General features: G+C 66.4%; 48 protein-coding genes (2 of these 48 cut by a window edge). 30 read left to right on the top strand and 18 right to left on the bottom strand.

The features are described from left to right. The 5 genes from ACSX1D_RS19425 to ACSX1D_RS19445 all read right to left on the bottom strand — a co-directional run. Positions 1–43 carry the 5' portion of a sarcosine oxidase subunit alpha gene (locus tag ACSX1D_RS19425; RefSeq protein ID WP_439860023.1) on the bottom strand. Its footprint begins 2,975 nt before the window's first position, so the window shows 43 of its 3,018 coding nt (coding positions 1–43); the start codon lies at positions 41–43; its stop codon lies beyond the left edge, outside the window. Continuing rightward, complete coding sequence (locus ACSX1D_RS19430; protein ID WP_208707225.1) at positions 40–366, bottom strand: sarcosine oxidase subunit delta; 327 nt, start codon at positions 364–366, stop codon at positions 40–42. The genes ACSX1D_RS19425 and ACSX1D_RS19430 overlap by 4 nt, the downstream gene beginning before the upstream one ends. Positions 367–421: 55 nt before the next feature. Next, the gene (locus tag ACSX1D_RS19435; RefSeq protein ID WP_439860024.1) at positions 422–1,672 is read right to left on the bottom strand and encodes a sarcosine oxidase subunit beta family protein; all 1,251 of its coding nucleotides are present in this window, start codon (positions 1,670–1,672) and stop codon (positions 422–424) included. 143 nt (positions 1,673–1,815) lie between these two features. Beyond that, a complete protein-coding gene (gene glyA, locus ACSX1D_RS19440) occupies positions 1,816–3,069 on the bottom strand; it encodes a serine hydroxymethyltransferase (RefSeq protein ID WP_439860025.1) in 1,254 nt (417 codons plus the stop codon). Positions 3,070–3,280: 211 nt separating this feature from the next. Next, positions 3,281–4,015 (bottom strand): TraX family protein, encoded by a 735-nt coding sequence (locus tag ACSX1D_RS19445; protein WP_439860026.1) that lies wholly within the window; start codon positions 4,013–4,015, stop codon positions 3,281–3,283. 171 nt (positions 4,016–4,186) lie between these two features. Here ACSX1D_RS19445 and ACSX1D_RS19450 point away from each other — a divergent pair, with 171 nt between their 5' ends. From ACSX1D_RS19450 to fusA, 5 genes are all read left to right on the top strand, one after another. Next, the gene (locus ACSX1D_RS19450; protein ID WP_439860027.1) at positions 4,187–5,227 is read left to right on the top strand and encodes a threonine aldolase family protein; all 1,041 of its coding nucleotides are present in this window, start codon (positions 4,187–4,189) and stop codon (positions 5,225–5,227) included. Positions 5,228–5,563: 336 nt separating this feature from the next. Beyond that, the gene (gene sorT / locus ACSX1D_RS19455; protein WP_439860028.1) at positions 5,564–6,751 is read left to right on the top strand and encodes a SorT family sulfite dehydrogenase catalytic subunit; all 1,188 of its coding nucleotides are present in this window, start codon (positions 5,564–5,566) and stop codon (positions 6,749–6,751) included. Positions 6,752–6,779: 28 nt separating this feature from the next. Then, positions 6,780–7,067, top strand: coding sequence for a SorU family sulfite dehydrogenase c-type cytochrome subunit (sorU, locus tag ACSX1D_RS19460; RefSeq protein WP_439860029.1), 288 nt, complete (start codon positions 6,780–6,782; stop codon positions 7,065–7,067). A gap of 843 nt (positions 7,068–7,910) precedes the next feature. Beyond that, positions 7,911–8,510, top strand: coding sequence for a pyridoxine/pyridoxamine 5'-phosphate oxidase (locus ACSX1D_RS19465; RefSeq protein ID WP_439860030.1), 600 nt, complete (start codon positions 7,911–7,913; stop codon positions 8,508–8,510). 53 nt (positions 8,511–8,563) lie between these two features. Beyond that, positions 8,564–10,612 (top strand): elongation factor G, encoded by a 2,049-nt coding sequence (gene fusA, locus ACSX1D_RS19470; protein WP_439860031.1) that lies wholly within the window; start codon positions 8,564–8,566, stop codon positions 10,610–10,612. A gap of 22 nt (positions 10,613–10,634) precedes the next feature. On the opposite strand, the gene ACSX1D_RS19475 is transcribed toward fusA, so the two are convergent. The 3 genes from ACSX1D_RS19475 to gbcB all read right to left on the bottom strand — a co-directional run bounded on the left by ACSX1D_RS19475 (position 10,635) and on the right by gbcB (position 13,747). After that, positions 10,635–11,309, bottom strand: a complete 675-nt coding sequence (locus tag ACSX1D_RS19475; RefSeq protein ID WP_439860032.1) for a type 1 glutamine amidotransferase domain-containing protein — start codon at positions 11,307–11,309, stop codon at positions 10,635–10,637. Positions 11,310–11,769: 460 nt separating this feature from the next. Further along, on the bottom strand, positions 11,770–12,306 hold the full coding sequence (locus ACSX1D_RS19480; RefSeq protein ID WP_439860033.1) for a dihydrofolate reductase family protein: 537 nt from the start codon (positions 12,304–12,306) through the stop codon (positions 11,770–11,772). Between the two features lie 337 nt (positions 12,307–12,643). Further along, entirely contained in the window at positions 12,644–13,747 is a 1,104-nt protein-coding gene (gbcB, locus tag ACSX1D_RS19485) for a glycine-betaine demethylase subunit GbcB (protein ID WP_439860034.1), read from the bottom strand. A gap of 369 nt (positions 13,748–14,116) precedes the next feature. Between gbcB and gbcA the strand changes: the two genes are divergently transcribed. Beyond that, on the top strand, positions 14,117–15,409 hold the full coding sequence (gbcA, locus tag ACSX1D_RS19490; protein ID WP_439860035.1) for a glycine-betaine demethylase subunit GbcA: 1,293 nt from the start codon (positions 14,117–14,119) through the stop codon (positions 15,407–15,409). Between the two features lie 251 nt (positions 15,410–15,660). Then, a complete protein-coding gene (locus ACSX1D_RS19495) occupies positions 15,661–15,855 on the top strand; it encodes a hypothetical protein (protein ID WP_439860036.1) in 195 nt (64 codons plus the stop codon). A gap of 390 nt (positions 15,856–16,245) precedes the next feature. Here ACSX1D_RS19495 and ACSX1D_RS19500 read toward each other — a convergent pair whose 3' ends face one another. Beyond that, positions 16,246–18,771 (bottom strand): CoA transferase, encoded by a 2,526-nt coding sequence (locus ACSX1D_RS19500; RefSeq protein ID WP_439860037.1) that lies wholly within the window; start codon positions 18,769–18,771, stop codon positions 16,246–16,248. A gap of 129 nt (positions 18,772–18,900) precedes the next feature. Between ACSX1D_RS19500 and ACSX1D_RS19505 the strand changes: the two genes are divergently transcribed. Then, complete coding sequence (locus tag ACSX1D_RS19505; RefSeq protein ID WP_439860038.1) at positions 18,901–19,764, top strand: LysR family transcriptional regulator; 864 nt, start codon at positions 18,901–18,903, stop codon at positions 19,762–19,764. 56 nt (positions 19,765–19,820) lie between these two features. Here ACSX1D_RS19505 and ACSX1D_RS19510 read toward each other — a convergent pair whose 3' ends face one another. From ACSX1D_RS19510 to choX (ACSX1D_RS19540), 7 genes are all read right to left on the bottom strand, one after another. Continuing rightward, positions 19,821–21,494 carry a BCCT family transporter gene (locus ACSX1D_RS19510; RefSeq protein WP_439860039.1) on the bottom strand — a complete coding sequence of 558 codons (1,674 nt, stop codon included), beginning with the start codon at positions 21,492–21,494 and terminating at the stop codon, positions 19,821–19,823. A 411-nt stretch (positions 21,495–21,905) separates the two neighbouring features. Further along, on the bottom strand, positions 21,906–23,093 hold the full coding sequence (locus tag ACSX1D_RS19515) for a gamma-butyrobetaine dioxygenase (protein ID WP_439860040.1): 1,188 nt from the start codon (positions 23,091–23,093) through the stop codon (positions 21,906–21,908). Positions 23,094–23,157: 64 nt separating this feature from the next. Further along, a complete protein-coding gene (locus ACSX1D_RS19520; protein WP_439860041.1) occupies positions 23,158–24,117 on the bottom strand; it encodes an alpha/beta hydrolase in 960 nt (319 codons plus the stop codon). 11 nt (positions 24,118–24,128) lie between these two features. Further along, the gene (locus ACSX1D_RS19525; protein WP_439860042.1) at positions 24,129–24,611 is read right to left on the bottom strand and encodes a thioesterase family protein; all 483 of its coding nucleotides are present in this window, start codon (positions 24,609–24,611) and stop codon (positions 24,129–24,131) included. Between the two features lie 106 nt (positions 24,612–24,717). Continuing rightward, positions 24,718–25,683, bottom strand: coding sequence for an L-carnitine dehydrogenase (locus tag ACSX1D_RS19530; protein ID WP_439860043.1), 966 nt, complete (start codon positions 25,681–25,683; stop codon positions 24,718–24,720). 90 nt (positions 25,684–25,773) lie between these two features. Continuing rightward, positions 25,774–26,661: a 3-keto-5-aminohexanoate cleavage protein gene (locus ACSX1D_RS19535; RefSeq protein WP_439860044.1), complete on the bottom strand. Its 888-nt coding sequence runs from the start codon at positions 26,659–26,661 to the stop codon at positions 25,774–25,776. Between the two features lie 72 nt (positions 26,662–26,733). Beyond that, positions 26,734–27,672, bottom strand: a complete 939-nt coding sequence (gene choX, locus ACSX1D_RS19540; RefSeq protein WP_439860045.1) for a choline ABC transporter substrate-binding protein — start codon at positions 27,670–27,672, stop codon at positions 26,734–26,736. 230 nt (positions 27,673–27,902) lie between these two features. On the opposite strand from choX (ACSX1D_RS19540), the gene ACSX1D_RS19545 reads away from it, so the two are divergent. From ACSX1D_RS19545 to ACSX1D_RS19580, 8 genes are all read left to right on the top strand, one after another. After that, positions 27,903–28,850 (top strand): GlxA family transcriptional regulator, encoded by a 948-nt coding sequence (locus tag ACSX1D_RS19545; RefSeq protein ID WP_439860046.1) that lies wholly within the window; start codon positions 27,903–27,905, stop codon positions 28,848–28,850. A gap of 254 nt (positions 28,851–29,104) precedes the next feature. Beyond that, a complete protein-coding gene (locus tag ACSX1D_RS19550; protein ID WP_439860047.1) occupies positions 29,105–30,082 on the top strand; it encodes a dipeptidase in 978 nt (325 codons plus the stop codon). Between the two features lie 76 nt (positions 30,083–30,158). Further along, the gene (locus ACSX1D_RS19555) at positions 30,159–30,689 is read left to right on the top strand and encodes a DUF5943 domain-containing protein (protein WP_439860048.1); all 531 of its coding nucleotides are present in this window, start codon (positions 30,159–30,161) and stop codon (positions 30,687–30,689) included. 15 nt (positions 30,690–30,704) lie between these two features. Further along, a complete protein-coding gene (dgcA, locus tag ACSX1D_RS19560; RefSeq protein ID WP_439860049.1) occupies positions 30,705–32,765 on the top strand; it encodes a dimethylglycine demethylation protein DgcA in 2,061 nt (686 codons plus the stop codon). Positions 32,766–32,917: 152 nt separating this feature from the next. Further along, entirely contained in the window at positions 32,918–34,879 is a 1,962-nt protein-coding gene (dgcB, locus tag ACSX1D_RS19565) for a dimethylglycine demethylation protein DgcB (RefSeq protein ID WP_439860050.1), read from the top strand. Continuing rightward, positions 34,879–36,102, top strand: coding sequence for an electron transfer flavoprotein subunit alpha (gene etfA / locus ACSX1D_RS19570; RefSeq protein WP_439860051.1), 1,224 nt, complete (start codon positions 34,879–34,881; stop codon positions 36,100–36,102). Before dgcB ends, etfA begins: the two co-directional genes overlap by 1 nt. A gap of 92 nt (positions 36,103–36,194) precedes the next feature. Next, on the top strand, positions 36,195–36,968 hold the full coding sequence (gene etfB / locus ACSX1D_RS19575; protein ID WP_439860052.1) for an electron transfer flavoprotein subunit beta: 774 nt from the start codon (positions 36,195–36,197) through the stop codon (positions 36,966–36,968). A 41-nt stretch (positions 36,969–37,009) separates the two neighbouring features. Continuing rightward, a complete protein-coding gene (locus ACSX1D_RS19580) occupies positions 37,010–37,255 on the top strand; it encodes a hypothetical protein (protein ID WP_208707252.1) in 246 nt (81 codons plus the stop codon). A 58-nt stretch (positions 37,256–37,313) separates the two neighbouring features. On the opposite strand, the gene ACSX1D_RS19585 is transcribed toward ACSX1D_RS19580, so the two are convergent. Together ACSX1D_RS19585 and ACSX1D_RS19590 are read right to left on the bottom strand one after the other, a co-directional pair. After that, positions 37,314–38,435 (bottom strand): GlxA family transcriptional regulator, encoded by a 1,122-nt coding sequence (locus ACSX1D_RS19585; protein ID WP_208707253.1) that lies wholly within the window; start codon positions 38,433–38,435, stop codon positions 37,314–37,316. A gap of 475 nt (positions 38,436–38,910) precedes the next feature. Further along, entirely contained in the window at positions 38,911–40,290 is a 1,380-nt protein-coding gene (locus ACSX1D_RS19590) for an L-serine ammonia-lyase (RefSeq protein WP_439860053.1), read from the bottom strand. Positions 40,291–40,639: 349 nt separating this feature from the next. Here ACSX1D_RS19590 and choX (ACSX1D_RS19595) point away from each other — a divergent pair, with 349 nt between their 5' ends. From choX (ACSX1D_RS19595) to ACSX1D_RS19660, 14 genes are all read left to right on the top strand, one after another. Next, positions 40,640–41,563, top strand: a complete 924-nt coding sequence (choX, locus tag ACSX1D_RS19595) for a choline ABC transporter substrate-binding protein (RefSeq protein ID WP_439860054.1) — start codon at positions 40,640–40,642, stop codon at positions 41,561–41,563. 659 nt (positions 41,564–42,222) lie between these two features. Then, positions 42,223–43,419 carry a quaternary amine ABC transporter ATP-binding protein gene (locus ACSX1D_RS19600; RefSeq protein WP_439860055.1) on the top strand — a complete coding sequence of 399 codons (1,197 nt, stop codon included), beginning with the start codon at positions 42,223–42,225 and terminating at the stop codon, positions 43,417–43,419. Position 43,420: 1 nt separating this feature from the next. Beyond that, entirely contained in the window at positions 43,421–44,302 is an 882-nt protein-coding gene (locus ACSX1D_RS19605; protein WP_439860056.1) for an ABC transporter permease, read from the top strand. A 39-nt stretch (positions 44,303–44,341) separates the two neighbouring features. Continuing rightward, on the top strand, positions 44,342–45,286 hold the full coding sequence (locus ACSX1D_RS19610) for a choline ABC transporter substrate-binding protein (RefSeq protein ID WP_439860057.1): 945 nt from the start codon (positions 44,342–44,344) through the stop codon (positions 45,284–45,286). Between the two features lie 147 nt (positions 45,287–45,433). Beyond that, positions 45,434–46,288, top strand: coding sequence for a glycine betaine ABC transporter substrate-binding protein (locus ACSX1D_RS19615; protein WP_439860058.1), 855 nt, complete (start codon positions 45,434–45,436; stop codon positions 46,286–46,288). A 230-nt stretch (positions 46,289–46,518) separates the two neighbouring features. Beyond that, complete coding sequence (locus tag ACSX1D_RS19620; protein ID WP_439860059.1) at positions 46,519–46,962, top strand: YtoQ family protein; 444 nt, start codon at positions 46,519–46,521, stop codon at positions 46,960–46,962. Positions 46,963–47,127: 165 nt separating this feature from the next. After that, positions 47,128–47,775 (top strand): transcriptional regulator BetI, encoded by a 648-nt coding sequence (betI, locus tag ACSX1D_RS19625; RefSeq protein WP_439860060.1) that lies wholly within the window; start codon positions 47,128–47,130, stop codon positions 47,773–47,775. 263 nt (positions 47,776–48,038) lie between these two features. Beyond that, a complete protein-coding gene (betB, locus tag ACSX1D_RS19630) occupies positions 48,039–49,511 on the top strand; it encodes a betaine-aldehyde dehydrogenase (RefSeq protein WP_439860061.1) in 1,473 nt (490 codons plus the stop codon). 109 nt (positions 49,512–49,620) lie between these two features. After that, positions 49,621–51,303, top strand: coding sequence for a choline dehydrogenase (gene betA, locus ACSX1D_RS19635; protein WP_439860062.1), 1,683 nt, complete (start codon positions 49,621–49,623; stop codon positions 51,301–51,303). 173 nt (positions 51,304–51,476) lie between these two features. Continuing rightward, positions 51,477–52,673, top strand: a complete 1,197-nt coding sequence (locus ACSX1D_RS19640; protein WP_439860063.1) for a quaternary amine ABC transporter ATP-binding protein — start codon at positions 51,477–51,479, stop codon at positions 52,671–52,673. A 1-nt stretch (position 52,674) separates the two neighbouring features. Further along, complete coding sequence (locus tag ACSX1D_RS19645) at positions 52,675–53,556, top strand: ABC transporter permease (RefSeq protein WP_208707264.1); 882 nt, start codon at positions 52,675–52,677, stop codon at positions 53,554–53,556. A 37-nt stretch (positions 53,557–53,593) separates the two neighbouring features. Continuing rightward, positions 53,594–54,538 carry a choline ABC transporter substrate-binding protein gene (locus ACSX1D_RS19650; protein WP_208707265.1) on the top strand — a complete coding sequence of 315 codons (945 nt, stop codon included), beginning with the start codon at positions 53,594–53,596 and terminating at the stop codon, positions 54,536–54,538. Between the two features lie 188 nt (positions 54,539–54,726). Next, entirely contained in the window at positions 54,727–56,169 is a 1,443-nt protein-coding gene (locus tag ACSX1D_RS19655; protein WP_439860064.1) for a TldD/PmbA family protein, read from the top strand. After that, a protein-coding gene (locus ACSX1D_RS19660; RefSeq protein ID WP_439860065.1) for a TldD/PmbA family protein crosses the window boundary here: on the top strand, positions 56,169–57,463 show its 5' portion. Its footprint extends 37 nt past the window's final position; 1,295 of the gene's 1,332 nt are visible here — the first part of the coding sequence; its start codon is at positions 56,169–56,171; its stop codon lies off the right edge, out of view. Before ACSX1D_RS19655 ends, ACSX1D_RS19660 begins: the two co-directional genes overlap by 1 nt.

The following is a 57,463-nucleotide window of genomic DNA, read 5'->3' on the forward strand; positions in this document are numbered from 1 at the left end:
GATCGATGCGCCCGCCCTGGGAAAGACGATTGACCTGGCTCATGCGGTTACTCCTTGGCCGGCAGTCTTCTTCGCGGCAACGCTGGCCTCAGTGACACTGGGACGCTCGCCGATCTTGTAGGTTTCGAGGATTTCGTAGCTCACCGTGTGGCGAGTCACGTTGAAGAACTTACGGCAACCGGCGGCGTGCACCCACAGCTCGTGGTGGATGCCACGCGGGTTGTCGCGGAAGAACAGGTACTCGCCCCACTCCTCGTCGGTGCAGGCATTCGGGTCCAGCGGGCGGGCGATGTGCGCCTGGCCTTTGGCATGGAACTCCTCTTCGGAGCGCAGCTCGCCACAGTGAGGGCAGAAGATATGCAGCATGGTCGGTACCTCCAGAAAACATTCCTCCCTCTCCCGTCGGGAGAGGGGGCCAATATCAGTGCGCCACCCCGGCCGCGCCGTGTTCGTCGATCAGCGCGCCATTGTGGAAGCGCTCGATCGAGAAGGCCTTGGCCAGCGGGTGCATCTCGCCCTTGGCCAGGCTGGCGGCAAATACGTGGCCGGAACCCGGCGTGGCCTTGAAGCCACCAGTACCCCAACCGCAGTTGAAGAACAGGTTCTTCACCGGGGTCTTGGCGATGATCGGGCAAGCGTCCGGAGTGGTGTCGACGATGCCGCCCCACTGGCGGTTCATGCGCACCCGCGAGAGGATCGGGAACAGCTCGACGATGGCCTGCAGGGTGTGCTCGATGGTCGGGTAGGAACCGCGCTGACCGTAGCCGTTGTAGCCGTCGATGCCGGCGCCGATGACCAGGTCGCCCTTGTCCGACTGGCTGATGTAGCCGTGTACCGCGTTGGACATGATCACGCTGTCGATGATCGGCTTGATCGGCTCGGAGACCAGGGCCTGCAGCGGGTGCGACTCCAGCGGCAGGCGGAAGCCCGCCAGCTTGGCCATGTGCCCCGAGTTGCCCGCCGTCACGACGCCCACCCTCTTGCCGCCGATAAAACCACGGGTGGTCTCGACGCCGATGCACGCGCCGTTTTCCTTGCGGAAGCCGATCACTTCGGTCTGCTGGATCAGGTCGACGCCCAGGGCGTCGGCGGCGCGGGCATAGCCCCAGGCCACCGCATCGTGACGGGCGACGCCGCCACGACGCTGCAGGGAAGCGCCCATTACCGGGTAACGGGTGTTCTTGCTGCAATCCATGAAGGGGATCATGTCCTCGACCTGCTTGGCGTTGAGCACCTCGCCGTCGATGCCGTTGAGGCGGTTGGCGCTGACCCGGCGCTCGATGTCGCGCATGTCCTGCAGGGTGTGGCCGAGGTTGAACACGCCGCGCTGGGAGAACATGACGTTGTAGTTGAGGTCCTGGGACAGGCCTTCCCACAGCTTCATGGCGTGCTCGTAGAGCTGCGCCGACTCGTCCCACAGGTAGTTGGAACGCACGATGGTGGTGTTGCGCGCGGTGTTACCGCCGCCCAGCCAGCCCTTCTCGATGACCGCGACGTTCTTCACGCCGAACTCTTTGGCCAGGTAGTAGGCAGTCGCCAGGCCGTGGCCGCCACCGCCGACGATGATCACGTCGTAGACCGGCTTGGGCGTCGGGTTGCGCCACATGCGCTGCCAGTTCTCGTGGTGGCTGAAGGAATGCTTGAGCAGGCCGAAGCCGGAATAACGTTGCATGGGTATGCTCCTGAAATCTGTTCCCCCAAGCCTCGCCAGAGGCCTTGGGGGGTGAGGGAAACCTGGGGGACTCTGGCGTACCTAAAATCCGCCGTTTCCCTCATCCGCCCTGCGGGCACTGCTCCCGGAGGGAAAGGGAAAACTCAACGATAGACCGGGTAGTCCGCACACAGGCCAGCGGCCAGCTTAGCCACCTGGGCCTCGACGTCGGCGTCGCCGAGGTGGTCGAGCACGTCGCAGATCCAGCCGGCCAGGGCGATGCACTGGGGCTCCTTGAAGCCGCGGGTAGTCACGGCCGGGGTGCCGATGCGCAGGCCCGAGGTGACAAACGGCGACTGCGGGTCGTTCGGCACGGAGTTCTTGTTCACGGTGATGCCCACGCGGCCCAGGGCGGCGTCGGCGTCCTTGCCGGTCAGGCCCTGCTTGATCAGGCTGAGCAGGAACAGGTGGTTGTCGGTGCCGCCGGAGACCACGTCGAAGCCGCGCTCGATGAACACCTTGGCCATGGCCTGGGCGTTCTTGATCACCTGGGCCTGGTATTCCTTGAACTCAGGCTCCAGCGCTTCCTTGAAGCACACCGCCTTGGCGGCGATCACGTGCATCAGCGGGCCGCCCTGGGCGCCGGGGAAGACCGCGGCGTTGAGCTTCTTCTCGATCTCGGGGTTGGCCTTGGCCAGGATCAGGCCGCCACGCGGACCGCGCAGGGTCTTGTGGGTGGTGGTGGTGACCACGTCGGCGAACGGAATCGGGTTCGGGTACAGGCCGGCGGCAACCAGGCCGGCGACGTGGGCCATGTCGACGAACAGCAGCGCACCGACCTTGTCGGCGATGGCGCGGAAACGCGGGAAGTCCAGGGTCTTGGAGTAGGCGCTGAAGCCGGCGACGATCATCTTCGGCTTGTGCTCGACGGCCAGGCGCTCGACTTCGTCGTAGTCGATCAGCCCGGTGGCGGTGTCCAGGCCGTACTGCACGGCGTTGTACAGCTTGCCGGAGGAGCTGACCTTGGAACCGTGGGTCAGGTGACCGCCGTGGGCCAGGCTCATGCCCAGGATGGTGTCACCCGCGTTGAGCAGGGCCAGGTAGACGGCGGCGTTGGCCGAGGAGCCGGAGTGCGGCTGGACGTTGGCGAAGTCGGCGCCGAACAGCTGCTTGGCGCGGTCGATGGCCAGCTGCTCGACCACGTCGACGTGCTCGCAACCACCGTAGTAACGCTTGCCCGGGTAGCCTTCGGCGTACTTGTTGGTCAGGCCGCTGCCCTGAGCTTCCATGATGCGCTTGCTGGTGTAGTTCTCCGAGGCGATCAGCTCGATGTGATGCTCCTGACGGGCCTCTTCGGCGTTCATCGCCGCGAGCAGTTCGTCGTCATAGCCCTGGATTTGGTCTTGTTTGCTGAACATCGCTGATCTCCTGCGGCGCCACGCTGTAGCGCATCGGTGTGGAATCGGGAGGGGGTTGACCCTGTGCAGCGGATGGTATGACTCGCCCCGAACCCTCAGATGCCTATGCACGCCACAGGGGATTGCGTTTGCGACATGCTCCTGTCGGTCTTGCGCATGCAGCGTCCCAGAGGCGTTCCGGCAGCCCACCTGCGACAGTGCGTCGCAGGCTCTAGGCCAGGTGCTCGCGCAGCAACGCCAGGATCAGGAAGTGGACCGGATAGAAACCATAGGCCCAACGCCCCACCGGCGCCACCGACCACCGACCGGGGGCCCGCAACAGGCGAATTCCGACCAACGGGGCCAGGCCGCAGCTGAAAACGACCGCCAGGGCGAAGGCCTCGCCATGCAGCGCCTGGCCGTACAGCGGCTGCGAGTAGTTCGCCAGCAGGCACAGCGCCACCGGCCACGGCCAGGCTCGGCGCGGTTCGCGCAAGGCCAGGACGAACGCCGCCGGCAGCAGCGCGCCAGCGGCGCCGAACATCAGCCAGGGGTGACCCAGCACGGCCAGCACCAGCGCGCCCGCCGCCAAGCCGCGCGCGCCGCCCCGGGGCTGCTCCAGGGCGTGGGCGAGAATCAGACCCAGGGCCAGGGTCGGTAGGATATTCAGCACCTGCGGCGCCGGCACCAGCAGCCGATAGGGCCCCTCGGACAACAGCGCAAAGCCCAGCAGCAGGCCCAGGTAGCGCAGCGGCAGCGGCCGGCCCGGGGCTTGCCGGCGCAGGTTGGCGGCGATCGCCAGGCAGAACAGCGGAAAGGCCAGGCGCCCCGGCACATACAGCCAATATAGCTGCGGCCAGACGTAGCGCAGGTGATCGAGCAGCATGCTCAGTAGCGCCAACCACTTGATCAGGTCGAGGGCGGCATCGCGGGGGGCGGCGGACAGAACGCTGATCGGCGGCGGCATGGGCAGGCGGGAGCCAGAGGGGACTGCAACGACCTTAGCCCATGACCGCCGGCGACACCGAGGAGCATTCGCGGGCCAGGCTGTCGCCTGCTGCCGCCCGCCGCCGCGCGGGAGTAAAGTAGCGGCATACGCCGGCCCTCACCCCGGCGCCTCGATAAGAAGGAACTTGCAATGCCCGATTCATCCCAACAGTTCGCCAGCGACAACTACTCCGGCATCTGCCCGGAGGCCTGGGCCGCCATGGCCGAGGCCAACCATGGCCACGACCGCGCCTATGGCGACGACCAGTGGACCGCCCGCGCCGCCGACCATTTCCGCCGGCTGTTCGAAACCGACTGCGAGGTGTTCTTCGCCTTCAACGGCACCGCGGCCAACTCCCTGGCCCTGGCGGCCCTGTGCCAGAGCTACCACAGCGTGATCTGCTCGGAGACCGCCCACGTCGAGACCGACGAATGCGGCGCCCCGGAGTTCTTCTCCAACGGCTCCAAGCTGCTGCTGGCCAAGACCGAGAACGGCAAACTGACCCCCGCAGCCATCCGCGAAATCGCCCTCAAGCGCCAGGACATCCACTACCCCAAGCCGCGGGTGGTCAGCCTCACCCAGGCCACCGAGGTCGGCACCGCCTACCGCCCCGAGGAAATCCGCGCGATCAGCGAAACCTGCCGCGAACTGGGCCTGAAGCTGCACATGGACGGCGCGCGCTTCTCCAACGCCTGCGCCTTCCTCGACTGCTCGCCGGCCGAGCTGACCTGGAAGGCCGGGGTCGACGTGCTGTGCTTCGGCGGCACCAAGAACGGCATGGCCGTGGGCGAAGCCATCCTGTTCTTCAACAAGGAACTGGCCGAGGACTTCGACTACCGCTGCAAGCAGGCCGGCCAACTGGCCTCGAAGATGCGCTACCTGTCCGCGCCCTGGGTCGGCCTGCTGCAGAACGATGCCTGGCTGCACTACGCCAATCACGCCAACCGCTGCGCCCGCCTGCTCGCCGAACTGGTCAGCGACGTGCCGGGGGTCAGCCTGATGTTCCCGGTGGAGGCCAACGGGGTGTTCCTGCAGATCGCCGAAACGGCCCTGGAAACCCTGCGCGCCAAGGGCTGGCGCTTCTACACCTTCATCGGCGCCGGCGGCGCCCGCTTCATGTGCTCCTGGGACACCGACGAACAGCGGGTCCGCCTGCTGGCGGCGGACATCCGCAGCGCCATGGGCGCCTGACCCGGCACTGAATGCCCGTTACCCCCAGAAGCTGTGCATGGGCCTGTGGACAAGTTGTTCGCCACAGGCCCATGACCTAGTGCCACAAGGGCTGGCCGGCACTGAGCAATAAGCGACCAGCACGACGCCGGTACCATGAGGAAGCGACCACCAACCTTGACAGGCCGGCGCTCGCGACCTAGACCGAAGCAAGCATGGCAGGCACGTCGAAAGACGCCGCAAACGCACGCCCGCAGCTGCTCACCGCCTCCCCTGCCATCAGCGCCTGCGCGCCACTCGCCACCTGGCGGAACTCCCCCTCGAGTGGTGCACACCAGCGAAGGAGGGACAAGCACCATGAACGACTCCATCGACCTGCATCGCCGCCACCTGCTGCTCGGCAGCACCGGCGCGCTGGCGTCCGCCGGTCTGCTCAGCGTCACACCGCATGCCTGGGCGGCGCAGACGCCGCTGCCGGACTATGTCAGCTGGAAGACCCCCGAGGCCCTGATCGTGCACAGCGACAAGACCCTGGAAACCCGCCGCGAGGCCCAGGGCACCGGCCTGGTGACCTCCAACGAGCGGCTGTTCATCCGCAACAACCTGCCGCCGCCCGACCCGGCCATAGTCGCCGATCCCGACGCCTGGAGCGTGACCTTCCAGGGGGTGAACAATCCCCGTAGCATGACCCTGGGCCAACTCAAGCAGCTCGGCGTGGAGACCGTCGCCAGCGTGCTGCAATGCTCGGGCAATGGTCGCGCCTTCTTCCCCCATGGCGCCAGCGGCACCCAATGGTCGGTCGGCGCCGCCGGTTGCGTGCTGTGGACCGGCGTGCCCATGCGTCTGGTGATCAAGGCGCTGGGCGGTATCGCCGATGGCCGCCGCTACATGACCAGCACCGGCGGCGAGGCGCTGCCCGAAGGCCTGGACCTCAAGAGCGTGATGGTCGAGCGCTCGGTGCCACTGCGCGCCGTGGAGCAGGCCCTGCTGGCCTGGGAGCTGAATGGCGAGGCCCTGCCCCTCGCCCACGGCGGCCCGCTGCGCATGGTCCTGCCAGGCTTCTACGGGGTGAACAACGTCAAGTACGTCAAACAGGTGGCCTTCACCGCCGAGCAGAGCGATGCCAAGATCCAGGTCTCCGGCTATCGCATCCGCCCGATCGGCCAGGGCGGGGCGGCGGATCAGCCGTCGATGTGGGAAATGAACGTCAAGTCGTGGATCACGCGGCCGTTGCAACGGGTAGCGGCCGGACGGGTGATGATCCAGGGCGTCGCCTTCGGCGGCGCCAAGCCGCTGCTGCGCGTGGAAGTGTCGACCAACGGTGGCAACAACTGGCACATGGCGCGCTTTATCGGCCCGGACCTGGGCCCGCACGCCTGGCGGCCATTCCTGTTCATCGCCGACCTCGAGCCCGGCAGCTATAGCCTGGCCAGCCGGGCGATCGACTTCGAGGGCGACATGCAACCCCGCGAGCGTGTGGAAAACGAACGAGGCTATGGCAACAACTCCTGGCGCGACCATGCTGTCGACATCCAGGTGGTGTAGCCGCGCAACCCGCCACTTGGTCCCTGCCGTGCTGATCGGCCTGACAGCGACCCTCGCCCAGGCGGCCGATGCGGACGCCGCCCGCACCCTGTTCCAGCAACAGGCCCAGCCACCCTGCGCCCTCTGCCACAGCCTGCGCGCGGCTGGGGCCAGCGGCAACATCGGCCCCGACCTGGACCAGCTCAAGCCGAGCGCCGAGCAAGTGCAGGCGGCCCTGCGCGGCGGCCTCGGCGTGATGCCCAGCTACGCCGATTCCCTCAGCGACGAACAGATCGCCCTGCTGGCGAACTACGTGTCGCAGGTGGCCGGGCAATGACCCGGCGGCGCCACGGCCTGATGGCGCGCTGAGTGCGCCCGTGCACTTACCCACGATGTCGGTGGATCAAGCTGTGGATAAGCTGTTCGGCAACGGCTGCGCGGCGCGCCGCCTGCGGGGCTTCGCCATGCGATCACTTTATGAGCGATTTCAATAACTTAGTAATCCAGTAACCCACAGATGCTGTGCAGCAAACCCTTGGCAAGCTGTGGATAGATGGCTGCAAGGCCCACTCTGCGCCGGTTTCGCCTCGCTGTGCAGTTTCTAGCCAGACGCCTGCGAACGCTCGCCCCTTGCGCGCCTGCCGAACCATCACCGCGGTCGCACCGCCCTCGCCGGCCCGTTTTCCACAACGGCGGTGGATCAAACTGTGGACAAGCTGTACAGGCCGGGCTGCATCCCAGTGCCGACGAGGGCCTGTGCCGATCGATCAATTTTTCGGCAGTAGCGTAAAAGGATACGAGCATTTAGACGCAGAAACTGTGCGCGACGCCGTGCATAGCCTGTGAATAACTCTTCAAGAGCTACTATTCACAAGGCCTGCGCCAGACTGCTCAAGGATTGCGCAAGCCCTCGCTCTGCCGGCTTCTGGCCTTGCGAGGCGCCGGACACGGGACGCGCCTCGCGCCTTTACCCACAGAGCCGGTGGATGACTCTGTGCACAAGCTGTCCAGATGCTGTAGGGCGATGACCGCAGCCCAGGCCCTCTGCGGCCTGCCGATCTCAGCTCATATTTTGTTCAGCATCAATGAGTTAAGCGATGCTACCGGCGTCCGAGCACGGCCTTCGGCAGTGGCGCCTATACTCTTTGCGTGCGCTCGGCGAGCGCCCCAGGACAATCCCATGAATCCCCATGCAGCACTCTATCCACAGGCCCTGGAACGCCTGCAGCGGCTGATCGACGAGGCCGCCGCCCGCGGCGTGGAAGAGCCCCACAGCGCCGCCCTGGCCACCGCCGACCGTGCGGCCAGGCCTTCGGTGCGCACGGTCTACGTGGTTGCCGTGGAACCAGCCGGCCTGCTGTTCTTCGCCAACCGCGAGAGCGGCAAGGGTCAGCAGCTGCGGGACAACCCCCGGGCCGCCCTGTGTTTCTACTGGCCGGCGCTGCAGGAGCAGGTGCTGGTCGAGGGTGAGGCGGTGCTGCAAGGCGACGAAACCGCCGACCAGTACTGGCGTAAATGCTCGCGGATCATGCAGTTGGGCGCCTGGGCCTCGGAGCAGGGTCGCACGGCCGGCGAGCAGGGCAGGCTGCACAGACAGGCGCGCCAACTGGAACAGGCGACGGGATTCGAGGCGATCCCCCGGCAGGCCGACTGGTGCGCCTTTCGCGTGCAGCCCGAGCGCATCGAGTTCTGGCCCAGCGGCTGGCAGCGCCTGCGCGAGCGGCTGCGTTACCAGAAGGACGCCGACGGCCACTGGAGCCGCACCTCGCTGCACCCCTGAGCCGCCGCCGCGCCGCTGCCTATACTGCAGAAATCTGGCGGAGGGAGGCACATATGGCGAACTATCCGGTCGAGGCCATACGCACGGTCGCGCTGGTCGGCCATGCCGACTGCGGCAAGACCAGCCTGGTCGAGGCGCTGCTGCAGCACAGCGGTGCCCTCGCCAGCATGGGTACCCTGGAGCGCGGCGACACGGTCTGCGACTTCGACCCGCTGGAGCGCGAGTACCGCCACTCCCTGTCTTCGGCGCTGGCCCACTGCACCTATCAAGAGACCGAGATCAACCTGATCGACACGCCCGGCTATCCCGACTTCATCGGCCAGTCCATCGCCGCCCTGGCCGCGGTGGACACCGCCCTGGTGGTGGTCAACGCACAGGGCGGTATCGAGCTGAACACCCGGCGGATGATGGCCCTGGCCGGCGAACGGCGCCTGTGCCGGATGCTGGTGGTGAACAAGATCGATGCCGAGCGAGTCGACCTGCCCCTGCTGCTCGAGGAGCTGCGCGAGGCCTTCGGCAAGGAGGTGTTGCCGCTCAACCTGCCGGCCGCGGGCGCCAGCCGGGTAGTCGACTGCTTCTTCAATCCCGATGGCGAAGCCGACTTCTCCTCGGTGGCCGAGGCCCACCGGGCCCTGGTCGATCAGGTGGTGGAGCTCGACGAGGCGCTGATGGCGCGCTATTTGGAACAGGGCGAGATCAATCCCGAGAAATTACACGCGCCGTTCGAACAGGCCCTGCGCGAGGGTCACCTGATTCCCCTGTGCTTCGTCTCGGCGCGCAGCGGCGCCGGAGTCGGCGAACTGCTGGACATGCTCGTGCGCCTGGCGCCCAACCCGAGCGAGGGCAATCCCCCGCTGTTCTACAAGGGCGAGGGCGCGAGCGCCAAGCCCTTTCGCTCGCAGCCCGACCCGCAGCGCCATGTGCTGGCCCATGTGTTCAAGGTGGTGATGGACCCCTTCGTCGGCAAGCTGGGGATCTTCCGCGTGCATCAGGGCACCCTGCGCCGCGACATGCAGCTGTTCATCGGCGAAGCCAAGAAGCCGTTCAAGGTCGGCCACCTGCTGCGCCTGCAGGGCAAGCGCTACGATGAGGTGACCCAGTTGGTGCCCGGTGACTTCGGCGCGGTAAGCAAGGTCGATGAGCTGGAGTTCGATGCCGTGCTGCACGACTCCCACGACGAAGACAGCATCCACCTCAAGCCCCTGGCCTTCCCCGCCCCCATGCAGGGCCTGGCCATCGAGGCCAAGCGCCGCGGCGACGAGCAGCGCATCGCCGAGGTGCTGCACCGCCTGCTGGCCGAAGATCCGTGCGTCAGGCTCGACTACCAGGCCAGCACCCAGGAAACCGTGTTGCGCGGCATGGGCGAACTGCACCTGCGCTACCTGCTCGACCGCCTGGCCGGCACCTACAAGGTCGAGGTGCAGACCCGCCCGCCGCGGGTGCCCTACCGCGAGACCGTCACCCGGGCGGCCGACGGCCATAGCCGGCACAAAAAGCAGACCGGCGGCGCCGGGCAATTCGGCGAGGTGTTTCTGCGCGTCGAGCCGCTGGCCCGCGGCGCCGGTTTCGAGTTCGTCGATGCGGTCAAGGGCGGGGTGATCCCCTCGCAGTTCATCCCGTCGGTGGAAAAGGGCGTGCGCTCGGTGCTGGAGGCCGGCCCGCTGACCGGCCACCCGGTCGAGGACCTCAAGGTCACGGTCTACGACGGCAAGAGCCACGCCGTCGACTCCAAGGACATCGCCTTCCAGGCTGCCGGACGCAAGGCCATGCTCGATGCCCTGCGCGGCGCAGGCTGCATCGCCCTCGAGCCGATCGCCAACATCGAGATCACCACCCCGGAGAGCAAGCTCGGCGACATCACCACCGACCTGGTCGGCCGCCGCGGCCAGGTGCTCGGCAGCGAGGCCGCAGCCCAGGGCCTGGCGCTGGTCCGGGGGCAGGTGCCGCTGGCGGAACTGGACGGCTACGGCGGACGCCTCAAGTCGATCACCGCCGGCCAAGGCGCCTACAGCCTGGAGCTGAGCCACTACAGCGCGGTGCCGGCGGAGGTGCAGCAGCGCCTGGTGGCCAGCCACAAGGCAACGGAGCAGGAAGACGAATAGCGCGCCCGGGCCGGCGGCGGCGTCACAGGCGCTTGAGCAGGGCCTCGGCAGCCGCCGCGGAAGACGCCGGGTTCTGCCCGGTGATCAGCAGGCCGTCCTCGGCCACATGGCTCTGCCAGTCGTCAGCCCTGGAGTAATGGCCCCCCTTCTCCTTGAGCATGTCCTCGAGCAGAAACGGCACCACCTCGCTCAGCTGTACGGCCTGTTCTTCGCTGTTGCTGAAGCCGGTGACCCGCTGCCCGCTGACCAGCGGCTTGCCGTCGCGGCCCTTGGTATGCCTGAACACCGCCGGGGCATGGCAGACCGCGGCAACCGGCTTGCCAGCGCCGTGAAACTGCTCGATCAGGGCGATCGAGGTGACATTCTCGGCCAGGTCCCAGAGCGGGCCATGACCGCCGGGATAGAACAGCGCATCGAAGTCCTGCATCTCGACGCAGTCGAGCACCCGGGTATTGGCCAACGCCTGCTGCGCCGCCGCATCCTGCTTGAAGCGCTCGGTCGCCGGCGTCCGCGCCTCCGCCGCATCGCTGTTCGGGTCCAGGGGCGGCTGACCGCCCTTGGGCGAGGCCAGGGTGATGCTGGCGCCGGCATCCTTGAACACGTAATAAGGCGCGGCGAATTCCTCCAGCCAGAAGCCGGTCTTCTTGCCGGTGTCGCCGAGCTGGTCGTGCGAGGTCAGGATCATCAGGATCTTCATGGGCATCTCCGGTGCAAGTGGCAAGCGCGGCTCGAGCGGGCGGACACCTCACAGGCGGGAGCCCCCAGGTTAGGGACAGGCAGATGACTCGATAATTCAAAAAGCGCTCATTGCCGAAATGGGACATCGGCCATCGCCCGCAAGGCTTTGCGCTGTCGCTTTTCAAATCGCCGCGGCGCCCGCTTGGCGGTGAGGCGCGCCGAGGGTATCTATCCCAGATTCCGGTGGATGACGCTGTGGATAAGCTGTGCAGCCCCGCCTCCAGGCAAAGCCCCTGAAGGGCTCCGGCCATCAGAGCATTTTCTGAACAATTTCATAAAGTTAGCCGCGGCAGTTAGCCACAGTATCTGTGGGCCGGGCTGTGGATAAACTGTGTTCATTCCGCGCCACGCCAGGCGGCCCTAGGGTCGCCGCCGGCTGTACGTTTTTCGTCCGGCGCGCGCCGCGCAGCCGCCGGGCGTCAGGCGACGCGCGTGTAGCGACTCTGCACCAGACCATTGGCGAAGGTGCGGGTGGCCATGTGGTGCCAGCGGATGTCATGCAACAGCGGCCCGAACAGCGGGATGCCGGTGCCAATGAGGATCGGCACCCGGGTCAGGATCAGCTGCTGAATCAGCCCGGCGCGCAGGAAGCCCTGGATGGTCTGCCCGCCGTCGATATACAGGTGCTTGGCGCCCCGCTCCGCCATGCGCTCGATCAGTTCCAGCGGGGGACAGGACATGACCTCGACGCTGGCGGCCAGGGGCGCGGGAATCTTTCGCGTGCGGCGACTGAGCACCACCACCGGGGTGTCGGCATAGGGCCATTCGTCGAAACGCTGTACCTGCTCGTAGGTGCAACGGCCCATGACCACCGCATCGACAGTGCTCATGAACTCTGCGTAACCATAATCCTCGGCACCCTCTGCAGCGCCCCCGTCCGGTAGCCAGTCGAGCGCGCCATCGGCCCGGGCGATGAAACCATCGAGGCTGGTCGCGATATACACGGACGTCTTCATCCTGCCTCCTCGCACCCGGCCCTGCCAGGCGCTCGATTTGCGGGATACTCCCTGGCGGCTGCGCCCGCCGCCAGTAACCAGCCCTAATCTAGCAGCCAGCCGGCGACGACAAGCAACGAACTGCCCAAGGGTACTGCGCAGGCCGATAAGCGGAAGCGCAAGGACCGGAGCACCCGGCAGCTCAACAGACCCTGGGGCGACGGTGAAATAGCGGAAAGCGGTGGCGGATCGGGGGGATGGGCGGGACGGTCTGGGCGGCTGTCGGAGTGAGGGGGGGCGCAGAAAGGAAGCGCCCTGCCGGCCCCGAACGGGTCCGGCAAGGCATCGGCTGCGGGTCTTAGAAGTCGATGACCACGTCGCCCTGAGGCACGCTGCAGCAGGACAGGATGAAGCCTTCGGCGACGTCCTCGTCGGTGATTCCGCCGTTGTGCTCCATGGTCACTTCGCCGGCGGTCTTCATCACCTTGCAGGTGCCGCAGATGCCCATGCCGCAGGCCTTGGGGATGTGCAGACCGAGCTTGGCGGCGGCCGCATGCACGGTCTCGCCCGGCTCGATGCGCACGCTCTTGCCGGTGCTGCTGAATTCCACCATCAGCTGCTCGGACAGCGGCACCGGCTCTGCCTCGGCGGCCTCGGCAGCCAGTTCCTTGACCTCCTCGCGGACGTCCGCCGGCGTGGCACCGAAGGATTCCTCGTGGTAGCGCGACATGTCGAAGCCGTTGGCCTCGAGCAGGCGCTTGACCGCATTCATGTACGGCGTCGGCCCGCAGCAGAAGATCTCCCGCTCCTGGAAGTCCGGGGCGATCAATTCCAGCATCTTCTGGTTGAGATAGCCGCGGTAGCCGGCCCAGGCCTCGCCCAGGCCATGCTTCTCGCAGATCACGTGCAGGCTGAAGTTGTTGATCCGCGCGGCCATGTGCTCCAGCTCGCGGTGGTAGATGATGTCCTTGGGCGTGCGCGCGCTGTGGACGAAGACCATGTCGACGTTGGCGTTGGTGTCGTAGAACCAGCGGGCCATGGACATCACCGGGGTGATGCCGACGCCGCCGCTGAGGTACAGCACCTTCTCGGCCGGGAAGTCGATGGCATTGAACAGCCCGACCGGACCGTGCACCGGCAACTCATCGCCTTCCTTGAGGTTGTCGTGCAGCCAGTTGGACACCTTGCCGCCGGGCACCCGCTTGATGGTGATCGAGAAGCTGTAGGGCACCGAGGGCGAGCTGGAAATGGTGTAGGAGCGCATGATCGGCTGGCCGTCGATCTCCAGCTCCAGGGTCACGAACTGCCCGGGCTTGAAGAAGAACAGCACCGGCTGTTCGGCCATAAAGCAGAAGGTGCGAACATCCCAGGTTTCCTGGATGACCTTGACGCAGCGCACCAGGTGGCGGCCGTTGCTCCAGGTCTGGGTCGTAACCGGATTGAGGAAGTCGTTCGTCGTCATGGACGTCTCTCCGCGCACGGCCGGACATCGGCCTAATATGCGGCGGATTGTGCGTAACGACCGCCGCCGCCACTTACCTGTCAGCGACATCCACATACTTATCGCGACCTGCCGCAGAACACGTGGTTTGCAGCGTCGGAAACGGATGCCGCCATGTCGCCCATGGATAAGGTTAGCTTAGCGCCGCCATCCAAACTCGATTCCAGCCGATGCAAATGGATAAGAGCGCACGCCCCCTTATATTTGCGCGCAGCAGAACGCCAGTCGGCAGGCGATAATTGAGGGGTGCCACGCCGCCTTGCGTAGCAACCGAAACAGCCACTTTTTCCGGCGCGAGCAGCGAGTGCTTCCGCCACTGAGGAGTTACCGATGGACGTCACTTCCACTCTGAGCCTGGGCGATCCACTAGAGCCTGCACGCAAGGCCACCGCCGAGATGCTGCACAACCGTGAGCGCACCTTCTCGCTGCCACAGCCGTTCTATAACGACGAGCGCCTGTTCAAGATCGACATGCAGGAGATCTTCCACAAGGAGTGGCTGATCGCCGGCATGACCTGCGAGGTTCCGGCCAAGGGCAACTACCTGACCCTGCAACTGGGCGACAACCCGATCATCGTGATCCGTGGCGCCGAAGGCGTCGTGCATGCCTTCCACAACGTCTGCCGCCACCGCGGCTCGCGCCTGTGCACCAGCGACAAAGGCAAGGTGGCCAAACTGGTCTGCCCGTACCACCAGTGGACCTACGAGATCGACGGCCGCCTGCTGTTCGCCGGTACCGAAATGGGCGCCGACTTCGACATGAAGCAGTACGGTCTCAAGCCGGTGCACTGCAAGACCGCCGGCGGCTTCATCTTCATTTCCCTGGCGGAGAACCCGCCGGCAATCGACGAGTTCCTCTCCGGTCTGGCCCACTACATGGAGCCCTACGACATGGAGAACGCCAAGGTCGCGGTGCAGAGCACCATGATGGAGAAGGCCAACTGGAAGCTGGTGCTGGAAAACAACCGCGAGTGCTACCACTGCAGCGGTTCGCACCCGGAACTGCTCAACAGCCTGCTGGAGTGGGACGACACCAACGACCCGCGTGCCGACCAGGCCTTCAAGGACCACGTGGCCGAGTCCGCCGCGAAGTGGGAAGCCGAGAAGATCCCTTACCTGCACGCCGGTTACGGCCTGCGCAACCGTATCGTGCGCATGCCGCTGCTCAAGGGCACCGTGTCCATGACCATGGACGGCAAGCAGGGCAGCAAGAAGCTGATGGGTCGCATCCAGAACCCGGACCTGGGCTCCATGCGCATCCTCCACCTGCCGCACTCGTGGAACCACTGCATGGGTGACCACATCATCAACTTCACCGTGTGGCCGGTCAGCGCCCAGGAGTCGATCGTCATCACCAAGTGGCTGGTGCACAAGGACGCCGTGGAAGGCGTCGACTACGACGTCGCGCGCCTGCGCCAGGTCTGGGACGCCACCAACGAGCAGGACCGTCGCCTGGGCGAAGAGAACCAGCGCGGGATCAACTCCACCGCCTACCAGCCGGGCCCCTACTCCAAGACCTACGAGTTCGGCGTGGTCAACTTCCTCGACTGGTACAGCGAGCGCATGCTGAACAACCTCGGCGCCGAACCGGCCCCCTACCTGAAGGGTGTCCCCGCCGAGTAACAGAGCTTCACCGGCGGGTTGGTCGCCCGCCGCGACAGGCTGCACACTGAGGCCCTGACGGGCACTTCCCAACCCTCCAAGCCCCGGCTTTGGAGGGTTTTTTTATGCCTCGCGGCCCTTCCCCCGGCCTCCCAGGCGCGTGGTTTCGGCTACCAGCCACCCAGGCCGGGCGTGTTACCCCCGATCCCGTGGGTAACAAAACCGGGTAGTAGCACCACAAAATCCTCTTCCCCGGGGTTGCCTGAAAAATCATGAAATCCGACAAGTCATTGATTTATAAGGGTAAAAAAATACTGGCACGGCAAATGCTTTATCTATGGCACAAAAACAATAAAGCAAAAAAGAAAACGTCTCGGCTCTGCGACAACAAAAACAACAGGACAGAAGAGTCGCAAACAGATTTTTTTGGAAAGGGTGCGCGTTTCGGGGTCAGCCCCGCGACCTAGGCGATAAGAATAAAACTACCTGAAGGTAGCACGCCGCTCCGGTCGGATCACTTGGTGACAAGACGCTGCCAGCATCCAAAAAAATACGTTTGCCCTTGATCCCTCGATGGGATCGGACAAGACGGTTTGGAACGAGAACAAGAACAACAGATCGTTCAACAAGAAAAACAAAGCACGCCGCAATAGTTTGAAGGGGAGCCTAGGCTCCCCTTCGTGCTTTGTGCGAATTCATTCCGCGCGCCTCCACCTGCCCCTCCCCACAATTACCCCCTACTTCACGGCCCGGTGCCGCGCTCAGGCTCCCTTGCAGAAGCCCTCGTAAGGGCTGCAGCGCAAGGCCCACGGCCAATGACCGGCCGCGGGCCACGAGGTTCTGATGCTGCGCACCGATCAACTCGGCAGGTAGCGCTCCGACCACTGCTCGGCGGCCACGCCCTGTTCGATCATCTGCTCGACCTGCTCCGCCGTGCAGCCCAGTTGCTGCAGCACGGCGCGGGTATCGCTGCCATATTTCGCCATCTTGCCCGGCAGGCGCACGGGCGCCCGCTGCAGACGGATCGAGTTCGGTGCGATCAGCGCCACCCGATGGCCACAGGGGTGTTCCGGGTACTCGATAAAGGCCACGGTCTTCGGGCCGTTCAGGTCGATGCCGCCGGCCTCGTTCATCAGCGACGACTCGCGCAACTGGCTCATGCGCCCCAGGGGCTGGCAGCCGATATCGACCGGCGCCAGCAGTGCCTGCCAGTGGCCCATCGTCTGGCTGCGGAACAGGCTTTCCAGGCACTGCTCGGCCGTCTTCTGGTCGGCGCTTGCCAGCTCGGGCAATTGCAGGGCCCGCGCCAGATCGGCCAGCTGGCTGCGCCGGTCCAGCGCCAGGAACAGCCAGCCGTCCAGCGCCTGGTAGCAGCGATAGAAGGCATGGGCGCCCTTCACCTCGCGCCCGCTCGGCTCGTCGAAGGGACCGCGTCCGGGGTAGTCGTACATGAACGGCACCTGGATCAGCTGCCCGGCGGCGACCAGCGAGCTGCGCGCCACCGAGCCACCCTGGCCATTGGCCCGCTTGACCAGCGCCACGCCGATGGCGTGGGCGGCGCAGTAGCCACCCAACACATCGATGGTGCCGAAGTGGGCGTGTTCCTCCGGCGTCTCGATGCCGCCGCCGAAGCGCGCCATGATGCCGGTGGTCGCCTGCACCAAATCGTCATAGCCCGGATGGTTGCTGCGCGGCCCCGCCGTGGGGCCACCGAAGGCGTCGAACTGGCAGAGGATCAGCTGCGGGTTGATCCGTTGCAGGCGCTCCGCCGACAGGCCGAGGCGTTCCAGCTGCGCGTCGCTGGCGTTGATGGTGACCACGTCCACCTGGGGCAGCAGCCTGTCCAGCAGCGCCTGGCCCTCGGGGCTCTTCAGATCGAGCAGGACGCTGCGCTTGCCCTGGTTGGCCTGCATGCCGAACACCGTGGTGTTCCAGGGGTCCAGGGCCGGCTGCGGCGGATCGATGCTGATCACCTCCGCACCGAAGCGGGCCAGGGTGCAGGCGATGGTCGGACCGGCGATCACGTTGGTCAGGTCGAGGATGCGCACACCCTCCAGCCAGCCCCGGGCCGGCGCCGCCGGATCGGCGTCGGGCAGCATGCTGGGGCGATCGCGCCAGCTCTGCAGCAGCTGCAGCACGGCGCCGCGATCCTCGTGGGGCACCTGGGCCGGCTGCTTGTCGATCACCGCATCGTCGCCCTGCAGCCAGCAGATGTTGCCCAGCTGGCGCATGGCGCCGTAGCGCGGATCCTCGACCTGCAGCACGCTGTGCGACTGCAGGGCGTGGTCGCTGGCCAGCCATTCGCGAGTCAGCTGATGGGCACAGCCCGGCACTCCGGCCTCGCCGAACAGGCGCTGCCACTCGTAGGCCGGCTTGCTCAGGAACGCCGCCTTCATCTTCTCCGAGACCAGGTCCGCCCACTGCCGCGACAGCGGATAGGACAGCAGGGTGCACTCGGCGCCATCCGGCCAATCCGCCACGTCCAGGTACGGGCTATGAGTCGGAATCCCCAGGGCGGCGATCTCCTCCCACAGCCCGAGCACCTGCAGGCAGGCGATCGGGTGGCGGGCATGGGAGCAGTTGACCGAATAGAAGGGCCGGCCGTCCTGGCAGACATAGGTGCGGTAGAAGGGATCGAGGAACTCCTGCAGGTCGGCATACTCCAGGTTCAGCGGCAGGTTGTTGCTGCGCCGGCGCTCGATCTCCCGCTCGCGCAGCGACTTGTAGCGCTCGGGCAGGCCTTCGATGTGCATGGAGTTGTAGGCCAGACCCTCCATCAACGCCGCGGCGATGGGTACTTCGATGCGCTCGCCCTGCCCGCTCCTGGCCCTGGCGAACAGCGCCAGGGTCACCGCGGTGGCGCCGAGCACCGAGGCATAGGCCGACGCCAGGGGCAGCGGCGAGAACGACGGAGTGATGCCCATCAGCACCCGGCTCAGGCCCATGTCGGTGAACTGGCCCACGGCCGCCGCGATGATGCCTTCCCAGGCCGGCAGCGCCGCGAATTCCTCATCCTTCTCGGAGAAGCCCGGCAGGGACAGATAGACCAGCGCCGGATTCAATGCGCGCATGGCCTCGGCGCCGAGGCCCAGGCGCTCCATCACCCCCGGACGAAAGTTTTCCACCAGCACATCGGCATGCCGGACCAGGTCGATCGCCAGCTGCAGATCGGCCTCGTTGTGCAGGTCGAGGCTGATGCGCTGCTTGCCACGGTTGAGGATGGCGTCGGCCGGGTTGTCCCAGCGCGGCCCATGGGGCGGGTCGATATGGATCACCTCGGCCCCCTGGTCGGCCAACATCATCGCCACCGCCGGGCCGGCGATGTACTGGCCAAAATCGACAACCCGGTATCCGCCCAGGGGGCGCTGCTTGCTCGCGTTCATGCTCACCTGCCGCTGTAAATGTGGAGTTAACCGCAGCGAGCCTAGGAAATTGCCGCCCCAGCGCATATCGGATAGTTTCGCACTGGCCGTTCGATTTTTTTGTACAGGGCAGAGCGCCCGGGGGCGTCGATGGACCTGCAAGCGATCAAGACCTTTCTGACCCTGGCCGACCTCAAGCGCCTCAGCCTCTGTGCCGAACAGCTGTGCCTGACCAAGTCGGCGGTCAGCACCCGGATCAAGCTGCTCGAGGAGCAGCTGGACCAGCAGCTGTTCACCCGCAGCCATGAAGGCATGGCGCTGACGCCTGCCGGGCGCCAGTTCTACCAGCACGCCATGGCCCTGCAGCAGCGCTGGCAACGGGCCAAGCGCGAGCTGTCGCAGCGCGACGGCAACGCCGGGCTGCTGCGCCTCGGCGCTCACCCCAGCCTGGCCAGCGACCTGCTGTTCAAATGGGGCAACGCGCTGAACCGGCAGGCGCCAGAGCTGCACCTGCACCTGGAGGCGGACTACTCCAGCGAGATCGTCCGCCAGGTCTCGGCCGGGATATTGGATATCGGCCTGATCTTCGTCGCCGACAGCACCGCCGGCCTGGTGGTGGAGCAGGCCGGCGAGGACCGCCTGCTGATGGTCGCCAACGGCGCCACCGCGCTGGCCCAGGTGTCCGTGGACAACTACCTGTATATCGACTGGGGCTGGGGCTACAACGCCGCCCACAGCGAGCGCCTGCCGCAGCTGCAGAACAGCCGCCTGAGCTGCGGCTTCGCCGAACTGGGACTGCCCTGGCTGCTCGACAATGGCGGCGCCGCCTACCTGCCGGAACGCCAGGTAGGCGCCCTGCTCAAGGACGGAACGCTGTCACGGGTGGCCGATGCGCCGGAGTTCAACCGGCCGATCTTCGTCACCTACGCCCGCGACGCCCTCGACGCCGGCCTGCTGCAGCTGGCCCTCGACGCCCTGGGCGGGGTCATCGAGGGCAACCGTCAACCGCGCTGAAACGACACGGGCCGCCCTGAGGCAGCCCGTGTGGTGCAGCGTACAACTGGTAGCGCTTAGGCGTTATCCGCCTCCGCCAGGACTCCCGTCACGCTGACTTCACTCGAGTCGGTGATCAGCGACTTGAGGACGCCCAGGGTCATCAGCAGGATCACCACGCTGAGCGGCAGGGCCGCGGCGATGTTGGCGGTCTGCAGGGCGCTGAGGCCGCCGGCGACCAGCAGCACCCCGGCGACGAAGCCGATCACCACGCCCCAGAAGATGCGGAACACCCGCGGCGGCTCCTCGTTGCCCAGGGACAGGATGGTGGTCAGCACCAGGGTGCCGGAGTCGGAGGAGGTGACGAACCAGCTGAGCAGCAGGAACACCAGCATGGCCGAGAGGATCCAGCCCATCACGCCGGTGCCGGCGATGCCGTCGGCGGCGGTGAACAACGCGGCCGGCAGGTTCCACTCGGTCACCAGCTTGACCAGCTCGCCGGTGCCGGCGCCACCTGCCGCGTTCAGCTCCTGATACAGCGCCGAGCCACCGAAGATGCCCAGCCAGACGAAGATGATGAAGGTCGGTACGCAGAGCACGCCGATGACGAACTCACGCAAGGTGCGGCCACGGGAGATGCGCGCGATGAACAGGCCCACGAACGGCGCCCACGCCAACCACCAGCCCCAGTAGAACACGGTCCAGCCGTTCTGCCAGGCCGCCGGGCCTTCTTCCTCGGGGAACCACAGGCCCATCGGCAGGAAGTTGACCAGGTAGCTGCCGAACGACTCGCCGAACATGCTGACCAGCCAGGCGGTCGGCCCGCCGAACAGGAAGAAGGCCACCACCAGGGCGGAGATGATGATGTTCCACTCGGAGATGATCTTGATGCCGCGGCCAACGCCGGACAGCGCGGACATGATCGAGACGACGGAGATCAGGGCGATCAGCACCAGTTGAGTGGTAGTGCCCGAATCGACGCCGATCAGACGCTCCATGCCCACGGCCATCTGGCTGACGCCCAGGCCCAGGGAGGTGGCGATGCCGAAGACGCAGCCCAGCACCCCGAACATGTCGACGACATGACCGATCGGGCCATAGATACGATCGCCGATAAACGGGTGCAGCGCCGAGCGCAGGGCCAGCGGCAGCTTCTTGCGGTAAGCGAAGTAAGCCAGCGACAGGCCGACGATGGCGTACACCGCCCAGCCATGGAAGCCCCAGTGGAAATAGGTCACCCGCAAGGCGTCGACCGCGCGGTCATGGCCGACGGCCGTGGCCCCGGCCATGTCGGCGTAGGGGTTGTTCGGATAGCCGAAGGCGCCACTGTTATCCAGGTAGAAGATCGGCTCGGCGACGCCGAAGAACAGGATGCCGATACCGATACCGGCGGAGAACAGCATGGAGAACCAGGCGAAATTGCTGAAGTCCGGACGACTGTTGTCGTCACCCAGGCGCACGCTGCCATAGCGGGTGAACACCAGCACGAAGCAGACCGCAATGAAGAACACCATGGCGATCAGGTAGTACCAGCCGAAGACACTTTCGATCCAGCTGCGGGTCGCGCCGAACAGCTTGCCGGCCAGCTCGGTGTTGAAGCCGGAGAACAGCACGAAGGCCAATACCAGGACCGCCGATACGATGGTCATGCCCTTGTGCATGCCCTTGAAGAGTCCCGACTGGGCCAGTAACTCCTCTTTGAACACGGTAGTGCCAGGGGCGCCACCGAATTGCTCTTTGACTCTCGACATTTTTTGTTCTCCCACGTTGGAGTCGTAGCTAATTGTTGTAATTGTCATGCCTGTCGCTATTGCTTTGGCGCGCCGAAGAAAACCTTCGCACCGCGATGGCACCTCCTGGCGCCGGACCTCTCACCTCACAAGTCGTACGACTTCTGCGGCATCGGTTTGCTGCTGCGTCTGCCCGAGTCCTCCGCCTGCGGCTTACGGCGTCCCGCTCGGTGGGCGGGCCTGCTGCCGCGGTGACGCAACAGTCGAATCCTGGGCAAAACGATACGAACCGGATTGTTATGAAGATGGGCAGTCGTCGGAAGCAATAAAATAACCGCCTATGCCCACGTTTAATTTATGCCTGTCTCGACGCCCAGCAGCGCTCGGCGCCGACCGCGAAACAGGTCGTAATCAAGCCGCCAGGCGACGCTTCTAGCGCTGCAGCACATGAATGCGCGACAGCAGTTCGTCGCGATCGACGTAGCAGCCCTTGAAATGCCGGGCACCGCTGGTCGGGTCGAACTCGGTGCGCGCATGCAGGGTGCGGCGATTGTCGAAGCACCACAGCTGCCCGGCCTCCAGTCGTCGCTGCACACGAAAGCGCGGCTCGCGGGTCATCTCGATGAACCGCCGGTAGGCGCTGTACAGCGCCGGCATGCGCTCGACCGGCGCATCGAAGGGCCCCTTCAGGAAGTTGCCCATGCGGATCTCGCTGACCGCCCCGTAGGCGTCCAGGGCGATGATCGGCGCCAGCCAGCGGTAGTCGCTGGTGCGGCTCTTGTTGCGGAACTCGATCGGCGTGTCGCACAGGGTATCGAACAGTTCGGGGGCCTCCTGATGCAGCGCCTCGGCGATGGCGAAGCCGTCGACGAACACGCTCTCCCCTCCGCTCGCATCGTTGACCAGGCAGTGCAGGAACTGCAGCCCGGGCTCCAGCTCGCGGGTCGGCAGGTCGGTGTGCAACGGCAGGTTGAAAGAGGTGTAGGCGTTGCTGTCGGCATCGGCCTTGGACTGCACATCGAACAGCACGCCGAAGTTGCTCTCGCGGATAAAGGAGATGCGCTTGGCCAGGGTCGGCAGCACGTCCGCGCGGGTCGGCACGTCGAGCAGCTGGGTCAGGCCGATGTCGCGCACCGCCAGCAGCCAGTTCAGCAGGGTACCGTCGTCCGTCATCACCGCCTGGTAGTCGAACTGCGGCAGCTGCTCGCCCATCTCCGCGCCCCACAGGCGGCTCTGCGGCCGCTGGGCGCGGCGCTCGGCACGCGACGCCTCGTCATAGGCGTGGGCGCGCAGCCAGCCGGGGTGGTAGCGGCTGTGATGGCCGTCCTGCCAGTCGACCAGCAGATGCCCCTGCTCGTCGATGCGGGTGCGCTGCGGGTGCAGCTGCTCCGGCACATCGACGATCTCGAACAGTTGCTCGCGGGTCACGCTGTACACGCACTTGTTGCAGGAACAATTGTCGCGCAGCCACTGGTGATGGAACGGGCTGACGCGACCGTCGCTCCAGACCGTTTCCAGCGCGTCCGCCACGGCTCTTACAGCCACCAGGTCGGCGCTGATCGGGTAGCTTCGCCAATCGGCGATCGGTGGGTTTTCCAGGGTGGGATCTACAGCGTTCATTGCGATCTCCTCAGACGATGCCATAACAGCTGGTGTTGGAGAAGCGATCGGGCCGGAAGCGTTTTCAGCCCCGTAGCGCGCTCCCCAGCCAGTCGATCAATTGCGCATACAGGTTATCCACCTCGGCCACCCGCCCCAGCGCACGCAGGCAGCCGTGCACCAGGCCCTGCCCCGGCTCGAAGCGCACAGCCACACCATCCGCGGCCAGGCGCTGGGCATAGAGCGCACCGTCATCACGCAGCGGATCGTGCTCGGCGACCGCTACGAACGCCGGCGGCAGACCGCTGAAGTCCTGGGCAGCAAGTGGCAGCGCAAGCGGATCGGCGCGCAGACTCGAATCGGCCAGGTACCAGTCCAGACAGGCCTGCAGGTCTTCCCGCGAGAGCAGGGGCGCATCGGCGCAGCTCAGATGCGAGGGCAGAGGCTGCGGACTCAGACCGGGATAGATCAACGCCTGGGCGCAGGGTTGCGGCTGCCCCGCCTGGCGCAAGGCCAGGCATAGCGCCACCGCCAGGTTGCCGCCGGCACTGTCGCCGGCCACGGCGAGGCGCTGCTGATCCAGTTGGATATCCAGTTGGTCGTTGCGCAGCGCCTGCCAGACCTGCTGGCAATCGCGCAGGCCCGCCGGAAACGGATGCTCGGGCGCCAGCCGGTAGGCGACTGCCACCACCGCCACGCCGAGGCGCTCGGCCAGTTCGGCACAGACCAGGTCATGGGAATCGAGATCGCCGAACGCCCAGCCGCCTCCGTGCAGGTACAGCACACAGGGCCAGCCCGACGCCGGCATCGGGCCCGCGGGCAAATAGCGCCTCAGCGGCACCGTCTGGCAGTGCAGATCGCGCACATCCAGGCGCTCCGATCGCGGCCGGTCGAATGCCTGCGCCATACGTCGGTAGGCCTCACGTTGCGCCGCCAGGCTGGCGTCCCGGGCGACGAAGCTTTGGCTGAGCGCGACGAACTCCAGCATCTGCGCCGTCAGCTCGTAGTGCCTGGCGTGCCCCGCTGCCTGCCCGTGCTCCACCATGAGGGTCAACCTTAGCGCCCCGGCAGGCCGATGGTGCGGCCTACATGCAGCGGAACCGGCAAGCGTCCATGGGCCTCGCCGAGCGCCAGCACCTGCGCCATGACCTGCTCGTCGAAAGCCGCGGAGCGCCCGCTGGCGCTGTCGATATTCATCAGCATCTGTTCGCTGGCCGCCAACAGCTCATCTCCGCCCGGATAGTAAAGACCGTGGTGGATGTGCAGACGCTTACGGTCATGGGCCAGCAACTGGGTGCGCACCTCCACCTCGGCACCGAGCTTGACCTCGGCCAGGTAGTTCAGGTGGCACTCAAGGGTGTAGAGGGTGTGCCCGGTGCGCGCCCGACCCGCCTCGTCGAGGCCCAGCCGATCCATCAGCGCATCGGTGGCATAGCTGAAGATCAGCAGGTAGAAGGCATCGCGCAGGTGGCCGTTGTAGTCCACCCACTCGGGCTGGATCTCGGTCTGGTAGGTGGTCAGAGGTTGCGCACTGGACATCGGTTGTTCTCCTGCGGCCGGGCGGCTCGCCCCCGGCCGGGTATCGATTGGCGGGAGTGCCGCCGCGCTCAATGCCTGGCCCGATTCAGGCGGGCCAGGCTGCACGTCAGTCGGCGAAGTCGAAGCCGTGCTTGGCCTTGGTCGCCTTGATCGCGTCCATCACCGCCATCAGGCAGTCGTCGCGATAGCGCTCCAACTCGGCGATGCTGCGCTCGCCCTGCTGCACCGCGGTGCCCTCCACCACGCTGTCGATCAGCTGGTCGGTCAGCTCCGGGGCCTCGAGGTAGGTCCAGGGCAGCTTCAGGGCCGGGCCGAACTGCGACATGAAGTGGCGCATGCCGGCGTTGCCGCCCGCCAGGGTGTAGGTCAGGAAGCTGCCCATGAACGACCAGCGCAGGCCGGCGCCGAAGCGGATCGCGTCGTCGATCTCGCCGGTGGTGGCCACGCCGTCGTTGACCAGGTGCAGCGACTCGCGCCACAGCGCCTCGAGCAGGCGGTCGGCGATAAAGCCGGGTACCTCCTTGCGCACATGCAGCGGGCGCATGCCCAGGGTGGTGTAGATCTCGATCGCCGCCTGCACGGCTTCGGGCGCGGTGTGCTGGCCACCGACCACTTCCACCAGCGGCAGCAGGTAGACCGGGTTGAACGGGTGGCCGACCACGCAACGCTCGGGATGCGTCGCATCGGCGTAGAACTCACTGGGCAGCAGGCCCGAGGTGCTCGAACCGATGATCACGTCGGGGCGCGCGGCGGCGCTGATCTTGGCGTGCAGCTCGCACTTGAGGTCCAGGCGCTCGGGGGCGCTCTCCTGGATGAAGTCGGCGTCCTTGACGCACTCCTCGATGGTGGCGACGAAGCGCAGTCGCTGCGGCGAGGCGCCTGGCGCCAGGCCCTTCTTCTCCAGGGCCGGCCAGGCGTTGGCGATGCGCGCGCGCAGCGCTTCTTCGGCGCCCGGCGCCGGGTCCCAGGCCAACACGTCGAGGCCATGGGCCAGGGCGCGGGCGATCCAGCCGGCGCCGATGACGCCGGTGCCGAGGGCGGCGAAGGTTTTCAGTTCAGTGACAAAGCCCATGATGATTCCTGCAGGTTGCCCGGACCACGTCCGGGACTGGCTATTGGACCCGGTCCGGCATCGCGCCGGACCGCGGATGGGGGCGCCGATTCAGCCGCGCGGCTTGAGGTTCATCTTGGCGCGGCCTTCGGCCGGGGTCAGGGCGCGGCCGCCGAGGCGCTGGATGATCTCGATGGCGCGCTCGACCAGCTGGCCGTTGGTGGCGTAGACGCCCTTGTCCAGCCAGATGTTGTCTTCCAGGCCCACGCGCACGTGGCCGCCCAGCAGCATGGCCTGGGCCACCATCGGCATCTGCAGGCGGCCGATGCCGAAGCCGGCCCAATTGGCGCCCGCCGGCAGGTTGTCGGCCATGGCCTTCATGGAGGTGGTGTCGGCCGGCGCGCCCCACGGGATGCCCAGGCAGATCTGGAACAGCGGGTCTTCCAGCAGGCCTTCCTTGAGCATCTGCTTGGCGAACCACAGGTGGCCGGTGTCGAAGATCTCCAGCTCGGCCTTCACCCCCAGTTCGGTGATGCGCTTGGCGCCGGCACGCAACTGGGCCGGGGTGGAGACGTAGATGTAGTCGCCGTCGCCGAAGTTCAGGGTGCCGCAGTCCAGAGTGCAGATCTCCGGGCGCAGGGCCTCGATATGCGCCAGACGGGTCAGCGGGCCGACCAGGTCGGTGCCGGCGCCGAACTCCAGGGGCTGTTCGCCCGGGCCGATTTCCAGGTCACCGCCCATGCCGGCGGTGAGGTTGATGATCACGTCGGTATCGCTCTCGCGGATGCGCTCGACCACCTCGCGGTACAGCTCGACGTCGCGACTCGGCTTGCCGGTCTTGGGGTCGCGGACATGGCAGTGGGCCACGGTGGCGCCGGCCTTGGCCGCTTCGATGGCGGCGTCGGCGATCTGCTTGGGGGTGACCGGGATGGCCGGGTGCTTGCCGACGGTGTCGCCGGCGCCGGTCACTGCACAGGTGACGATTACTTCGTAGTTCATGATTCGGGGTCCTTCATTCAGGCGAGCGGAGGCCGTGCGCGGGCGAGCGCGCACGGAAATCTGGGTCAGGGGTTACTGCAGTTTGGCGACGGCGGCGGCCTGGCCCGGCTGGCCATCGACCGTGGTCACGCCCTCCAGGAAGGCCTCGACCACTTGCGGGTTGGCCTTGAGCCAGTCGCGCGCCACCTGGTCCGGCGATTCGCGACCCATGATCGGCTCCATCAGCTCACTTTCCTGGACGGCGCTGAACTTGAGATTGCTCAGCAGGCGATGGACGTTCGGGCAACGCTGGGCATAGTCCGGGGCGGATACGGTCCACACCGTGGCCTGGCCTTCATTGGGGCCGAACACGTCGTCGCTGCCAGTCAGGTAGGTCAGGTCCATCTGGATATTCATCGGATGCGGGTTCCACCCCACGAAGACGATTGGCTTCTCACGCTTGACCGCCCGCCCGACTGCCGCAAGCATGGCCGCCTCGCTGGATTCGATCAGGGTGAAACCGCCGAGGCCGAACTGGTTGGAGTCGATCATCGCCTGGATCTTGGTGTTGGCCCCGGTGCCCGGGTCGATGCCATAGATCTTGCCGTCCAGCTGATCCTTGAACTTGGCGATATCCGCAAAAGTCTTCAGCCCGGCCTCGGCCGCATAGGTCGGCACCGCCAGGGTGGCGATAGCATCGGCAAGACTGGGTTCTGCGGAGACCTTGACCGCCCCCTTGTCGAGGAACGGCTTGATGTTGTCATCCATCGCCGGCTTCCAGTAGCCGAGGAAGAAGTCGATCTGGTTCTTGCTGATGCCGGAGAACACGATCTGCTGGGAGGCCGTGGTCTGTTTGGTTTCGTAGCCCAGGCTTTCCAGCAGCTCCGCGGCCACCGCCGTGGTGGCCACCACGTCGGTCCAGCCGACCAGGCCGATGCGCGCCTTCTGGCAACTGGCATCCTCGGCCGCCATCAGCGACGAGCTGAACAGGGTGGCCAAGCAGCAACCGGCGACGAGTTTAAGACTTTTCATGGTGGTGCCCTCTTGCGGCGATACGGTTAGTCCGTGTTTTTCTTCTGGTAGCCCGGCGTTTCCGTCCTGGGCCGGGCGGGCAACGCTTGCCCGATGGCGATCACCTTACGCAGCGATGGTGCCGCTTATTCGCACTAGAACGACCAGCTGTTGAACCAAAGCGACTTTGCCTGTTGCACTTGCCCCGCGACTGCCGTTTAGTTGCTTACGACAACCGCCGAAGCCGCCCCATGCCCCAGACCTTCCAATTCCTGCTGATGCCCGGTTTCTCGATGATGGGCCTGATGTCCGCCGTCGAGCCGCTGCGCGCGGCCAACCGCTTCAGCCGCGAGTTGTTCAGCTGGCGCCTGCTCAGCCAGGACGGCGAGGCGGTGCAGAGCAGCGGCGGCATGTCGCTGAACGTCGACGACGCGCTGCAGATGCCGGGCAAGCAGGACAGCCTGTTCGTGGTCGCCGGCTACAACCCGCTGGAGCATTTCGACAGCCGCCTGGCCGCCTGGCTGCGTCGCGCCGAACGCGAGGTGGCGGTACTCGGCGGCATCGACACCGGCAGCTTCGTGTTGGCCGAGGCCGGGCTGTTCGGCAAGGAGCGCCTGACCCTGCACTGGGAGGCGCTCAATGCCTTCAAGGAGCGCTACCCCGCCCTGCAGGTGACCCAGGAACTGTTCGAGATCGACGGCCGGCGCATCACCAGCGCCGGCGGCACCTCGAGCCTGGACCTGATGCTGACCCTGATCGGCCGTGATCACGGCCACGAGCTGGCGCTCAACGTCTCCGAGCAGTTCGTCCTCGGGCGCATCCGCACCCGCCAGGACCACCAGCGCATGCAGATCGCCAGCCGCTACGACCTGCACAACAAGAAGCTGGTGCAGGTGATCGGCGAGATGGAGCGCAACAGCGAAGAACCACTCAGCTCCCAGGCCCTGGCCGAGCTGGTCAAGGTCACGCCGCGCCAGCTGGAGCGGCTGTTCCGCAAGCACCTGAACGAGACTCCGTCGAACTTCTACCTCAACCTGCGCCTGGACAAGGCCCGCCAGCTGCTGCGCCAGACCGACCTCAGCGTGCTGGAAGTGGGTCTGGCCTGCGGCTTCGAATCCTCCTCCTATTTTTCCCGCTGCTACCGCGCGCGCTTCGCCAACTGCCCCAGCCAGGACCGTCACGAACAGCCGGCGGCCTAGGCACGCCAGGCACCCGGTCCGCCTGGGCCGGCAGCGCCACGCGGGCGCTGCGAGGCATGCCGACGCCGCGCACCGAACAGCCGCACCTGCAAGACATGCGCGCTGCCGACGCCTTATCCGATCACGACACGGGCTTGACGCTTTCGGCAATACCCCAGTCGTTTTTGCATCGGGTCCCCCGGTCCCCAAGGAATATGCTGCCCCCAAAGCGCCAACAGCGGGTTTGGCGCACGAAACCAAGAGGGGACAGCCTGATGAGCCCAGCCGAAGTACACGCCGACAGCATCGTCATCGACGGCCTGATCATTGCCAAGTGGAACCGTGAACTGTTCGAAGACATGCGCAAGGGCGGCCTGACTGCGGCCAACTGCACCGTCTCGGTCTGGGAGGGCTTCCAGGCCACCGTCAACAGCATCGCCGCCAGCAACAAGCTGATTCGCGAGAACAGCGACCTGGTCATCCCGGTGCGCACCACCGCCGACATCCACGCGGCCAAGGCCCAGGGCAAGACCGGCATCATCTACGGCTTCCAGAACGCCCACGCGTTCGAGGACCAGATCGGCTACGTCGAGGTGTTCAAGCAGCTCGGCGTGGGCATCGTGCAGATGTGCTACAACACCCAGAACCTGATCGGCACCGGCTGCTACGAGCGCGACGGCGGCCTGTCCGGCTTCGGCCGCGAGATCGTCGCCGAGATGAACCGCGTCGGCATCATGTGCGACCTGTCCCACGTCGGCAGCAAGACCAGCGAGGAGGTCATCCTCGAGTCGCAGAAGCCGGTGTGCTACTCCCACTGCCTGCCGTCCGGCCTGAAAGAGCACCCGCGCAACAAGTCCGACGAGGAACTGAAGTTCATCGCCGACCACGGCGGCTTCGTCGGCGTGACCATGTTCGCGCCGTTCCTGGCCAAGGGCATCGACTCGACCATCGACGACTACGCCGAGGCCATCGAGTACGTGATGAACATCGTCGGCGAAGACGCCATCGGCATCGGCACCGACTTCACCCAGGGTCACGGCAAGGAATTCTTCGAATACCTGACCCACGACAAGGGCTACGCCCGTCGCCTGACCAACTTCGGCAAGATCGTCAACCCGCTGGGCATCCGCACCGTCGGCGAGTTCCCCAACCTGACCGAGACCCTGCTCAAGCGCGGCATGTCCGAGCGCACCGTGCGCAAGGTCATGGGCGAGAACTGGGTACGCGTGCTCAAGGACGTCTGGGGCGAGTAAGCCCTCCTCTACTACTTACCGCGCCCTCTCCCCACGGCAGAGGGGCTACACCACAGAATTCTGGAGTTAGAAGATCATGGCAAAACACGCCCCTGAAATGCCCATCGAAGTCGACAGCGAAACCGGCGTCTGGACCACCGACGCCCTGCCGATGCTCTACGTACCGCGGCATTTCTTCGTCAACAACCACATCGGCATCGAGGAAGTGCTGGGCGCCGAAGCCTACGCCGAGATCCTCTACAAGGCCGGCTACAAGTCCGCCTGGCACTGGTGCGAAAAGGAAGCCGAATGCCATGGCCTGTCCGGCGTGGCGGTGTTCGAGCACTACATGAAGCGCCTGTCGCAGCGCGGCTGGGGCCTGTTCAAGATCCAGTCGATCGACCTCGACAAGGGCACCTGTGAAGTGCGCCTGGACCACTCCGCCTTCGTCTACGTCTACGGCAAGTGCGGGCGCAAGGTCGACTACATGTTCACCGGCTGGTTCGCCGGCGCCATGGACCAGATTCTGCAGGCCCAGGGCAGCAGCATCCGCACCCAGGCGGAGCAGGTCTACGGTGCTTCGGAAGAAGGCCACGACCACGGTCTCTTTGTCGTCAAGCCGCTCTAAATCGAGGAACGAGTCATGGCCTTCGAAGCAATGTTCCAGCCGATCCAGATCGGCAAACTGACCATCCGTAACCGCGTGCTGTCCACCGCCCACGCCGAGGTCTACGCGACCGACGGCGGCATGACCACCGAGCGTTACGTCAAGTACTACGAAGAGAAGGCCAAGGGCGGCATCGGCCTGGCCATCTGCGGCGGTTCCTCGGTGGTGGCCATCGACAGCCCCCAGGAATGGTGGAGCTCGGTGAACCTGTCCACCGACCGCATCATCCCGCATTTCCAGAACCTGGCCGACGCCATGCACAAGCATGGCGCCAAGATCATGATCCAGATCACCCACATGGGTCGTCGCTCGCGCTGGGACGGCTTCAACTGGCCGACCCTGATGTCGCCGTCGGGCATCCGTGAGCCCGTGCACCGCGCCACCTGCAAGACCATCGAGGTCGAGGAGATCTGGCGGGTGATCGGCAACTACGCGCAGGCCGCGCGTCGCGCCAAGGAAGGTGGCCTGGACGGCGTCGAGCTGTCGGCCGTGCACCAGCACATGATCGACCAGTTCTGGTCGCCGCGCGTGAACAAGCGCACCGACGAGTGGGGCGGCAGCTTCGAAGGCCGCATGAAGTTCGGCCTGGAAGTGCTCAAGGCCGTGCGCAAGGAAGTCGGCGACGACTTCTGCGTCGGCATGCGCATCTGCGGTGACGAGTTCCACCCGGACGGCCTGTCCCACGAGGACATGAAGCAGATCGCCGCCTACTACGACGCCACCGGCATGATCGACTTTATTGGGGTCGTTGGATCAGGGTGCGACACCCACAACACCCTGGCCAACGTCATCCCGAACATGAGCTACCCGCCGGAGCCGTTCCTGCACCTGGCGGCCGGCATCAAGGAAGTGGTCAAGGTCCCGGTGCTGCACGCGCAGAACATCAAGGACCCGAACCAGGCCACCCGTATCCTCGAGGGCGGCTACGTCGACATGGTCGGCATGACCCGCGCGCACATCGCCGACCCGCACCTGATCGCCAAGATCAAGATGGGCCAGGTCGACCAGATCAAGCAGTGCGTCGGCGCCAACTACTGCATCGACCGCCAGTACCAGGGCCTGGACGTGCTGTGCATCCAGAACGCCGCGACTTCCCGTGAATACATGGGCGTGCCGCACATCATCGAGAAGAGCACCGGGCCCAAGCGCAAGGTGGTCATCGTCGGTGGTGGCCCGGCCGGTATGGAAGCGGCCCGCGTCGCCGCCGAGCGTGGCCACGACGTGACCCTGTTCGAGAAGAAGGACCAGCTCGGCGGGCAGATCACCACCGCCTCCAAGGCGCCGCAGCGTGACCAGATCGCCGGTATCACCCGCTGGTACCAGCTGGAGCTGGCGCGCCTGAACGTCGACCTGCGCCTGGGCACCCCGGCGGACGTGGCGACCATCCAGGACCTGCGCGCGGACATCGTCGTGCTGGCCAACGGCGGTCATCCGTTCCTCGAGCAGAACGAGCACTGGGGCGCCGAAGAAGGCCTGGTGGTGAGCAGCTGGGACGTACTGGACGGCAAGGTCGCACCGGGCAAGAACGTGCTGGTGTACGACACCATCTGCGAATTCACCGGCATGTCGGTGGCCGACTTCCTCGCCGACAAGGGCGCCCAGGTCGAGATCGTCACCGACGACATCAAGCCGGGCGTGGCCATCGGTGGCACCTCGTTCCCGACCTACTACCGCAGCATGTACCCGAAAGAAGTGATCATGACCGGCGACCTGATGCTGGAAAAGGTCTACCGCGAGGGCGACAAGCTGGTGGCAGTGCTGGAGAACGAATACACCAGCGCCAAGGAAGAGCGGGTGGTCGACCAGGTGGTGGTGGAGAACGGCGTGCGTCCGGACGAGACCCTCTACTACGCGCTGAAGGAAGGCTCGCGCAACAAGGGCCAGATCGATGTCGAGGCACTGTTCGCGATCAAGCCGCAGCCATGCCTGAGCGAGGCCGGCGACGGCTACCTGCTGTTCCGCATCGGTGACTGCGTGGCTCAGCGCAACACCCACGCGGCGATCTACGACGCGCTGCGCCTGTGCAAGGACTTCTAAACCTGCACGCATGACTCCCTCTCCCCCGGGGAGAGGGCGGGGGTGGGGGGCTCCGCCAGCTAGTGCCGGAGCCCCTCTCCCTATCCCTTTCCCCGCCGGGGCGAGGTGACTGGATTGACGCCGCTCTCAGGTCCCGGCAAGGAGACCAAACGATGTTGAACACCATTCTCCCCATTCTGCTGTTTGCCGCGCTGGCCCTGGCCGTGCTCGGCGCAGCCAAGCGCTTCCTGATGTGGCGCCGCGGCAAGCCGGCCCAGGTCGACTGGATCGGTGGCCTGCTGGCCATGCCCCGTCGCTACCTGGTCGACCTGCACCACGTGGTCGAGCGCGACAAGTACATGTCCAAGACTCACGTGGCGACGGCCGGCGGCTTCGTCCTGGCCGCCGTGCTGGCGATCCTGGTGCACGGTTTCGGCCTGCACAGCAAGATCCTCGGCTTCGCCCTGCTGGCCGCCACCGTGCTGATGTTCGTCGGCGCGCTGTTCGTCGCCAAGCGCCGCAAGAATCCCCCGGCGCGCCTGTCCAAGGGCCCGTGGAACCGCCTGCCGAAGAGCCTGCTGATGTTCTCGGTGAGCTTCTTCATCGCCACCCTGCCGGTGGCCGGCATCCTCCCGGCCGACTTCGGCGGCTGGATCCTCGCCCTCATCCTCGCCGTCGGCGTGGCCTGGGGCGTGTCCGAGCTGTTCCTCGGCATGACCTGGGGCGGGCCGATGAAGCACGCCTTCGCCGGTGCCCTGCACCTGGCCTGGCACCGCCGCGCCGAACGCTTCGGCGGCGGTCGCTCCACCGGGCTCAAGCCACTCAACCTGGACGATGTCAAAGCACCGCTGGGCGTGGAAAAACCCACCGACTTCACCTGGAACCAGCTGCTCGGCTTCGACGCCTGCGTGCAGTGCGGCAAGTGCGAGGCGGTCTGCCCGGCCTTCGCCGCCGGCCAGCCGCTGAACCCGAAGAAGCTGATCCAGGACATGGTCATCGGCCTGGCCGGCGGCACCGACGCCAAGTTCGCCGGCAGCCCCTACCCGGGCATCCCGGTGGGCGAGCACGGCGGCGGCCCGCACCAGCCGATCGTGGTCCAGGGCGGCAAGGGCCTGGTCGAGGCCGACACCCTGTGGTCCTGCACCACCTGTCGCGCCTGCGTCGAGGAGTGCCCGATGATGATCGAGCACGTCGACGCCATCGTCGACATGCGCCGCCACCTGACCCTGGAAAAAGGCGCCACGCCGAACAAGGGCGCCGAGGTGCTGGACAACCTGATCGCCACCGACAACCCCGGCGGCTTCGCCCCGGGCGGCCGCCTGAACTGGGCCGCCGACCTCAACCTGGCGCTGATGAGCGAGAAGAAGGAAGCCGAGGTGCTGTTCTGGGTCGGTGATGGCGCCTTCGACATGCGCAACCAGCGCACCCTGCGCGCCTTCGTCAAGGTCATGAAGGCCGCCAACGTCGACTTCGCCGTGCTCGGCCTGGAAGAGCGCGACAGCGGCGACGTGGCCCGACGCCTGGGCGACGAGGCGACCTTCCAGCAGCTGGCCAAGCGCAACATCGCCACCATGAGCCAGTACCGCTTCAAGAAGATCGTCACCTGCGATCCGCACAGCTTCCACGTGCTGAAGAACGAGTACGGCGCCCTCGGCGGCCACTACCAGGTCCTGCACCACAGCACCTACATGGAAGAACTGATCAGCGGCCAGCAGCTCAGTCTCGGCCAGCACAAGGGCGGCAGCGTCACCTACCACGACCCGTGCTACCTGGGCCGCTACAACGGCGAGTACGAGGCGCCGCGCAGCGTGCTCAAGGCCATCGGCATCGAAGTGAAGGAAATGGAACGCTCCGGCTTCCGCTCGCGTTGCTGCGGCGGTGGCGGCGGCGCGCCGATCACCGACATTCCCGGCAAGCAGCGGATTCCCGACATGCGCATGGTCGACATCAAGGAGACCGGCGCCGAGCTGGTGGCCGTGGGCTGCCCGCAGTGCACCGCCATGCTCGAAGGCGTGGTCGAACCGCGGCCGCAGATCAAGGACATCGCCGAACTGGTCGCCGACGTGCTGCTGGAGGCGCCCGCCCCGGCCAAGCAGCCGGCGCCCGCCAAGCCTGAAGCCCTGGAGGTGCATTGATGAGCGACATTATCCGCCGCGACCCCCGCGCCGAATGGATCGCCCGCAACCGCCTGCATCCGCTGCACGCGGCCATGCAGGTGGCGCAGACCAGCTGGATGGGGCCTAACGGCGTCATCCGCAAGAACCCCCATGCGGTCGGCTTCATCGGCCCCAACGGCATCAAGCGCATCGACCGCAGCGGCGCCCAGCAGGGCGGCAGCCAGAAGCGCGCAGCGGCCAGCGCCGAGGTCCAGCTGCCGCTGCACGTGGTCGAGCAGCCGGCGTTCTACATCGCCGTGGTCCCGGACATGGTCGGCGGCCGCCTGTCGGCCCACGACAAGGACCTGCTCGGCCTGGCCAACAAGCTGGCCAGCGACGGCGGCGCCGTGCTGGCCGTGGTGTTCGGCGAGCACAAGGAAAGCGCCTTCGACACCGCCGGCGTCGACCGCCTGCTGCTGATCGACGGCGAGGCCTTCGATGGCTACGCCCCGGAGCAACGCGTACTGGCCCTCAGCGCCGTGGAAAGCCAGCTGTCGCCACGCCACTGGTTGCTGCCCGACAGCCGCACCGGTGGCGGCGAACTCGGCCGGCGTCTGGCCGCCAAGCTCGGCGAGCGTCCGGCCACCCGCGTCTGGCAGGTCGCCGACGGCCAGTGCATCGGCCGTGCCGGTGCCGGCCAGCAGGACCTGGTACGCCAGGCGCCGCGGCTGATCCTGGCCGCCGCCGAGTGCGCCGAGCCGGTCAGCGACACCCGTCACGAAGTGCGGCCGCTGGCGCTGGAGGGCAAGATCGCCCACAGCCTGCCGCGCATCGAAGACCTCGGCGCGGTGGCCGTCGACCCGGCCCTGATCCCCATGGCCGAGGCCGAGTTCATCCTTTCCGGCGGCAACGGGGTCAAGGACTGGCAGCAGTTCCACCAGGCCGCCCAGGTCCTCGGCGCCACCGAAGGCGCCTCGCGCGTGGCGGTGGACGACGGCTTCATGCCGCGCAACCGCCAGGTCGGCGCCACCGGTACCTGGGTCACCGCGCGGGTCTACCTGGCGGTGGGCATCTCCGGCGCCATCCAGCACCTGCAGGGCATCGGCGCCTGCGACAAGGTGGTGGCGGTGAACATGGACCCCGGCTGCGACATGATCAAGCGCGCCGACCTGTCGGTAATCGGCGACTCGGCGCAGATCCTCCAGGCGCTGATGGACAAGGTCCACGCCTATCGCCAGGGAGGTGCCCGTGATGCGGCCTGACGTAATCGTAGGGTGGATGCCGCTCCGCGCATCCGCCATTGCCAAGGTGCGGTGGATCGAACAAGCGCGATCCACCCTACGGGAGTCGCTCCATGACTGACTTGAACATCATCACCCTGGTCTCGGTCGGCGCCCACCCGACCTCGGGCCGCGCCCGCCGCGCCGAGCAGGACTCGCGCGCCGTCGAACTGGGCCTGCGCCTGGCCGGCGACAAGCTGCAGGTGCTGCACGCCGGCGATCCCCAGGAAGAGGCGCTGCGCGCCTACCTGGGCATGGGCCTGACGGAAATGGCGGTACTCGAACAACCCAAGCAGGCCGATGCCCTGCCGGTGCTGACCCGCTACCTGCAGGAGGCCGGCGCCCAGCTGGTGCTGACCGGCAGCCAGGCGGAAACCGGCGAAGGCTCGGGGCTGCTGCCCTTCCTCCTGGCCGAACGCCTGGGCTGGCCCCTGGTGGTCGGCCTGGCCGAGGTGGAGAAGGTCGAGAACGGCGTGGCCCAGGTGCTGCAAGCTCTGCCCCGCGGCCAGCGGCGCCGCCTGCGGGTGCGCCTGCCTTTCCTCGCCTGTGTCGACAACGCCGCCCCGACCGCGCGCCAGAGCGCCTTCGGCCCGGCCCGTCGCGGCCAGCTGCGCGCCGAGGACGTGACCATCATCGAGGACAACCTGCTCGCCGAAGCCCAGCTGCAGCCGGCCCGCCCGCGGCCCAAGCGGCTCAAGGTGATCAAGGCCAAGACCGGCGCCGAACGGATGAAGGCGGCCACGGCCAAGGCATCCGGCGGCGGCGGCAAGGTGCTCAAAGATGTCTCGCCACAGGAAGGCGCCGAGGCTATCTTCAAGCTGCTGATTGAAGAGGGGGTGCTGCGCTAAGGCGCGGCACCGGCCGTTAAACCGACGGAGCATAGCGAGCCATGATGCATGCCGACCTGATCGACCAAGAGGACTTCCGCGACCGCCTGGTGGCGCTGGGCCTCTCCATTCCGCCCGGCGTCAGCGCCGAGCAAGCCTGCGAGTACGCGGTTCAGGGCCTCAGCCCGGATCGCGCGCAGGCCCTGCGCCGGCTGGTCGAGGAGCTGCTGGGCGGCAACGCCACCCTGCTGCCGACCGTGCGCGAGGCGATCTCCCGCCACCTGCTGCCAGCCCTGGTGCCGCGCTGAGGCGCGACTGCCGGGCATGAAAAAGGGGCGCATCGAGCGCCCTTTTTTCTACCTGCGCTCAGACCGGGCGGTTGGGGTACAGGCGTACGCTGGCGAAGGTCGATTCGCCCTGGGCGCGGGTCAGCGCGGTCATGGCGGTGGACGAGGACGGGCGCATCAGGTCTTCCGGCATCGGCACCAGGGCCACCACGTTGCTGGAGGTCTGGCCGGCGCGCTCGTCGCGAGGCGGAATGCCGAAGTACTCGCGGTAGCACTTGGAGAAGTGCGGCGTGGAGACGAAGCCGCAGACCGAGGCCACTTCGATGATCGACATCGAGGTCTGCTTGAGCAGCTGGCGCGCGCGGATCAGCCGGAGCTTCAGGTAGTAGCGCGACGGCGAGCAGTGCAGGTACTTCTGGAACAGGCGCTCGAGCTGGCGGCGCGACACGTCGACGTAGCAGGCCAGCTCGTCGAGGTCGATCGGCTCTTCCAGGTTGGCTTCCATCAGCGCGACGATCTCCTGCAGCTTCGGCTGGTTGGTGCCGAGCATGTGCTTGAGCGGCACGCGCTGGTGATCCTGCTCGTTGCGGATGCGTTCGTAGATGAACATCTCGGAGATCGCCGCAGCCAGTTCGCGGCCGTGCTCGCGGCCGATCAGGTGCAGCATCATGTCCATCGGCGCAGTGCCGCCGGACGAGGTGCAGCGGGTGCGGTCGATGGAGAACAGGCGGGTGCTGATGGCGGCACGGGGGAAGGCCTCCTGCATCGCCGCGAGGAATTCCCAGTGCACGCTGCAGTCGAAGCCGTCGAGCAGGCCGGCCTTGGCCAGCGCCCAGCTGCCGGTGCACACGCCGCCGAGCTGGAGACCGTGACGGCCCTGCACCTGCAGCCAGTGCAGGTGCTCGCGGGTGACGCTGTGCTGGATATCCACACCGCCGCAGACGATCACCGCGTCCAGCGCCGGGGCATTGTCCAGGCCGGCATCAGGGGTGATCTGCAGGCCGTCGCTGGCGCTTACCGGCAGGCCGCTCTGGGTCAGGGTGTACCAGCGATACAGCTCCTTGCCGGAGAGCTGGTTGGCCATGCGCAGGGGTTCCACGGCCGAAGCCAGGGAAATCAGGGTGAAGTTGTCCAGCAGCAGGAAACCAATGGACTGAGGGACACGGTTCTGGGGCTGGGCCCCTTGGTTGGACTGCGACATCAGAGAAACCCTCACGCTGAGCACGTATTCGAGCCTTCGTGGCGAGGCTCTTCTTTGATCTTGTTGTTCTGGTATGTGACATACCCGGACTGGTATGAATCACAAGGCAAACGCCGTGCCTAATTTGATTGGCTGTTCAATAAAAAATGAACAACATCCAATCCACGTGCCACTCAGCCTTCCCAGGAACGACAAGATCGTCCAGCCTGCGACGGCCAGTGTTCAGACGCCCGAGCACCTGAGCATTTCAGTAGCACTAGGGGTGCGACAGATTGTCACCCCAGCCTTCCACCTGGTAACACCGGTAACGGACCAACGGTCCATAAATTGACCTAGCGGTCGTCTCAGGTTAGCCGAAACCGACCGGCGACTCGCCCTCGAAGCGGGCACTGTGGCCTTTGCCACGCACCGAAAAGGGCTGCGGCACCGATCGCGCCGCGCCCTTGAAGCTAGTCGCGCACAGATCGTCCGCGCCTCAACACTCGACCGCGCTGACCGCCAGGCCACCGCGCGAGGTTTCCTTGTACTTGTCGTGCATGTCGGCACCGGTGTCGCGCATCGTCCGGATCACCCGGTCGAGCGAGATGAAGTGCTCGCCGTCGCCGCGCAGGGCCATTTGCGCGGCGTTGATCGCCTTCACCGCAGCGATCGCGTTGCGCTCGATGCACGGCACCTGGACCAGGCCGCCGACCGGGTCGCAGGTCAGCCCGAGGTTGTGCTCCAGGCCGATCTCGGCGGCATTCTCCAGCTGCTCCGGGGTGGCGCCGAGGATCTCCGCCAGGCCCGCGGCGGCCATGGCGCAGGCCGAACCGACCTCGCCCTGGCAACCCACTTCGGCGCCGGAGATCGAGGCGTTCTTCTTGCACAGGATGCCCACGGCGGCGGCCGCCAGCAGGTAGTCGACCACGTCGGCCTCGCTCACCGCCGGGCTGAAGCGCACGTAGTAGTGCAGCACCGCCGGGATGATGCCGGCCGCGCCGTTGGTCGGCGCGGTCACCATGCGCCCGCCCGCGGCGTTCTCCTCGTTCACCGCCAGGGCGAACAGGTTGACCCACTCCATGCCGCTCAGGGTCGAGCCGATCACGTTGGGCTTGCTCATCTCCTGCAGGCTGCGGTGCAGCTTGGCGGCGCGGCGCTTGACGTTGAGGCCGCCGGGCAGGATGCCCTCGTGCTTCAGGCCGTTGTCCACGCAGTCACGCATAGCCTGCCACAGGCGCATCAGGCCGGCGCGGATCTCCGCCTCGCTGCGCCAGGCCTTCTCGTTCTCCATCATCAGCTGCGACACTCGCAGGCCGTGCTGCTTGCACAGGCTGAGCAGCTCGGCGGCGCTGGAGAAGTCGTAGGGCAGCCGGGTGCTGTCCTGATCCAGCTGGCCGGCGGCGGCCTGCTCGGCGTCGACCACGAAGCCGCCGCCGATCGAGTAGTAGGTGTCACTGTGCAGCTCGCGGCCTTCGCCGCAGAACGCCGTCAGCGTCATGGCATTGGGGTGGTACGGCAGGTTCTCCTCCAGCAGCAGCATGTCGCGCTGCCAGTCGAAGGCCACCGCCAGGCGCCCGTCCAGCTGCAGCCGGCCGCTGGCGCGCAGCGCCTCGACGCGCGGGGCGATCTGGCTCGGGTCGATGCTGTCGGGCCACTCGCCCATCAGGCCCATGATCACCGCGGTGTCGCTGCCGTGACCGACGCCGGTGGCCGACAGCGAACCGTACAGGCGCACCTCGACACGGCCGACGCGCTCGAGCAGGCGACGCTCGCGCAGGGCACCGACGAACAGCGCCGCGGCGCGCATGGGGCCGACGGTATGGGAGCTGGAAGGCCCGATACCGATCTTGAACAGGTCGAACACACTAATAGCCACGACAATCTCCTGAACTGGGTGCTGCAATGCCGCCATCATCGAGATTTCGCCAGTGGCCAGAAGTCCCACACCGACTCGTCCATGTCCAAATCCGTCAGCCCCTCGCGTTCCCGCCCAAAGGCCGCAGCGACAAACGTGACCCAGTGCGCAGTTTTCCGCGCGCGACGATACGCTGCGCGACAATTACGTTCCGTATGCGACCCAGCGCATAGGCAGCAATCCAGTTCCAACGCCATGATCCAGGCGCCCATGCGCCGCCCGGCAACCGATCGCGCGCCTCGCCCAGGGCCTCACGCCCCGCCCGTCCCGGAGCGGCAGGGAATCCGTCAACGGTGACTTGGATATGCCCATGACCCGATACAAGAACCTTCTCCTGGCTGCCGCGCTGAGCACGCCGATGCTGGCCCAGGCCGCCGACCCCGCGGCCTGCGACCGGGTACGCCTGGCCGACGTCGGCTGGACCGATCTGATCGTGACCAACGCCGTCACGCGTCTGCTACTCAGCGAACTGGGCTACCGCACCCAGATCAAGCGCCTGTCCGTACCCGAGACGTACGACGCCCTGCGCAACAATGACCTCGATGTCTTCCTCGACCTGTGGCTGCCCAGTTCGGAGAAGGGGGTGCGCCCCTACCTCGACGACGGCTCGATCGAACTGCATGCGGTCAACCTGGAAGGAGCCAAGTACACCCTGGCGGTCAACCAGGCCGGCTTCGACGCCGGGATCAGGAGTTTCCAGGACATCGGCAAGTTCAAGAAGGCCCTGGGCGGCAAGATCCACGGCATCGAGCCGGGCAACAGCGCCAACCAGACGATCCAGCAGATGATCGAAAACAACGCCTTCGATCTCGGTGGCTTCAGCCTGCTGGAGTCCAGCGAATCGGAGATGATCCTGCACGTAAAACGCGCCGAACACCTGGAAAAACCCGCGGTATTCCTCGGCTGGGAACCCCACCCGATGAACAACCAGCTGAACGTGAACTATCTGCCCGGCGGCGACGACTACTTCGGCCCCGACCTGGGCGGTGCCACCGTCTACACCGTGGTGCGCAAGGACTACGCCAGCCAGTGTCCGAACCTCGGCCGGCTGCTGAAGAATCTGCGCTTCAGCCTGCAGATGGAGAACGACCTGATGGAAGCCATTCTCAACCAGAACACCACCCCCCGGCGCGAAGCCAAGGCCTGGTTGAAAGCCAACCCGCAGGTGCGGGCGCAATGGCTGCAAGGGGTCAGCAAACGCGACGGCAGCCCGCTAAGCAGCGACCAGCCGTAGTAAATTTCGAACACCCGTACATCTCCCCGAGCCCCCGTCATACGGTGCTTCCCCCCAGAACAGGGCCTGCCGACCGCGCCTGGCGCGGTCGGCCGACTTGGCCAAAGGGCCATCAAGTCTGTTAAGGTTTTTTTAGGCAGACGCCATGTCGTCGCCCAACACGTCAACGTCGCAAACCGATAATTGCGACGTCTCGAAGCCTATATCGTTGAGTCAGCCGATCTCGTCGCTGTCTTCTCCCTGAGGGAGCTGGCAGACCAGAGCCCCACCGCTCTGGACCGAAAAAGATAAGCGCTGGCACCCCTACTTAGGCGCCGGCCTAACAAGAAAATTCGGATGTACGCGCATCTCGATGTTGAGATGTGATCTCCCAAAGGATTGGGCTTCGTAACACTGCCAGAGGGTTTGGAAAGCAGTTTGCAGCACGGCACAGCAAGGTTCACTCACCCACGCACTCGAGTAACGCCCACGGCCAGTGGAGCGGCACCCCGACGGCGTCCGAGCACCCTGCCCCAACGCTCTGCAGCCTGTTGTCCGAACCCGGAAATCATGACCACCCACACAGGCAAGAACAGTCGGCATCACCTGACGAATGGCCCGAGGGCGTTCATCAGGTTCCATGTAGCTGGTCTGGATGTCTACTGAAGGGGAAACCTCCCATGAAGTCTGGAAAGATCGTCGTCGAGAACCTCTACAAGGTCTTCGGCCAAAACCCACAGGACGCCATCGACCTGCTCAAGCAGGGCTGGAGCAAGGACAAGATCCTTGCCGAAAAGGGCGCCGTCATCGGCGTCAGCGATGTGTCCTTCAGCGTCGAGGAGGGCGAGATCTTCGTCCTCATGGGCCTCTCGGGCTCGGGCAAGTCCACCCTGATCCGCCTGATCAACCGCCTCATCGAGCCCAGCGCCGGCGATGTCTACATCGACGGCCAGAACGTGGCCAAGATGGCCAATGCCGAGCTGGTCGACCTGCGCCGCCGCGACATGAGCATGGTCTTCCAGTCCTTCGCCCTGATGCCTTCGCGCAGCGTGCTGGACAACGCCGCCTTCGGCCTGGAAGTGGCCGGGGTCGGGCGCAAGGAACGCGAGAAGCGCGCCATGGACGTGCTCGCCCAGGTCGGCCTGGACACCTTCGCCCACAAGTACCCCCACGAGCTGTCCGGCGGCATGCAGCAGCGCGTCGGCCTGGCCCGCGCCCTGGCCGTGGACCCCTCGATGATGATCATGGACGAGGCCTTCTCCGCCCTCGACCCGCTCAAGCGTCGCGAGATGCAGGACGTGCTGCTGGAGCTGCAGAAGACCCACCGGCGCACCATCATCTTCGTCTCCCACGACATCGAGGAGGCCATGCGCATCGGCAACCGCATCGGCATCATGGAAGGCGGCAAGCTGATCCAGGTCGGCACCCCCCAGGAGCTGGTCGACAGCCCGGCCAACGATTACGTGCGCAACTTCTTCGACACCGTCGACACCAACCGCTACCTCACCGCCGGCCAGCTCAAGGCCGACAGCGTGCCGCTCTACGTGCACAACGGCGTGGCGCCCGACGCCAACAAGGTGTGCCAGGAGCTGCAGGCGCTGGACAAGCACTACGCCTTCATCGTCGACGAGAACAAGCGTTTCTGCGGCTCCATCAGCCTGGAGAAGATCGCCCTGATGGTCGACGGCAAAACCCAGTGCGGCCTGGAACTGGACACGCTCAAGCGCGTCGACCCGGTCCCCGAGGACATGCCGCTGGACCAGGTGATCGAGCGCCTGGTGGACAACGAGGGGCCGATCCCGGTGATCGACGCCAACGGCCACTACAGCGGTGCCATCAGCAAGGGCCGCCTGCTCAACCGCCTGCAGGGAGAATGACATGAGCGACAAGAAACTCGACCTGGGCAGCTGGGTCAACGACGTGGTCCAGCACCTGCTGGACAACTACAGCGGCGCCTTCGACAGCATCGGCAGCGTGGTCAGCGGCTTCTCCGAGGGCGTCGAGGCCCTGCTGATGCTGCCCCCGGCCTGGCTGCTGATCGCCATCTTCGTCGGCCTCGGCCTGTGGCGCATCGGTGCGCGCTTCGCCGCCTTCACCGCGGTGTCGTTCATCCTCATCGTCATGACCGGCTTCTGGGAGCAGACCGTGGTCACCCTCGGCCTGACCTTCTCCTCGACCCTGATCAGCCTGCTGCTGGGTATCCCCCTGGGCATCTGGGCCGCGCGCAGCGAGCGGGTCGCCACCACCATCCGCCCGGTGCTGGACTTCATGCAGACCATGCCGGCCTTCGTCTACCTGATCCCGGCGGCCATGCTGTTCGGCCTCGGCCGCGTACCGGGGATCATCGCCACGGTGATCTTCGCCATGCCGCCGGCCGTGCGCCTGACCAACCTGGGCATCCGCCAGGTCAACAAGGAGATCGTCGAGGCCGGCCAGTCGTTCGGCTGCACCGGCCGCCAGCTGCTGTTCAAGGTGCAGCTGCCCAACGCCATGCCGTCGATCATGGCCGGGGTCAACCAGACCATCATGATGGCCCTGTCGATGGTGATCATCGCCTCCATGGTCGGCGCCGGCGGCCTGGGCAACGACGTGCTGGCGAGCATCCAGCGCCTGGATATCGGTCTAGGCTTCGAGAGCGGCATGGCCGTGGTGTTGCTGGCGATCATCCTCGACCGCATCACAGAGAGTTTCGGCACCAAGCAGACTGCGCCACGCAGCAGCCTGATCAGTTGGGTGAGCGCGCGCTTCCAGCGCCAGTGAGCAGCACGCCCCTTAATTCATTCATACAGGAAGTCATTAATGAATAAGCTCAAGACCATCGCCAGCTTCGGCCTGCTGTCCTGCGCCCTGGTGCAGAACGCCTGGGCCCAGGAACCGGAAAGCTGCAAGCAGGTGCGCTTCGCCGAGATCGGCTGGGCCGACATCGCCGCCACCACCGGCGTGGCCATGACCCTCACCGAAGGCCTGGGCTACCAGCCACGCAAGATCATGGCCTCGGTACCGATCGCCTTCACCGGCGTGCAGAAAGGCCAGATCGACGTGTTCCTCGGCTACTGGGCACCCTCGATGGACGCGGTGATCGAGCCCTTCGCCAAGGACGGTGGCGTCAAGGTGCTGCCGACACCGAACCTGGAAGGCGCCAAGTACACCCTGGCGGTCCCCACCTACACCGCCGAAGCGGGCCTCAAGAGCTTCCAGGACATCGCCAAGTTCAAGGATCAGCTGGGCGGCAAGATCTACGGCATCGAACCGGGCAACGACGGCAACCTGCTGATCGAACAGATGATCAAGGGCGACCAGTTCGGCATGGGCGGCTTCCGCATGGTCGAGTCCAGCGAGGCCGGCATGCTGGTCCAGGTGCAGCGCGCGGTGAAGAAGAAGGAGCCGGTGGTGTTCCTCGGCTGGGCCCCGCACCCGATGAACACCCAGTACGACATCACCTACCTGGCCGGCGGCGATGACGTGTTCGGCCCGGACTACGGCGCGGCCAAGGTCTACACCGTGGTCACCCCGGACTACGAGGCGCGTTGCGCCAACGTCGGCAAGCTGCTGAACAACCTGCAGTTCAGCGTCGAGATCGAAAGCCAGCTGATGGAGAAAGTGCTGGAGAAGGAAGATCCGGTCGAAGTGGCGAAGAACTGGATCAAGGCCAACCCGGAAATGCTCGACAAGTGGCTGGCCGGTGTCACCACCTATGACGGTAAGGATGGCGTCGCCGCGGTCAAGCAGCACGTCGGCCTGTAAGGACCAAGAGCCACGACCCGGTTCGTGGCTCGAAGACCAGCCGGTCGCCGGGCCCTCGCCCCGGCAACCGGCCGGCGCAGTACCCGCAATCAGAACGAGCCAGTAACACCAACAAGAACTGCAACTCACCCTGACGGAGCTACACCTATGCGCAAACTCAAGACCCTCCTCCAAGGCCTCGGCGCCGCCGCCCTGGCTGTCGGCATGTCCTCCGCCATGGCCGCGGAAAAGCCGACCCTGACCTTCGGTTTCGTCAACGGCTGGGACGACAGCGTCGCCACCAGCTACCTCGCCGCCGAAATCATGGAAAGCAAGCTCGGCTACGACGTCGAGCTGAAGCCTCTCGAACCAGCCATCATGTGGCAGGGCGTAGCCCGTGGCGACATCGACGGCCTGCTGTCCGCCTGGCTGCCGGTGACCCACGGCGAGTATTACGCCAAGTTCAAGGACCAGCTCGAGGTGCTCGGCACCAACTACAACGACGCCAAGATCGGCCTGGTCGTGCCCGACTACGTCGAAGCCAAGAGCATCGCCGACCTGAACGCCACCAAGGAAGCCTACGACGGCAAGATCACCGGCATCGATGCCGGCGCCGGGATCATGCGCCGCACCGAGGAAGCCCTTGAGAAGTACCAGCTCGACTACAAGCTGATGCCGAGCTCCGGCCCGGCCATGGCCACCGCCCTGGCCCGCGCCATCAAGAAGAACGAAGCGATCGTGGTGCCGGGCTGGGTACCGCACTGGATGTTCGCCAAGTGGAAGCTGCGCTTCCTCGAAGACCCGATGGGCGTCTATGGCGAAGCTGAACATGTCGACTCCGTGGTCAACCCAAGCTTCAAGGACAAGGCCCCGGAAGCGGTCGCCTTCCTCAAGAAGTTCAACTGGACCAGCGAGGAAATCGGTGCGGTGATGCTGGCCATTCGCGACGGCGCCAAGCCGGAGCAGGCCGCCAAGGACTGGATCGCCGCCAACCCCGAGCGGGTCGAGTCCTGGCTGAAGTAAGCCACCTCAGCGATACAAGAAGCGGGCCTCGGCCCGCTTTTTTGTTTTACCGTCCAGGCAGCTTCCCCTGGCCTACCGCCCGTATCGGCGCGCGCCTTGAGGCGGCATCGACGCCAGGCCCAGGCCGCCGCCCATGAAAAGCCGGGCAAGCCGGGCAAGACGTGGCAGACTGTCCGCCACAAGGCGGCTCAGAGCCGGCATCCATTCGATAGAACAGACCCGGGAAGACCATGACCTGGACAGTGTACTTATCCGGTGAAATCCATACCGACTGGCGCCAGCAGATCATCCAGGGCGCCGCGGCGCAGGGCCTGGCGATCAGCTTCAGTTCAGCGGTGACCGATCACGAGGCCAGCGATGCCGCCGGCGATGCGCTGGGCCCAGAGAGCCAGGCGTTCTGGCGCGATCACAAGTCCGCCAAGGTCAATGCGATACGCACCAAGACCCTGCTGGAAAAGTGCGACATCGCGGTGATTCGCTTCGGCGACCAGTACAAGCAGTGGAATGCCGCCTTCGATGCCGGCTACTGCGCGGCTCTGGGCAAGCCCTACATCACCCTGCATGGCGAGGACCTGGTTCACCCGCTGAAGGAGGTGGATGGCGCCGCCATGGCCTGGGCGCAGAGCCCGCAACAGGTGGTCGAACTGCTCAAGTACATAGTCGCCGAGGCCTAGTCGCGCTCTCGATCAACAGCTCGCTGCACGGGCTTTTCGGACGCCGCGCCACACATGTCCCCGGGCGACAATTCGTCTCCTAAAGCGCGTTCTTTATTGATCGGTCAATAAAGAACGCCCTAGACTGCGTCCTTCCTCGCCAAGTCCCTGTCGCCGGAGAAACCGATGCCCAAGGTCGGAATGCAGCCGATTCGCCGCTCGCAGCTGATCGCCGCCACCCTCGAAGCCGTCGACCAGGTCGGCATGGGCGATGCCAGCATCGCCTATATCGCCCGCCTGGCCGGGGTGTCGAACGGCATCATCAGCCATTACTTCCAGGACAAGAACGGCCTGCTCGAGGCCACCATGCGCCACCTGATGCAGGCACTCAACCAGGCGGTGCGCCAGCGCCGCGCCAGCCTGCAGGACGACAGCCCGCGCTCGCACCTGCGGGCGATCATCGACAGCAACTTCGACGACAGCCAGGTCAACGGCCCGGCCATGAAGACCTGGCTGGCCTTCTGGGCCTCGAGCATGCACCACCCGGCCCTGCGCCGCCTGCAGCGGATCAACGACCACCGCCTGTATTCCAACCTCTGCGGCCAGTTCCACCGGCTCCTGCCGCAGCCCCAGGCCCGCGCCGCGGGCCGCGGCCTGGCGGCGCTGATCGACGGCCTGTGGCTGCGCGGGGCCCTGTCCGGCGAGGCCTTCGATACCCGCCAGGCGGTACAGATCGCCTACGACTACCTCGACCTGCAACTGGCCAAGGCCGATTCGCCCCAGGCCAGCCAGCCGGCGCGCACCAGCCGCCATCCGGGCGACCGCCAGCACTGACGGCAAACCGGCCCCACCGACTGGGCCGGCACCCCCATTGCAATTTTTTCCGCGGCCCATGAGGCCGTCTGCGCCGTCGCTTTCGGAGCAGGCTTTGTCGTTCCCGAACAGTTTTGTTGTTTGAGCGTTCAATAAAAATAAAGTAGGCTGGCTTCCACTTTGATCGGCGCGCATGGCCACAAGCATGCCGCCGAGCCAGCCGGCCAGCGCGCAACAAACCCGCCCGCCAGCCCTATCCAGATGCCAATCAAGAGGATTCGACCATGGCCCGATTCGACGAACAGAAGCTCTACATTGGTGGTCGCTACACCGACTCGAGCAGCGGCGCGAGCTTCGAGACCGTCAACCCGGCCAACGGCGAAGTGCTCGCCCAGGTGCAGCGCGCCGGCAAGGAAGACGTCGACCGCGCCGTCGCCAGCGCTACCGAGGGGCAGAAGGTCTGGGCCGCGATGACCGCCATGCAGCGCTCGCGCATCCTGCGTCGCGCCGTGGACATCCTGCGCCAGCGCAATGACGAGCTGGCCGCGCTCGAAACCCTCGACACCGGCAAGCCGCTGTCCGAGACCCAGGCGGTCGACATCGTCACCGGTGCCGACGTGCTGGAGTATTACGCCGGCCTGATCCCGGCCCTGGAAGGCCAGCAGATCCCGCTGCGCGAGTCGTCGTTCGTCTATACCCGCCGCGAGCCCCTGGGCGTGGTCGCCGGCATCGGCGCCTGGAACTACCCGATCCAGATCGCCCTGTGGAAGTCGGCCCCGGCCCTGGCCGCCGGCAACGCGATGATCTTCAAGCCCAGCGAAGTGACCCCGCTGTCGGTGCTCAAGCTGGCCGAAATCTATACCGAGGCTGGCCTGCCGGACGGCGTGTTCAACGTGCTCACCGGCAGCGGCCGCGAAGTCGGCCAGTGGCTGACCGAACACCCGGGCATCGCCAAGGTTTCCTTCACCGGCGGCACCAGCACCGGCAAGAAGGTCATGGCCAGCGCCTCCGGCTCGACCCTCAAGGATGTGACCATGGAGCTGGGCGGCAAGTCGCCGCTGATCATCTTCGAGGACGCCGACCTCAACCGCGCCGCCGACATCGCCATGATGGCCAACTTCTACAGCTCCGGTCAGGTCTGCACCAACGGTACCCGGGTGTTTATCCCGCGCAACCTGCAGGCGCGCTTCGAGGCCAAGGTGCTCGAGCGGGTGCAGCGCATCCGCCTGGGCAACCCGGAAGATGCCAACACCAACTTCGGCCCGCTGGTCAGCTTCGCCCACATGGAAAGCGTGCTCGGCTACATCGAGACCGGTCGCAAGGAAGGCGCCCGCCTGCTCTGTGGCGGCCAGCGCGTGACCGACGGCGAATACGCCCGGGGCGCCTACGTCGCGCCCACGGTGTTCAGCGACTGCAGCGACGAGATGACCATCGTGCGCGAGGAAATCTTCGGCCCGGTCATGAGCATCCTCGCCTACGACACCGAGGAAGAAGTGATCCGCCGCGCCAACGACACCGAGTACGGCCTGGCCGCCGGCCTGGTGACCCGCGACCTGGCCCGCGCCCACCGGGTCATCCATCAGCTGCAAGCCGGTATCTGCTGGATCAACGCCTGGGGCGAGTCGCCGGCGGAAATGCCGGTCGGCGGCTACAAGCAGTCCGGCGTCGGCCGCGAGAACGGTGTGGCCACCCTGGAGCACTACACCCAGGTCAAATCGGTGCAGGTGGAACTGGGCGACTACGCCTCGGTGTTCTGAGCCCGATCGTAGGGGGACGGGTCGCGCAGCGGCCTGGTCCACCACACCACTGCAGATCCGCCATGGTGGATGAGGGCCCGGCCCAATCCACCCTACGCAGGAAGGTCATATGTCCCAAGAATTCGACTACATCATCATCGGCGCCGGTTCGGCCGGCAACGTGCTGGCCACCCGCCTGACCGAGGATGCCGACGTCAGCGTGCTGCTGCTGGAAGCCGGCGGCCCCGACTACCGCCTCGACTTCCGTACCCAGATGCCTGCCGCCCTGGCCTTTCCCCTGCAAGGCCGGCGCTACAACTGGGCCTACGTTACCGACCCCGAGCCGCACATGAACAACCGCCGCATGGAGTGCGGTCGCGGCAAGGGCCTGGGCGGCTCCTCGCTGATCAACGGCATGTGCTACATCCGCGGCAATGCCATGGACTACGACGGCTGGGCCAAGCTCGAGGGCCTGGAGGACTGGACCTACCTGGACTGCCTGCCCTACTTCCGCAAGGCCGAGAGCCGCGACATCGGCCCCAATGCCTACCACGGCGGCGACGGCCCGGTCAGCGTGACCACGCCGAAGACCGGCAACAACCCGCTGTTCCAGGCCATGATGGAAGCCGGGGTGCAGGCCGGCTACCCGCGCACCGACGACCTCAACGGCTACCAGCAGGAAGGCTTCGGCCCGATGGACCGCACCGTGACCCCCCAGGGCCGGCGCGCCAGCACCGCCCGCGGCTACCTGGACCAGGCCCGCGGCCGGCCGAACCTGAAGATCATCACCCATGCCCTCACCGACCGCATCCTGTTCAGCGGCAAGCGCGCCATCGGCGTCGCCTACCTGCACGGCAACAGCGACACACCGCTGACCGTGCATGCCCGCCGCGAGGTGCTGCTGTGCAGTGGCGCCATCGCCTCGCCGCAGATCCTCCAGCGCTCCGGGGTCGGCCCGGCCGCCCTGCTGCGCGACCTGGACATCCCGGTGGTGCACGAGCTGCCCGGCGTCGGCCAGAACCTCCAGGACCACCTGGAAATGTACCTGCAGTACGCCTGCAAGCAGCCGGTGTCGCTGTACCCGGCGCTGCAGTGGTGGAACCAGCCGAAGATCGGCGCCGAATGGATGTTCCTCGGCAAGGGCACCGGCGCCAGCAACCAGTTCGAGGCCGGCGGTTTCATCCGCAGCCGCGAAGAGTTCGAGTGGCCGAACATCCAGTACCACTTCCTGCCGGTGGCGATCAATTACAACGGCAGCAATGCGGTCAAGGAACACGGCTTCCAGGCCCACGTCGGCTCCATGCGCTCGCCGAGCCGCGGCCGCGTCCACCTCAAATCCAAGGACCCGCGTCAGCATCCGAGCATCCTGTTCAACTACATGGCCACCGAACAGGACTGGCAGGAGTTCCGCGACGGCATCCGCATCACCCGCGAAATCATGGCGCAGTCGGCGCTCGACCCTTACCGCGGCCGCGAGCTTAGCCCCGGTGTCGACGTGAACAGCGATGCGGAACTGGACGCCTTCGTCCGCGAACATGCGGAAACCGCCTTCCACCCCTCGTGCTCCTGCAAGATGGGCGAGGACGACATGGCGGTGGTCGACGGCCAGGGCCGGGTGCACGGCATGGAAGGCCTGCGCGTAGTCGATGCCTCGATCATGCCGATCATCACCACCGGCAACCTCAACGCGCCGACCATCATGATGGCCGAGAAGATCGCCGACAAAATCCGCGGCCGCACCCCACTGCCGCGCAGCACCGCGCCCTACTACGTCGCAGGCGGCGCCCCGGCACGGCGAGCGGCCCAGCGCTAAACGGTCGCCCCGGCGACCTCGGTCGCGGCCACCGCCCGTCGGCGCTGGCCGCGCCACCTCACCCCACAGCCACCGACACAGGCAAGCACTATCGATAGCACCTCACGCCCCCAGCCTCGCACGCCGGGTTCCAGTAACTGAACTGAATTCTAATAAGAGAGGGTCCTACCCAAATGCAGTCAGGAAAGATCGTCGTCGAGAACCTCTACAAGGTCTTCGGCCAAAACCCACAGGAAGCCATCGAGCTGCTCAAGGAAGGCTGGAGCAAGGACAAGATCCTTGCCGAGAAGGGCGCCGTCATCGGCGTCAGCGATGTGTCCTTCAGCGTCGAGGAGGGCGAGATCTTCGTCCTCATGGGCCTCTCCGGCTCGGGCAAGTCCACCCTGATCCGCCTGATCAACCGCCTCATCGAGCCCAGCGCCGGTGATGTCTACATCGACGGCCAGAACGTGGCCAAGATGGCCAATGCCGAGCTGGTCGACCTGCGCCGCCGCGACATGAGCATGGTCTTCCAGTCCTTCGCCCTGATGCCTTCGCGCAGCGTGCTGGACAACGCCGCCTTCGGCCTGGAAGTGGCCGGGGTCGGCCGCAAGGAACGCGAGAAGCGCGCCATGGACGTGCTCGCCCAGGTCGGCCTGGACACCTTCGCCCACAAGTACCCCCACGAGCTGTCCGGCGGCATGCAGCAGCGCGTCGGCCTGGCCCGCGCCCTGGCCGTGGACCCCTCGATCATGATCATGGACGAGGCCTTCTCCGCCCTCGACCCGCTCAAGCGCCGCGAGATGCAGGACGTGCTGCTGGAGCTGCAGAAGACCCACCGGCGCACCATCATCTTCGTCTCCCACGACATCGAGGAGGCCATGCGCATCGGCAACCGCATCGGCATCATGGAAGGCGGCAAGCTGATCCAGGTCGGCACCCCGCAGGAGCTGGTCGACAGCCCGGCCAACGACTACGTGCGCAACTTCTTCGACACCGTCGACACCAATCGCTACCTCACCGCCGGCCAGCTCAAGGCCGACAGCGTGCCCACCTACGTGCATAACGGCGTGGCGCCATGCGCCCTGGCCATCTGTCAGGAACTGCAGGCCCAGGACAAGCACTACGCCTTCGTCCTCGACGAGAACAAGCGCTTCTGCGGCTCCATCAGCCTGGAGAAGATCGCCCTGATGGTCGACGGGGTGAACCCGCGCGAGCTGAGCCGGGACCTGCTCAAGCAGGTCGAGCCGGTCGCCGAGGACATGCCGCTGGACCAGGTGATCGAGCGCCTGGTGGACAACGAGGGGCCGATCCCGGTGATCGACGCCAACGGTTTCTACAGCGGCGCCATCAGCAAGGGCCGCCTGCTCAACCGCCTGCAGGGAGAATGACATGAGCGACAAGAAACTCGACCTGGGCAGCTGGGTCAACGACGTGGTCCAGCACCTGCTGGACAACTACAGCGGCGCCTTCGACAGCATCGGCAGCGTGGTCAGCGGCTTCTCCGAGGGCGTCGAAGCCCTGCTGATGCTGCCGCCGGCCTGGCTGCTGATCGCCATCTTCGTCGGCCTCGGCCTGTGGCGCATCGGTGCGCGCTTCGCCGCCTTCACCGCGGTGTCGTTCATCCTCATCGTCATGACCGGCTTCTGGGAGCAGACCGTGGTCACCCTCGGCCTGACCTTCTCCTCGACCCTGATCAGCCTGCTGCTGGGCATCCCCCTGGGTATCTGGGCCGCGCGCAGCGAGCGGGTCGCCACCACCATCCGCCCGGTGCTGGACTTCATGCAGACCATGCCGGCCTTCGTCTACCTGATCCCGGCGGCCATGCTGTTCGGTCTCGGCCGCGTGCCGGGGATCATCGCCACGGTGATCTTCGCCATGCCGCCGGCCGTGCGCCTGACCAACCTGGGCATCCGCCAGGTCAACAAGGAGATCGTCGAGGCCGGCCAGTCGTTCGGCTGCACCGGCCGCCAGCTGCTGTTCAAGGTGCAGCTGCCCAACGCCATGCCGTCGATCATGGCCGGGGTCAACCAGACCATCATGATGGCCCTGTCGATGGTGATCATCGCCTCCATGGTCGGCGCCGGCGGCTTGGGCAACGACGTGCTGGCGAGCATCCAGCGCCTGGATATCGGTCTGGGCTTCGAGAGCGGCATGGCCGTGGTGTTGCTGGCGATCATCCTCGACCGCATCACCGAAAGCTTCGGCACCAAGCAGACCGCACCACGCAGCGGCCTGATCAGCTGGGTAAACGCGCGCTTTCAACGCCAGTGACCAGCCTTCACCCTACCTACCCCCAGAGGAATCGCTTATGAACAAGCTCAAGACCATCGCCAGCCTCGGCCTGCTGTCCTGCGCCCTGGTGCAGAACGCCTGGGCCCAGGAACCGGAAAGCTGCAAGCAGGTGCGCTTCGCCGAGATCGGCTGGGCCGACATCGCCGCCACCACCGGCGTGGCCATGACCCTCACCGAAGGCCTGGGCTACCAGCCACGCAAGATCATGGCCTCGGTACCGATCGCCTTCACCGGCGTGCAGAAAGGCCAGATCGACGTGTTCCTCGGCTACTGGGCACCCTCTATGGACGCGGTGATCGAGCCCTTCGCCAAGGACGGTGGCGTCAAGGTGCTGCCGACGCCGAACCTGGAAGGCGCCAAGTACACCCTGGCGGTCCCCACCTACACCGCCGAAGCGGGCCTCAAGAGCTTCCAGGACATCGCCAAGTTCAAGGATCAGCTGGGCGGCAAGATCTACGGCATCGAACCGGGCAACGACGGCAACCTGCTGATCGAACAGATGATCAAGGGCGACCAGTTCGGCATGGGCGGCTTCCGCATGGTCGAGTCCAGCGAGGCCGGCATGCTGGTCCAGGTGCAGCGCGCGGTGAAGAAGAAGGAGCCGGTGGTGTTCCTCGGCTGGGCCCCGCACCCGATGAACACCCAGTACGACATCACCTACCTGGCCGGCGGCGATGACGTGTTCGGCCCGGACTACGGCGCGGCCAAGGTCTACACCGTGGTCACCCCGGACTACGAGGCGCGTTGCGCCAACGTCGGCAAGCTGCTGAACAACCTGCAGTTCAGCGTCGAGATCGAAAGCCAGCTGATGGAGAAAGTGCTGGAGAAGGAAGATCCGGTCGAAGTGGCGAAGAACTGGATCAAGGCCAACCCGGAAATGCTCGACAAGTGGCTGGCCGGTGTCACCACCTATGACGGTAAGGATGGCGTCGCCGCGGTCAAGCAGCACGTCGGCCTGTAACGCTCCGTCGTTCCCCCAGAACGCCGCCCACTTGGGCGGCGTTCTGCTTTCAGCGCGGCGCCTGCGACCGCTGCACGCCGCCGCACTTGTCGCGGTCCGCGCCTTCGCGCCATGATGAAGGTCTGATCGGCTCGACCCATCCGCCACTGCCGCCCTGAACGGCGCCGCTCCGTGCAAGGAACCGTCGCATGTACCAGGCCTTCGCCGCCCTCAAGCGCCACTTCGCCGCACTGCACTGCGCGGCCGAGCACTGGTCGCTGCGCTACGTGCGCCAGGACGACCGCCAGCTGTGGGTGCGCAAGCACATCGCCGAACCGCCGCGCTTCAGCCGCGACGAGGGCGCCATGCTCAGCGTGCGCCTGGCGGGGGTCGAGGCCTATGCGGCGACCAGCGACCTGTCCCGCCAGGGCCTGCAGGCCGCCCTCGAGCAGGCGACCGAACTGGCCCGGCGCCTCGCGTCCTGCGCCCTGCTCGACCAGCGCACGCTGGAACCCTCCAGCGCCCGCGGCGACTACCGCTCGCCCGGCCTCGACCAGCCCTTCCCCTCGCTCGCCGAGTGCTACCAGCTGCTCGCCGCCGAGTCGGCGGCGGTGCCGGGCGATCCGCGCCTGGTCACCTGGCGGGTCGGCCTGCAGGTCAGCGAGGTCGAGCAGCTCTACCTGAACAACAGTGGCGCCGAGCTGAGTTCGGCCCAGCGCTTCATCTACCCGCACCTCGGCGTCACCGCCTACGACGGCAGCGACAGCCAGACCCGCCACCTCGGCGGCGCCCACCTCGGCCAGCAGGGCGGCGCCGAGGTGATCGCGCGCCTGGGCCTGGTCGGCGCCGCACCCCGGGTCGCCGACCAGGCCCTGCAGCTGCTGCTAGCACCCAACACGCCCAGCGGGCCACGCGACCTGCTGCTGATGCCCGACCAGATGATCCTGCAATTGCACGAGTCCATCGGCCACCCCCTGGAGCTGGACCGCATCCTCGGTGACGAACGCAACTTCGCCGGCACCAGCTTCGTCAAGGCCGAGGATTTCGGCCGCCTGCAGTACGGCTCGCGGCTGCTCAACGTGAGCTTCGACCCGACGCCTGCCGAGGAGCTGGCCAGCTACGCCTTCGACGACGACGGCAGCCCGGCGCGCAAGACCCTGCTGATCCGCGACGGGCTGTTGCTGCGCCCCCTGGGCGGCGCCCTGTCGCAGCTGCGCAGCGGCCTGCCGGGGGTGGCCAACAGCCGCGCCAGCAGCTGGAACCGCCCCCCCATCGACCGCATGGCCAACCTCAACATCGAGCCGGGCAACCACAGCCTGGCGCAGCTGATCGGCGGCATCGAGCAGGGCATCCTGATGGCCAGCAACCGCTCCTGGTCCATCGACGATGCGCGCAACAAGTTCCAGTTCGGCTGCGAGTGGGGCCAGCTGATCGAGCACGGCGAGCTGCGTGGGGTGGTCAAGAATCCCAACTATCGCGGTGTCTCCAGCCAGTTCTGGCGCTCGCTCAGGGCGGTCGGCGACGCCAGCACCGTCGAGGTGCTGGGCACCCCGCACTGCGGCAAAGGCGAGCCGAATCAGGTGGTGCGGGTCGGCCACGCCACCCCGGCCTGCGTGTTCGCCGCGGTCGACGTATTCGGCGGAGCCAGCTGATGAACGATCACGCCCTCAGCCAGTTCGAGGCCCTCAGTCAGTGGCTGGGCGGCGCCCTGCTCGCCGACGAGGAGTTCAGCCTCGGTTACAGCGCCGAGTGCTCCGACTTCGTCCGCTTCAACCAGGCCAGAGTGCGCCAGGCCGGCCAGGTGCGGCAGGCCAGCCTGAACCTGCAGCTGATCCACCACGGCCGCCATGCCGAGCAGCAGCTGAGCCTCAGCGGCGTGCCGCAGGTCGACCGCCAGCGCCTGGGCGAGGCCGTGCGGCAGCTGCGCGCGATCCTGCCCCTGCTGCCAGCCGATCCCTACCTGCAGTTCAACCGCGAGCCCTGGCACAGCCAGGCCCAGCGGCTCGAGACCCTGCCCGACAGCGCCGAGGTGATCGCCGAGGTGACGCGCCAGGCCGCCGGCCTCGACCTGGTCGGTTTCTACGCCGCCGGCCCCATCAGCCGCGGCTTCGCCAGCTCCAGCGGGGCCTTCGGCTGGCACCAGGCGAGCAGCTTCAACCTCGACTGGAGCCTGTTCCACGGCAACGGCCAGGCGCTCAAGGCGCAGTACGCCGGCCAGCACTGGCAGGCCGACGCCTTCGCCGAGCGCCTGCGCCAGGGGCAGGAACAACTGGCCTACCTGGGCCTGCCTCCGCGCACCCTGGCGCCCGGCGACTACCGCGCCTACCTGGCCCCCGCCGCGCTGCAGGAGCTCCTCGAGCTGCTGGCCTGGGGCGGGTTCTCCGCCCAGGCCCTGGCCGAGAAGGACAGCCCGCTGCAGCGCCTGCACAGCGGCGAGGCCCGGCTCAGCCCGCTGCTGCACCTGCACGAGCAGGTCAGCGACTCGCTGCTCCCCGGTTTCTCCAGCGAGGGCTTTGTGCGCCGCGACCTGTGCCTGATCCGCGCCGGCCTGGCCGAGGAAAGCCTGGTCAGCGCCCGCAGCGCCGCCGAGTACGACCTGCCGGCCAATGGCGCCAGCCCCTGGGAGGCGCCGTCCGCCCTGGCGATGGCCGGCGGCGATCTGCCCCAGGAACAGGTTCTCGAACGCCTCGGCCGCGGCCTGTATATCGGCAACCTGTGGTACCTCAACTACTCCGACCGGCCCGCCGCGCGGATCACCGGCATGACCCGCTTCGCCTGCTTCTGGGTCGAGGACGGCCGCATCCAGGGGCCGCTGACCAGCATGCGCTTCGACGACAGCCTCTATCGCCTGCTCGGCAGCCAGCTCGAGGCGCTGACCCGCGAACGCGAGCTGAGCCTGTCCACCAGCACCTACCAGCAGCGCCACAACGGCTCGACCCTGCTACC

This window comes from Pseudomonas sp. MBLB4136 (assembly GCF_051904765.1).
GTDB lineage: Bacteria > Pseudomonadota > Gammaproteobacteria > Pseudomonadales > Pseudomonadaceae > Aquipseudomonas.

Coding starts and splice junctions, on each gene's coding strand:
- ACSX1D_RS19505 (WP_439860038.1), top strand. CDS start 18,901: ATGGACCTGCAAGCGATCAAGACCTTTCTGACCCTGGCCGACCTCAAG.
- ACSX1D_RS19525 (WP_439860042.1), bottom strand. CDS start 24,611: ATGTCCAGTGCGCAACCTCTGACCACCTACCAGACCGAGATCCAGCCC.
- etfA (WP_439860051.1), top strand. CDS start 34,879: ATGAGCGACATTATCCGCCGCGACCCCCGCGCCGAATGGATCGCCCGC.
- ACSX1D_RS19585 (WP_208707253.1), bottom strand. CDS start 38,435: ATGTCGCAGTCCAACCAAGGGGCCCAGCCCCAGAACCGTGTCCCTCAG.
- ACSX1D_RS19655 (WP_439860064.1), top strand. CDS start 54,727: ATGTACCAGGCCTTCGCCGCCCTCAAGCGCCACTTCGCCGCACTGCAC.
- betA (WP_439860062.1), top strand. CDS start 49,621: ATGTCCCAAGAATTCGACTACATCATCATCGGCGCCGGTTCGGCCGGC.
- choX (WP_439860054.1), top strand. CDS start 40,640: ATGACCCGATACAAGAACCTTCTCCTGGCTGCCGCGCTGAGCACGCCG.
- ACSX1D_RS19550 (WP_439860047.1), top strand. CDS start 29,105: ATGAGCCCAGCCGAAGTACACGCCGACAGCATCGTCATCGACGGCCTG.
- ACSX1D_RS19450 (WP_439860027.1), top strand. CDS start 4,187: ATGCCCGATTCATCCCAACAGTTCGCCAGCGACAACTACTCCGGCATC.
- ACSX1D_RS19435 (WP_439860024.1), bottom strand. CDS start 1,672: ATGCAACGTTATTCCGGCTTCGGCCTGCTCAAGCATTCCTTCAGCCAC.
- ACSX1D_RS19530 (WP_439860043.1), bottom strand. CDS start 25,683: ATGGGCTTTGTCACTGAACTGAAAACCTTCGCCGCCCTCGGCACCGGC.
- ACSX1D_RS19580 (WP_208707252.1), top strand. CDS start 37,010: ATGATGCATGCCGACCTGATCGACCAAGAGGACTTCCGCGACCGCCTG.
- ACSX1D_RS19610 (WP_439860057.1), top strand. CDS start 44,342: ATGAATAAGCTCAAGACCATCGCCAGCTTCGGCCTGCTGTCCTGCGCC.
- betI (WP_439860060.1), top strand. CDS start 47,128: ATGCCCAAGGTCGGAATGCAGCCGATTCGCCGCTCGCAGCTGATCGCC.
- ACSX1D_RS19600 (WP_439860055.1), top strand. CDS start 42,223: ATGAAGTCTGGAAAGATCGTCGTCGAGAACCTCTACAAGGTCTTCGGC.
- glyA (WP_439860025.1), bottom strand. CDS start 3,069: ATGTTCAGCAAACAAGACCAAATCCAGGGCTATGACGACGAACTGCTC.
- ACSX1D_RS19650 (WP_208707265.1), top strand. CDS start 53,594: ATGAACAAGCTCAAGACCATCGCCAGCCTCGGCCTGCTGTCCTGCGCC.
- ACSX1D_RS19515 (WP_439860040.1), bottom strand. CDS start 23,093: ATGAACGCTGTAGATCCCACCCTGGAAAACCCACCGATCGCCGATTGG.
- sorT (WP_439860028.1), top strand. CDS start 5,564: ATGAACGACTCCATCGACCTGCATCGCCGCCACCTGCTGCTCGGCAGC.
- ACSX1D_RS19645 (WP_208707264.1), top strand. CDS start 52,675: ATGAGCGACAAGAAACTCGACCTGGGCAGCTGGGTCAACGACGTGGTC.
- ACSX1D_RS19500 (WP_439860037.1), bottom strand. CDS start 18,771: ATGAACGCGAGCAAGCAGCGCCCCCTGGGCGGATACCGGGTTGTCGAT.
- ACSX1D_RS19475 (WP_439860032.1), bottom strand. CDS start 11,309: ATGAAGATCCTGATGATCCTGACCTCGCACGACCAGCTCGGCGACACC.
- dgcB (WP_439860050.1), top strand. CDS start 32,918: ATGTTGAACACCATTCTCCCCATTCTGCTGTTTGCCGCGCTGGCCCTG.
- betB (WP_439860061.1), top strand. CDS start 48,039: ATGGCCCGATTCGACGAACAGAAGCTCTACATTGGTGGTCGCTACACC.
- gbcB (WP_439860034.1), bottom strand. CDS start 13,747: ATGACGACGAACGACTTCCTCAATCCGGTTACGACCCAGACCTGGAGC.
- ACSX1D_RS19495 (WP_439860036.1), top strand. CDS start 15,661: ATGAAATCCGACAAGTCATTGATTTATAAGGGTAAAAAAATACTGGCA.
- etfB (WP_439860052.1), top strand. CDS start 36,195: ATGACTGACTTGAACATCATCACCCTGGTCTCGGTCGGCGCCCACCCG.
- ACSX1D_RS19640 (WP_439860063.1), top strand. CDS start 51,477: ATGCAGTCAGGAAAGATCGTCGTCGAGAACCTCTACAAGGTCTTCGGC.
- ACSX1D_RS19545 (WP_439860046.1), top strand. CDS start 27,903: ATGCCCCAGACCTTCCAATTCCTGCTGATGCCCGGTTTCTCGATGATG.
- ACSX1D_RS19430 (WP_208707225.1), bottom strand. CDS start 366: ATGCTGCATATCTTCTGCCCTCACTGTGGCGAGCTGCGCTCCGAAGAG.
- fusA (WP_439860031.1), top strand. CDS start 8,564: ATGGCGAACTATCCGGTCGAGGCCATACGCACGGTCGCGCTGGTCGGC.
- ACSX1D_RS19445 (WP_439860026.1), bottom strand. CDS start 4,015: ATGCCGCCGCCGATCAGCGTTCTGTCCGCCGCCCCCCGCGATGCCGCC.
- ACSX1D_RS19555 (WP_439860048.1), top strand. CDS start 30,159: ATGGCAAAACACGCCCCTGAAATGCCCATCGAAGTCGACAGCGAAACC.
- ACSX1D_RS19465 (WP_439860030.1), top strand. CDS start 7,911: ATGAATCCCCATGCAGCACTCTATCCACAGGCCCTGGAACGCCTGCAG.
- gbcA (WP_439860035.1), top strand. CDS start 14,117: ATGGACGTCACTTCCACTCTGAGCCTGGGCGATCCACTAGAGCCTGCA.
- ACSX1D_RS19480 (WP_439860033.1), bottom strand. CDS start 12,306: ATGAAGACGTCCGTGTATATCGCGACCAGCCTCGATGGTTTCATCGCC.
- ACSX1D_RS19605 (WP_439860056.1), top strand. CDS start 43,421: ATGAGCGACAAGAAACTCGACCTGGGCAGCTGGGTCAACGACGTGGTC.
- dgcA (WP_439860049.1), top strand. CDS start 30,705: ATGGCCTTCGAAGCAATGTTCCAGCCGATCCAGATCGGCAAACTGACC.
- ACSX1D_RS19535 (WP_439860044.1), bottom strand. CDS start 26,661: ATGAACTACGAAGTAATCGTCACCTGTGCAGTGACCGGCGCCGGCGAC.
- ACSX1D_RS19620 (WP_439860059.1), top strand. CDS start 46,519: ATGACCTGGACAGTGTACTTATCCGGTGAAATCCATACCGACTGGCGC.
- choX (WP_439860045.1), bottom strand. CDS start 27,672: ATGAAAAGTCTTAAACTCGTCGCCGGTTGCTGCTTGGCCACCCTGTTC.
- ACSX1D_RS19520 (WP_439860041.1), bottom strand. CDS start 24,117: ATGGTGGAGCACGGGCAGGCAGCGGGGCACGCCAGGCACTACGAGCTG.
- ACSX1D_RS19510 (WP_439860039.1), bottom strand. CDS start 21,494: ATGTCGAGAGTCAAAGAGCAATTCGGTGGCGCCCCTGGCACTACCGTG.
- ACSX1D_RS19615 (WP_439860058.1), top strand. CDS start 45,434: ATGCGCAAACTCAAGACCCTCCTCCAAGGCCTCGGCGCCGCCGCCCTG.